At 33.5% G+C, this 57671-nt stretch carries 58 protein-coding genes and 3 tRNA genes (2 of these 61 cut by a window edge); 35 read left to right on the forward strand and 26 right to left on the reverse strand.

Going from position 1 to position 57671, the window contains the following annotated elements; genetic code table 11:
* The 3 genes from APR43_RS08940 to APR43_RS24435 form a co-directional block, all read left to right on the forward strand.
* Positions 1-275, forward strand: partial view of a hypothetical protein gene (locus APR43_RS08940; protein WP_088636399.1) — the 3' end only. The gene continues 742 nt to the left of window position 1, outside the view; only the last 275 of its 1017 coding nucleotides appear in the window; its start codon lies beyond the left edge, outside the window; the stop codon is at positions 273-275.
* 141 nt (positions 276-416) lie between these two features.
* Positions 417-815 (forward strand): hypothetical protein, encoded by a 399-nt coding sequence (locus APR43_RS08945; protein ID WP_088636400.1) that lies wholly within the window; start codon positions 417-419, stop codon positions 813-815.
* Between the two features lie 111 nt (positions 816-926).
* On the forward strand, positions 927-1673 hold the full coding sequence (locus tag APR43_RS24435; RefSeq protein ID WP_053473328.1) for a hypothetical protein: 747 nt from the start codon (positions 927-929) through the stop codon (positions 1671-1673).
* A 199-nt stretch (positions 1674-1872) separates the two neighbouring features.
* Here the strand turns inward: APR43_RS24435 and APR43_RS08960 are convergent, their stop codons facing one another.
* Entirely contained in the window at positions 1873-4176 is a 2304-nt protein-coding gene (locus tag APR43_RS08960; RefSeq protein WP_053473327.1) for a family 20 glycosylhydrolase, read from the reverse strand.
* A gap of 190 nt (positions 4177-4366) precedes the next feature.
* On the opposite strand from APR43_RS08960, the gene APR43_RS08965 reads away from it, so the two are divergent.
* Positions 4367-5143: a DeoR/GlpR family DNA-binding transcription regulator gene (locus APR43_RS08965; RefSeq protein ID WP_053473326.1), complete on the forward strand. Its 777-nt coding sequence runs from the start codon at positions 4367-4369 to the stop codon at positions 5141-5143.
* On the opposite strand, the gene APR43_RS08970 is transcribed toward APR43_RS08965, so the two are convergent.
* From APR43_RS08970 to APR43_RS09005, 8 genes are all read right to left on the reverse strand, one after another.
* On the reverse strand, positions 5140-6210 hold the full coding sequence (locus APR43_RS08970; RefSeq protein ID WP_053473325.1) for a dipeptidase: 1071 nt from the start codon (positions 6208-6210) through the stop codon (positions 5140-5142). The genes APR43_RS08965 and APR43_RS08970 overlap by 4 nt on opposite strands.
* A gap of 17 nt (positions 6211-6227) precedes the next feature.
* Positions 6228-7343, reverse strand: coding sequence for a D-TA family PLP-dependent enzyme (locus APR43_RS08975; RefSeq protein WP_053473324.1), 1116 nt, complete (start codon positions 7341-7343; stop codon positions 6228-6230).
* 3 nt (positions 7344-7346) lie between these two features.
* Positions 7347-7994 (reverse strand): aldolase, encoded by a 648-nt coding sequence (locus APR43_RS08980; protein WP_053473323.1) that lies wholly within the window; start codon positions 7992-7994, stop codon positions 7347-7349.
* 9 nt (positions 7995-8003) lie between these two features.
* Positions 8004-9035, reverse strand: a complete 1032-nt coding sequence (locus APR43_RS08985; protein WP_053473322.1) for a sugar kinase — start codon at positions 9033-9035, stop codon at positions 8004-8006.
* Between the two features lie 284 nt (positions 9036-9319).
* Complete coding sequence (locus APR43_RS08990; protein ID WP_053473321.1) at positions 9320-9787, reverse strand: RidA family protein; 468 nt, start codon at positions 9785-9787, stop codon at positions 9320-9322.
* A gap of 4 nt (positions 9788-9791) precedes the next feature.
* Positions 9792-11111 carry a GntP family permease gene (locus tag APR43_RS08995; protein ID WP_053473320.1) on the reverse strand — a complete coding sequence of 440 codons (1320 nt, stop codon included), beginning with the start codon at positions 11109-11111 and terminating at the stop codon, positions 9792-9794.
* A 229-nt stretch (positions 11112-11340) separates the two neighbouring features.
* Positions 11341-12867, reverse strand: coding sequence for a SusD/RagB family nutrient-binding outer membrane lipoprotein (locus APR43_RS09000; protein ID WP_053473448.1), 1527 nt, complete (start codon positions 12865-12867; stop codon positions 11341-11343).
* Between the two features lie 34 nt (positions 12868-12901).
* Complete coding sequence (locus APR43_RS09005; RefSeq protein WP_053473319.1) at positions 12902-16057, reverse strand: SusC/RagA family TonB-linked outer membrane protein; 3156 nt, start codon at positions 16055-16057, stop codon at positions 12902-12904.
* A 238-nt stretch (positions 16058-16295) separates the two neighbouring features.
* On the opposite strand from APR43_RS09005, the gene APR43_RS09010 reads away from it, so the two are divergent.
* Positions 16296-17063: a nitrilase family protein gene (locus APR43_RS09010; RefSeq protein WP_053473318.1), complete on the forward strand. Its 768-nt coding sequence runs from the start codon at positions 16296-16298 to the stop codon at positions 17061-17063.
* Here APR43_RS09010 and APR43_RS09015 read toward each other — a convergent pair.
* Entirely contained in the window at positions 17060-18748 is a 1689-nt protein-coding gene (locus APR43_RS09015) for an Ig-like domain-containing protein (RefSeq protein ID WP_053473317.1), read from the reverse strand. The genes APR43_RS09010 and APR43_RS09015 overlap by 4 nt on opposite strands.
* Before the next feature lie 171 nt (positions 18749-18919).
* Here APR43_RS09015 and APR43_RS09020 point away from each other — a divergent pair, with 171 nt between their 5' ends.
* The 7 genes from APR43_RS09020 to APR43_RS09050 all read left to right on the forward strand — a co-directional run bounded on the left by APR43_RS09020 (position 18920) and on the right by APR43_RS09050 (position 25615).
* Positions 18920-19924 (forward strand): hypothetical protein, encoded by a 1005-nt coding sequence (locus tag APR43_RS09020; protein ID WP_053473316.1) that lies wholly within the window; start codon positions 18920-18922, stop codon positions 19922-19924.
* Positions 19884-22241, forward strand: a complete 2358-nt coding sequence (locus APR43_RS09025) for a hypothetical protein (protein ID WP_053473315.1) — start codon at positions 19884-19886, stop codon at positions 22239-22241. The genes APR43_RS09020 and APR43_RS09025 overlap by 41 nt, the downstream gene beginning before the upstream one ends.
* A 9-nt stretch (positions 22242-22250) precedes the next feature.
* Positions 22251-22655: a methylmalonyl-CoA epimerase gene (gene mce, locus APR43_RS09030; RefSeq protein ID WP_053473314.1), complete on the forward strand. Its 405-nt coding sequence runs from the start codon at positions 22251-22253 to the stop codon at positions 22653-22655.
* A 146-nt stretch (positions 22656-22801) separates the two neighbouring features.
* Positions 22802-22875, forward strand: a tRNA-Ile gene (locus APR43_RS09035).
* 131 nt (positions 22876-23006) lie between these two features.
* The gene (locus tag APR43_RS09040) at positions 23007-24590 is read left to right on the forward strand and encodes a hypothetical protein (protein WP_123959132.1); all 1584 of its coding nucleotides are present in this window, start codon (positions 23007-23009) and stop codon (positions 24588-24590) included.
* Positions 24583-25071 carry a chlororespiratory reduction 6 domain-containing protein gene (locus APR43_RS09045; RefSeq protein WP_053473312.1) on the forward strand — a complete coding sequence of 163 codons (489 nt, stop codon included), beginning with the start codon at positions 24583-24585 and terminating at the stop codon, positions 25069-25071. Before APR43_RS09040 ends, APR43_RS09045 begins: the two co-directional genes overlap by 8 nt.
* A gap of 103 nt (positions 25072-25174) precedes the next feature.
* Positions 25175-25615 carry a very short patch repair endonuclease gene (locus APR43_RS09050; protein ID WP_053473311.1) on the forward strand — a complete coding sequence of 147 codons (441 nt, stop codon included), beginning with the start codon at positions 25175-25177 and terminating at the stop codon, positions 25613-25615.
* A gap of 2 nt (positions 25616-25617) precedes the next feature.
* On the opposite strand, the gene dcm is transcribed toward APR43_RS09050, so the two are convergent.
* Positions 25618-26607 (reverse strand): DNA (cytosine-5-)-methyltransferase, encoded by a 990-nt coding sequence (gene dcm / locus APR43_RS09055; RefSeq protein WP_053473310.1) that lies wholly within the window; start codon positions 26605-26607, stop codon positions 25618-25620.
* Positions 26608-27164: 557 nt separating this feature from the next.
* On the opposite strand from dcm, the gene APR43_RS09060 reads away from it, so the two are divergent.
* Positions 27165-27416, forward strand: a complete 252-nt coding sequence (locus tag APR43_RS09060; RefSeq protein WP_123924603.1) for a hypothetical protein — start codon at positions 27165-27167, stop codon at positions 27414-27416.
* Between the two features lie 34 nt (positions 27417-27450).
* On the opposite strand, the gene APR43_RS09065 is transcribed toward APR43_RS09060, so the two are convergent.
* Positions 27451-28041 (reverse strand): riboflavin synthase, encoded by a 591-nt coding sequence (locus APR43_RS09065; protein ID WP_053473308.1) that lies wholly within the window; start codon positions 28039-28041, stop codon positions 27451-27453.
* A gap of 57 nt (positions 28042-28098) precedes the next feature.
* Between APR43_RS09065 and pdxA the strand changes: the two genes are divergently transcribed.
* The 12 genes from pdxA to APR43_RS09125 all read left to right on the forward strand — a co-directional run bounded on the left by pdxA (position 28099) and on the right by APR43_RS09125 (position 36920).
* On the forward strand, positions 28099-29148 hold the full coding sequence (pdxA, locus tag APR43_RS09070; RefSeq protein WP_053473307.1) for a 4-hydroxythreonine-4-phosphate dehydrogenase PdxA: 1050 nt from the start codon (positions 28099-28101) through the stop codon (positions 29146-29148).
* A gap of 105 nt (positions 29149-29253) precedes the next feature.
* Positions 29254-29796 (forward strand): YceD family protein, encoded by a 543-nt coding sequence (locus tag APR43_RS09075; protein ID WP_053473306.1) that lies wholly within the window; start codon positions 29254-29256, stop codon positions 29794-29796.
* Between the two features lie 9 nt (positions 29797-29805).
* Entirely contained in the window at positions 29806-30000 is a 195-nt protein-coding gene (gene rpmF, locus APR43_RS09080; protein WP_008465217.1) for a 50S ribosomal protein L32, read from the forward strand.
* A gap of 172 nt (positions 30001-30172) precedes the next feature.
* Positions 30173-31171 (forward strand): beta-ketoacyl-ACP synthase III, encoded by a 999-nt coding sequence (locus APR43_RS09085; protein ID WP_053473305.1) that lies wholly within the window; start codon positions 30173-30175, stop codon positions 31169-31171.
* Between the two features lie 23 nt (positions 31172-31194).
* On the forward strand, positions 31195-31683 hold the full coding sequence (gene accB, locus APR43_RS09090; protein WP_053473304.1) for an acetyl-CoA carboxylase biotin carboxyl carrier protein: 489 nt from the start codon (positions 31195-31197) through the stop codon (positions 31681-31683).
* A gap of 109 nt (positions 31684-31792) precedes the next feature.
* The gene (gene accC / locus APR43_RS09095; RefSeq protein ID WP_053473303.1) at positions 31793-33142 is read left to right on the forward strand and encodes an acetyl-CoA carboxylase biotin carboxylase subunit; all 1350 of its coding nucleotides are present in this window, start codon (positions 31793-31795) and stop codon (positions 33140-33142) included.
* A gap of 683 nt (positions 33143-33825) precedes the next feature.
* Positions 33826-34122, forward strand: coding sequence for a hypothetical protein (locus APR43_RS09100; RefSeq protein WP_053473302.1), 297 nt, complete (start codon positions 33826-33828; stop codon positions 34120-34122).
* A gap of 69 nt (positions 34123-34191) precedes the next feature.
* Complete coding sequence (locus APR43_RS09105) at positions 34192-34488, forward strand: hypothetical protein (protein ID WP_053473301.1); 297 nt, start codon at positions 34192-34194, stop codon at positions 34486-34488.
* 27 nt (positions 34489-34515) lie between these two features.
* Positions 34516-34806, forward strand: coding sequence for a hypothetical protein (locus APR43_RS09110; protein ID WP_053473300.1), 291 nt, complete (start codon positions 34516-34518; stop codon positions 34804-34806).
* Positions 34807-34828: 22 nt separating this feature from the next.
* Complete coding sequence (locus APR43_RS09115) at positions 34829-35125, forward strand: hypothetical protein (protein WP_053473299.1); 297 nt, start codon at positions 34829-34831, stop codon at positions 35123-35125.
* 16 nt (positions 35126-35141) lie between these two features.
* Positions 35142-35438, forward strand: a complete 297-nt coding sequence (locus tag APR43_RS09120) for a hypothetical protein (protein WP_053473298.1) — start codon at positions 35142-35144, stop codon at positions 35436-35438.
* A gap of 129 nt (positions 35439-35567) precedes the next feature.
* Entirely contained in the window at positions 35568-36920 is a 1353-nt protein-coding gene (locus APR43_RS09125) for a sigma-54-dependent transcriptional regulator (RefSeq protein WP_053473297.1), read from the forward strand.
* Here the strand turns inward: APR43_RS09125 and APR43_RS09130 are convergent.
* Both APR43_RS09130 and APR43_RS09135 read right to left on the reverse strand, forming a co-directional pair.
* A complete protein-coding gene (locus APR43_RS09130) occupies positions 36917-39358 on the reverse strand; it encodes a sensor histidine kinase (RefSeq protein WP_053473296.1) in 2442 nt (813 codons plus the stop codon). The two genes, APR43_RS09125 and APR43_RS09130, sit on opposite strands and share 4 nt — an antisense overlap.
* A gap of 180 nt (positions 39359-39538) precedes the next feature.
* Complete coding sequence (locus tag APR43_RS09135) at positions 39539-41440, reverse strand: S9 family peptidase (protein ID WP_053473295.1); 1902 nt, start codon at positions 41438-41440, stop codon at positions 39539-39541.
* A gap of 279 nt (positions 41441-41719) precedes the next feature.
* On the opposite strand from APR43_RS09135, the gene APR43_RS09140 reads away from it, so the two are divergent.
* The 5 genes from APR43_RS09140 (at position 41720) to APR43_RS09160 (ending at position 45805) form a co-directional block, all read left to right on the forward strand.
* Positions 41720-42832 carry an NAD(P)/FAD-dependent oxidoreductase gene (locus APR43_RS09140; protein WP_053473447.1) on the forward strand — a complete coding sequence of 371 codons (1113 nt, stop codon included), beginning with the start codon at positions 41720-41722 and terminating at the stop codon, positions 42830-42832.
* Positions 42832-43617: a monofunctional biosynthetic peptidoglycan transglycosylase gene (gene mtgA / locus APR43_RS09145; protein ID WP_053473294.1), complete on the forward strand. Its 786-nt coding sequence runs from the start codon at positions 42832-42834 to the stop codon at positions 43615-43617. The genes APR43_RS09140 and mtgA overlap by 1 nt, the downstream gene beginning before the upstream one ends.
* Positions 43607-44563, forward strand: coding sequence for a lipid A deacylase LpxR family protein (locus tag APR43_RS09150; protein WP_053473293.1), 957 nt, complete (start codon positions 43607-43609; stop codon positions 44561-44563). The genes mtgA and APR43_RS09150 overlap by 11 nt, the downstream gene beginning before the upstream one ends.
* Before the next feature lie 114 nt (positions 44564-44677).
* Positions 44678-45427 (forward strand): PIN-like domain-containing protein, encoded by a 750-nt coding sequence (locus tag APR43_RS09155; RefSeq protein ID WP_053473292.1) that lies wholly within the window; start codon positions 44678-44680, stop codon positions 45425-45427.
* A gap of 48 nt (positions 45428-45475) precedes the next feature.
* A complete protein-coding gene (locus APR43_RS09160; RefSeq protein ID WP_053473291.1) occupies positions 45476-45805 on the forward strand; it encodes a YegP family protein in 330 nt (109 codons plus the stop codon).
* A 79-nt stretch (positions 45806-45884) separates the two neighbouring features.
* On the opposite strand, the gene APR43_RS09165 is transcribed toward APR43_RS09160, so the two are convergent.
* From APR43_RS09165 to APR43_RS09185, 5 genes are all read right to left on the reverse strand, one after another.
* Positions 45885-46286: a helix-turn-helix domain-containing protein gene (locus APR43_RS09165; RefSeq protein WP_053473290.1), complete on the reverse strand. Its 402-nt coding sequence runs from the start codon at positions 46284-46286 to the stop codon at positions 45885-45887.
* Between the two features lie 138 nt (positions 46287-46424).
* Entirely contained in the window at positions 46425-47159 is a 735-nt protein-coding gene (locus APR43_RS09170) for a hypothetical protein (RefSeq protein WP_053473289.1), read from the reverse strand.
* 20 nt (positions 47160-47179) lie between these two features.
* Complete coding sequence (locus APR43_RS09175; RefSeq protein ID WP_053473288.1) at positions 47180-47749, reverse strand: hypothetical protein; 570 nt, start codon at positions 47747-47749, stop codon at positions 47180-47182.
* A gap of 52 nt (positions 47750-47801) precedes the next feature.
* Positions 47802-48386, reverse strand: coding sequence for an SMI1/KNR4 family protein (locus APR43_RS09180; RefSeq protein ID WP_053473287.1), 585 nt, complete (start codon positions 48384-48386; stop codon positions 47802-47804).
* Between the two features lie 144 nt (positions 48387-48530).
* Positions 48531-49559, reverse strand: coding sequence for a hypothetical protein (locus APR43_RS09185; RefSeq protein ID WP_053473286.1), 1029 nt, complete (start codon positions 49557-49559; stop codon positions 48531-48533).
* Between the two features lie 226 nt (positions 49560-49785).
* Between APR43_RS09185 and APR43_RS24440 the strand changes: the two genes are divergently transcribed.
* Positions 49786-49962, forward strand: coding sequence for a hypothetical protein (locus APR43_RS24440; RefSeq protein ID WP_165590701.1), 177 nt, complete (start codon positions 49786-49788; stop codon positions 49960-49962).
* Positions 49963-50182: 220 nt separating this feature from the next.
* On the opposite strand, the gene APR43_RS24445 is transcribed toward APR43_RS24440, so the two are convergent.
* From APR43_RS24445 to APR43_RS09195, 3 genes are all read right to left on the reverse strand, one after another.
* A tRNA-OTHER gene (locus APR43_RS24445) sits at positions 50183-50259 on the reverse strand.
* The gene (locus APR43_RS09190) at positions 50233-50481 is read right to left on the reverse strand and encodes a GIY-YIG nuclease family protein (protein ID WP_053473285.1); all 249 of its coding nucleotides are present in this window, start codon (positions 50479-50481) and stop codon (positions 50233-50235) included. Before APR43_RS09190 ends, APR43_RS24445 begins: the two co-directional genes overlap by 27 nt.
* A 73-nt stretch (positions 50482-50554) precedes the next feature.
* Positions 50555-50628: transfer RNA gene (locus tag APR43_RS09195), tRNA-Ala, on the reverse strand.
* A gap of 186 nt (positions 50629-50814) precedes the next feature.
* Here APR43_RS09195 and APR43_RS09200 point away from each other — a divergent pair.
* From APR43_RS09200 to APR43_RS09210, 4 genes are all read left to right on the forward strand, one after another.
* Positions 50815-51579 carry an enoyl-CoA hydratase/isomerase family protein gene (locus APR43_RS09200; RefSeq protein ID WP_053473284.1) on the forward strand — a complete coding sequence of 255 codons (765 nt, stop codon included), beginning with the start codon at positions 50815-50817 and terminating at the stop codon, positions 51577-51579.
* Between the two features lie 88 nt (positions 51580-51667).
* Entirely contained in the window at positions 51668-51844 is a 177-nt protein-coding gene (locus APR43_RS24450; RefSeq protein ID WP_165590700.1) for a hypothetical protein, read from the forward strand.
* Positions 51845-51876: 32 nt separating this feature from the next.
* Positions 51877-52329: a 6-pyruvoyl trahydropterin synthase family protein gene (locus APR43_RS09205; protein WP_053473283.1), complete on the forward strand. Its 453-nt coding sequence runs from the start codon at positions 51877-51879 to the stop codon at positions 52327-52329.
* Positions 52330-52427: 98 nt separating this feature from the next.
* Positions 52428-53171 (forward strand): UDP-2,3-diacylglucosamine diphosphatase, encoded by a 744-nt coding sequence (locus APR43_RS09210; RefSeq protein WP_053473282.1) that lies wholly within the window; start codon positions 52428-52430, stop codon positions 53169-53171.
* On the opposite strand, the gene APR43_RS09215 is transcribed toward APR43_RS09210, so the two are convergent.
* The 4 genes from APR43_RS09215 to recJ form a co-directional block, all read right to left on the reverse strand.
* The gene (locus tag APR43_RS09215; protein ID WP_053473281.1) at positions 53172-54383 is read right to left on the reverse strand and encodes a cytochrome c3 family protein; all 1212 of its coding nucleotides are present in this window, start codon (positions 54381-54383) and stop codon (positions 53172-53174) included.
* An 82-nt stretch (positions 54384-54465) separates the two neighbouring features.
* Complete coding sequence (locus APR43_RS09220; RefSeq protein ID WP_053473280.1) at positions 54466-54822, reverse strand: hypothetical protein; 357 nt, start codon at positions 54820-54822, stop codon at positions 54466-54468.
* A gap of 166 nt (positions 54823-54988) precedes the next feature.
* Entirely contained in the window at positions 54989-56269 is a 1281-nt protein-coding gene (locus APR43_RS09225) for an MFS transporter (RefSeq protein ID WP_053473279.1), read from the reverse strand.
* Positions 56259-57671 carry the 3' portion of a single-stranded-DNA-specific exonuclease RecJ gene (gene recJ / locus APR43_RS09230; protein WP_053473278.1) on the reverse strand. It continues 288 nt past the right edge of the window, so the window shows 1413 of its 1701 coding nt (coding positions 289-1701); its start codon lies beyond the right edge, outside the window — the gene reads right to left on this strand; the stop codon is at positions 56259-56261. The genes APR43_RS09225 and recJ overlap by 11 nt, the downstream gene beginning before the upstream one ends.

Raw genomic sequence — 57671 nt, forward strand, 5'->3', positions numbered from 1 at the left:
TATCAGAAAAAGAGAGAGACGAAAAAGATCTTAAAGAACTTTTAGAAGATTATAAATATAAGTATGAATTTATAAAAGATGAGGATTTAGAAAAGAAGATTTTAAATAATGAAGAGATTTATTATTTAAGATATGTAAGCATGAATGCAAATAAATATTTGCAGGTTGTTAATGCTAAAACAGGCGATCCGGTATATTATTTTTATGGAGCGGCAAGCTATAATTTAAAGGATAATGACTTTGAAAAAATCAGCAAAGCCATTAGCGGTAAATAGTTTTTTAAAATAAAAGAAGAACGCATTCATTAATTTGAATGCGTTTTTTTATTTCATTATAAATAGTGATGTGTAATTAAAGCGTTCAAAATAAATTTGATTCTATATAACAACTGTTCTTAAGCAGTAAAAGGAACAAATATGTTTACGATCAATATGCCTTTTTTTACTAATGATAATTATTTGTATTATCAATTACTGTTTACTTGTATTTTGTTTCTCCTGTTGTTTTTTATTGGAGGCTTTTCAGAATCTTTTGTAATTGAATATGGCTCTTATGTGTTTGCAGGTAGCATTATTATAAGTTTTTTGATTTCATTTTTTATAGATCATTACTGGCAGTTTATACTGCATTGGTTTTTGCTTTCGATAGTTCAGTTTCTTTTTTGGGCTGTGCTGATTTTTATTTGCGGACATTATGGAAAACCCCATAACGGAGACGGCTGGATCATACTTTTACTTCCGGGTTATTTTTTACCCTTTTTAATATTTGTTTCTGTTTTAATAAAAGTCCTGAAAATTATTATCCGGAAATTTTAGCAGATAAAACATTTTACTTTGAAGAGATTTTAAATTATTAAATCATTAGAAATAGTGATGCAGGTTTAAATAAGAGACGATAAATTTGATGTTATTATAATAGATTAAAAAATGTACAAAACCATCCGAATAATAGTTTCTTTATTAGTCTTAATTAGTTTGTTTTCCTGCGCTCAGGAAGAAAATACCGAAAGAGAAAATATCCAAAAAGAAAGCATCAGTAAAAAATGGATAGTGCAAAATTCAACAGAATTTGAATCGATTGAGTTTGATACAAACGGAAACTATATCATCATAAAAAACGAAACCAGTAAAACTTCAAAAAAGAACGCCGAAATTATTGTTTCTGGTACTTATGAAGTTTTAGATACAGATATTTTATTGCTTTCTAATTTCGGTTCCATGAAAGTGGATGATAGTGATCCTGATAATATTACGTTTTCAATTAAATACGAAGGATCTGATACGTATACTTATCAGCTAAAAGTTACTAAAGCAGCTGAGTTTACCAGTACGCCCAAAACAGATTTGTTATGCGATAATACCTGGAAATTCACCAAAAAAGAAACTATTATAGATACGGTTAGTTTAGTAAATTTTTCTAAAGCCGGAACTTGTTTTACTAATTTTAGTATTACATCTCAAGAAAAAGGAAGTTACTTAGAATTTGGTAAATGGCAATGGCAGGATGCCAGCGAAACTAAAATAATAATCACCCAAATAAAATCTCCAGAGTGGGTTTTGGATAAAGATGAGGAAGTAGAGTTTGAAATAAGTGGTTTAAATACTGGAAAACTTGAAATGAAAGAAGTTTTTGAAGGTAAAACTTATAATGTTGCTTTTGATGTTTTGAAATGAGAGAGTAAAGAATAAAGAATAAAGAATAAAGAGTAAAGAGTAAAGAGTAAAGAGTAAAGAGTAAAGAGTAAAGAGTAAAAAGTAAACAGTAAAGAGTAAAGAGAGAAAACTAAATACTGAACCTAAAAAGAGAGAGTAATAAATAGATAATAGAAAGTAAAAACGCATTCATTTGGTTAGTGAATGCGTTTTTTATGTTTTATTCGTAATACAATTGTGATTCACTAATTTCCTGTTTTTCTTTTCCTTCCTGCTGAATAAAACAAGTTAAAGTTGTTCCTCCAATTTGGTCAAAATAACTAATATTGATTTTATGAAACCCTTTTTCAAGTTTAACAACTCCGTAAGCTTCATTGAGCCAATGAATGCCATCGTTATTTACAACTAATTCATTATCTATAAAAAGCTTCGATCCGTCGTCTGAAAGGGTCGAAATGGTATAATTTGCCGTTTCTGGAATAAAGATATATCCGTCGAATTTTAAGCCGATATAACGCTCGATTTTCGATTTCCATTTTTCACTGCTTATTTTGCCTTCAAAAATGCCCGAATTAATAGGTTTTGCCAATTCTAAATCCTGAACTTGCTGAAATAATGTTCCCGTAAAATAATCGAATTTTAATCCTTTTTTGGTTGGCTTTACAGCTAAAGCTGATTTCAACTCTGGGTTTCTAACCAATATTTTACTGATTGAACTTTTTCTACCGCTTTCGCTAATCTGAACCGTTTTTATAATTCTGTATTCGCCTTTTGGGATATTTATCGTTACAGGTTTACTGTAAAGTTCAGCCGTTTCATCTGGATTATAACCATCAATAGTATAAAAAATCTGTCCATTTTTAATCGTTGGTTTTAAGTCCAGAATATATTTTGATGCAATTAAAGCCGTTTCTTCAGCTCCAAAAGGAATCGGAACTTTATACATTCTTTTCTGCGCTTCCAGTTTTTCTAAATGATGCGGAATCCTGTTCAAAATAAAATTATTGTAGTTTTTATTCTGAGGTTCTGTCCAGGCAATTTCTGCTAAAGCAAAAACTCTCGGATAAATCATATAATTTAATTTCGCCGGACTTGTCAAATATTCAGACCAAAGATTCGACTGAACACCCATAATATATTTTTGCTCTTCCACCGTTAAACTGTCTACAGGAGTTGGGTTGTACTTGTAGATTTTTTCAACCGTTGTTAATCGTCCAATTGTTAAAGGTTCCTGCGGAGAATAACCCTGATTATAATCTAAATATAAAACCTGTTCAGGATTCATAATTACAAAATGTTTTTGTTTTGCCGCGCTGATTCCGCCAGATTCGCCTCGCCATGACATAACTGCTGCATTTGGTGCCAATCCGCCTTCGAGCATTTCATCCCAGCCCAGAATTTGTCTTCCGTTTGCATTTAAGAATTTTTCAATTCGGGTTGTAAGGTAACTTTGTAATTCATGTTCGTTTTTTAAACCTAGATCCTTAATTCTCTTTTGACAATTCGGGCATTCTTTCCATCTTGCTTTTGGACATTCGTCTCCGCCAATATGAATGTATTTACTCGGAAATAAAGCCATAACTTCGGTTAGAACATCTTCTAAAAAAGTAAAAGTTTCTTCTTTTCCGGCACAAAAAATATCTTCAAAAACGCCCCATGATTCTATCACTTTATAATTTCGATCTGGAAAACAAGATAAATTTGGGTAAGCTGTTACCGCCGCCGTTGCGTGACCCGGCATTTCGATTTCGGGAATAATATTTACATAATGGTCTTCGGCAAATTTCACAATGGCTGCAATTTCTTCCTGAGTATAAAAACCACCGTACGGATTTCCGTCAAAAAAATAAGGAGATCTTTCAAATTTATTACCCACTAAAGTCTGTGCTCTTTTAGAACCAACTTCAGTAAGTTTTGGATACTTTTTTATTTCGATTCTCCAGCCTTGGTCGTCGGTTAAATGCCAATGGAAATTATTTAATTTATAATACGACATTTGTGCAATAAAATCTTTTATAACACCAACAGAGAAAAAATGACGGCAAACATCGAGGTGAAGCCCGCGGTAGTCGTATCTGGGCTGGTCTTCGATGGAAACGCAAGGTAATTTTACTTCTTGATTTTTGGGTTGATTCGGTAAAAGCTGCAATAAACTCTGAACAGCATAAAATAATCCTTCTTCACTTCCGGTTACGGTTATTTTTTTGGAAGAAATATTGATTTTATACCCCTCTTTTTTTGAAACTGCAGCTGGTTTTTCGGCAATAAACAAAACTTCAATATTGCTTTTTTTATTTGACGTATTCGAGTTTATAGCCGACTCAAAAATCTGCGCCGTTTTCAATTCTTTTGCGCTGTATTTATTTTTATCAAATACAATTTTAATTTTTCCGTTGATGCGAATGCTGTCTCCGGTTGATTTATAAAAATTAGGAGCCGGAATAATCGAAATATTATCTGAAGTACTTTGCGCATTTCCGAAAGAAAAACAGAAAATCAAAAAGAGAAATATACTTTTTTGCATGGTTACTTTTTTGTTTTGTTAAGCAAATTTAAGGTTTGTAAAATTAGTCTGCATTTTTTTTGCAAAAGGTATTGGCGTTTAAATGTCTTTAAAATAGCGTAATTAACTTTTTAATTACGTTGTGTTATAATTTGTTTCGCAAGAATATTGCATTTATTGTTTACATTTGTCCTTACAAAAACGAATTTGCATGAATAATGATAATGAAGTGGTTAATTACACTAAAGAAGAACGTAAAAATCTTATTTTAAAAGAGATTAACTTGCATACTCGTGTAAGTTTTGAAACCCTTTCGGCTAAATTATTTGTTTCAGAAGATACTGTAAGACGTGATATAAATGAACTTGAGTCAGAATCTTTATTGATTAAAGTGAAAGGCGGGGCGATGACAAAAGCGTATCACCATTCTTCCTCTAATCAAACTTATGCGGGCGAATCCAAACAAATTATTGCGCAAAAAACGTTAGGCCTTCTTCATGACGGAATGGTTTTATTAATTGGCGGCGGAACGACAATTCGTGAATTCATTCGTTTAATTCCTAACGATTTAAGTTTAACTATTTTTACGGTTACCGTTTTATCTGCGGTTGAACTTCTGGATAAACCCAACGTTAAAATTATCATGATTGGCGGCAGCATTTCGTCGTACAGCCAAATGTGTGTGAGCGGCGATGTTTATAATCAGCTTGCTAATATTAAAGTTGATTTATTAATATTAGGAACCAATGCTTTAGATATTGAAGGCGGTTTCTCAGATTCTGACTGGGAAACGGTTCAGGTTAAAAAAGCAATGATTCAGGCTTCAGAAAAAACAGCGATTCTTACGATTTCTGAAAAACTGGATACGGTTCTAAAAATGAAAATTGCCAACTTATCTGAGGTTGATTACGTTGTGACGGAAGTTGATCCAAGCGACGAAAAATTACAATCGTATAAGAAGGCAGTTCCAAGTTTAGTTTTTATTTAATCCCAATTTTTCATTAAAAAGTTGATCCAGTTTTGGTGAAAGATTTTATTTAAATCTTCATCAGAATAGCCGTGGTTTTTAAATATCAGAACCAATTTTTGTAAATCAGCAATCGTATTTAAATCATACGGAGATTGTTCTGTACCAAAAGCACCGTCTAAATCTGAACCTACACCAATGTGATTTGCGTTTCCGGCCAATTGACAAATATGATCCATGTGTTTGAAAACCGTTTCTAAATCACAATTCATTTCTAAAGGCATCGAAACGCCTCTCTGCCAATTCGGAACCAACATCCAGGCATCTAATGCGCCGCCAATAACAGCTCCTCTCGAAATTAAAGCTTTTATCATTTCATCACTGTATTGACGATTGTGATCAACTAAACTTCTGCAATTATTATGACTTGCCCAAACCGGCCCGTTATAATGATCTAAAGCCTGCCAAAAGGCATCGTCGCACAAATGCGTTGCATCCAGAATAATATTCAAACGTTCCATTTCTTTTAATAAATCAATTCCGTTTTGATTCATTTTTCCCGTTGCATCCGTTCCGTTTGCGTAACGTCCTGGACCGTAATGCGCAGGACCAATAGCTCGTAAACCGTAATTGTATGCTTTTTCTAAATAAGAAATATCAATTATAGAGTCAGCGCCTTCTAAACTTAAAATATATCCAATTGGTTTTTTATCGTTTGGAGTTCCGTCGTTCCATACATCAAGTTGTTTCTGGAGTGATTTTTTATCCGTAATTGGCGTTATTTCTCCCGCTTCTTCCATGGCTTTGTACCAAGTCAATTGCCCTTGCGTTTGTGCCCAGGCTTGTTCAGGAGAATTCCAACCCGGAATAATACTGCCCGGTTTTACAAATCTTGCAATTTGTGTTGCCACAACAATTCCGATATTACCGCGTCGCAAATCAGGAAATGAAACTGTAGCGCGTTCGCGATCAGGTTTGTCCGTCATTCCTTTTTCTAAACTGCGCAAAGTAGGAACATCATTTCTTAAATCACGATTCCATTCCATCGCATTCATGCTCAGGTCTAAATGGGCGTCTATTATAAACATATATTTTGACTTAAATTTTATATATTAATTTCTCTGCTTCGGGCGGCAACCTTCCATTGATCACAAATTTGATGTCCTTTATTTACAACCTGAACAGTATCATAAAGCGCGCAGGTAGGGCATACGTGATAAGGAAGTGCATAAATAGTGTCGCCAATTTTATACTCGTTTTTTCCTTTATTTTCTAAAATCAAATGTTCTTCAGAATGTGCTGTAGGGATTAGATTTTCATCATTTAAAATTACTAATCGTTTATCAATTGGATTTTCTGAAGAAACGGCTTTGTAGCCAATATCAATACAAAGTGTTGCATTTGTTGGTTTTGAAATTATGGTTCCAATGATAACCAAAGCAGGTTTGAATTTTTGTTCAGGCAGATGAATCTGATAATTGGAATCCCAAAAAACAAAAGTTCCCGGACTGCATTCTACATTTTCCTGTGTGGCATAAAAGGGAAAAGTATTAGAACCGCCGGCAACAATTTTTAATTCATAACCCAATTTTTGTTCGATTGCTTCCGTTTTTTCTTTTATTTCAGAAAATGAACTTGAAGCCGTATTCGTTCGTTCTTCGGCACTGCCTTTTAAATGGCCGTCGTAAATATGGATTCCTTCAAAATGAAGGTTTTTGAGCTTAACAATTTTATCGACTAAAGCTGTCCAATCTTCTGAAATCGAAAATCCGGTTCTGTTCATTCCGGTATTTAAATCCAGATAAACATTCAGTTTTAAGTCATTTTCTTTAGCAATTTCATTTAAGGCTTTCGCCGAATCCAGATTGTCAAGAATAGTCGAAAAAGAAGTATCAGGATATTTTTTAATCAGCGAAATCCATCTTTCTTTTTTAATTCCGATGGGCTGATAGGCGAGAAGAACATCCGGAATTTCGTGTATTGCTCCTAGTTCAGCTTCGGCAATTGTGGCGCATTTTATTTTTTTGATGTTGTAAATTTTAAACAACTCCAAAATTTCGCCAATTTTATGGGTTTTAATATGAGGCCTTAATTTTTGTGTGTCACCATTTACTGAACCAATAAGGCGTTCAAGATTAAACCGGATACGATCTTCGTAAGCGGCTAAAAATGGCGTATCAATGTTGATATCAGATTTAATTTTCCACCAATTTTCCTGCATAATTTAGTTTCTTGTTTTTTCTACAACTTCGATTAAATTTTGAAAAGCCTGCAATGCCTGTTCGTAATTTAAATTCAAAAGCATTTCTTTTGAAAATAAATTTGAACCAATTCCCACGCAGACAACACCAGATTTAAACCACGATTTTAAATTGCTTTCTTCGAGCGTTACGCCTCCGGTTGGCATTATTTTTAAACTTGGAAAAGGCGCTCTAATCGCTTTTACATATCCAGGACCACCGATTTTATCAGCCGGAAAAAGTTTTACAACCTCGGCACCTAATTTATTGGCGTGTAATATTTCATTTAAAGTAGCAGCCCCGGGAATCCAGTAAATATTATTTTTAAGGCAGTATGCTCCAATTTCTGGGTCAGTATGCGGACAAACGATGCAGTCTGCTCCTAATTGATGGTATATTGCTGCTTCATCAACAGACAAAATAGAACCAACGGCTATTTTAACATCCAGATTATTTGCTTTTTTAAAGGCTGTCATTTGGGTAAAAACTTCTTTTGCATCATTGGCGCGAGCAGCAAACTCGATAATTTTTATGCCAGCATCAGCCGCTGATTGCAATACTATTTGGGCTGTTTCAATGTTGATTTGGGTTACTAACGGAAGTACACCTTGCGTTTTTAAAATGCTGTACATATTCTTTATTTATCTATTAATTCTATTACTTGAGCCGTTTTTAATAAAATGACTTATTTCGTTGAGATTACTTATGGCGAAATCTCCGTGAATGCTTTGTTTGATTACGCCGCAGGCTGTTGCCCATTCAATGCATTCCTGTCCGGATAATTTATTGGATAATCCGTATAATAATCCGGCATTGAAAGCGTCTCCTGAACCAATTTGGTCGGTTACAATATGTATTTTGTGTTCTGGCGTTTGATAAAAATTACCTTCATGCAGCAATAAACCTTTGTATAAATGTGCTGGCCCGTCTGATTTTCTAAAACTCATGGCGAGTGTTTTTAGAAAAGGCATTTTTACTTTTAATAATTTGAAGGTTTTTTGAAAGCGATTTTCATCGGATTCGTTTTTATCGGTTTTGATTCCGAAATAAATTTCAATCGCATCTAAATCTGCAACCGTTATTGTGCTGTATTGTAATAAATCGGGCATAATTTCAGACGGATGTTTTCCGTACTGCCATAATTTGGATCTGTAATTAAAATCAGAAGAAATCGGAAGTCCTTTTTTATGCGCTGTCAAAATTGCTTCTTTACAAGCTAAACCTGCTTCATGCGAAACTCCCGGACTTATTCCTGACCAGTGAAAATGCGTAACATCTTCTAAAACTTTATCCCAGTTAATTTGATCTTTTTGAATGGTTGCGAAAGAAGAATTGCTTCGGTCGTAAATAACCTGCGATTGTCTGATTTGATTTCCGGATTCAACAAAATACAAGCCCAAACGTTCTCCGCCATAAACACATTTTGAAGTATTTACTTTGTATTTCTGAAGTTCGTTTAAAGCCAGTTGTGCCAAATCATTTTCGGGCAATCGGGTAATATAATCGGTTTGGATTCCGAGTTGGGAAAGTAAAACACAAACATTGGCTTCGGCACCGCCCACATGAATTTTTATTTCATCTGCCTGTGTAAACCGGTTTCCATTGGCAACATTCATCCGAAGTAATAATTCTCCAAATGTTGCTATTCTTGTTTGTGGGATATTTGTATTCATGTTTTTTGTTTTTTGCCACAGATTTCACAGATTAAAAGGATTTCTTTGGATGGTGGTTAAATCTTTTGCCACGAATTACACGAATTTTCACTAATTTTTATATGCTTGAAGTAAAAAAAGTAATTCGTGAAAATTCGTGTAATTCGTGGCGAAAAAAAAATAATCCTTTTAATCTGTGAAATCTGTGGCCTATATATTTTTACATAACCACAGACTTACGACTAAAGTATTTCCTTAACCAATTCAGATTGCTCTTTAATCTTTATCGCCTGTGGCCTAATTTTTTAGAATAATTCGAAAACAGCTTCAACTTCAACAGGAATATTGTCTGGTAAAGAACCCATTCCTACGGCGCTTCTTACTCCAATTCCGTTTTCTTGTCCCCAAACTTCAGCGAATAATTCACTGCAGCCGTTTATTACATACGGATGTCTTAGGAAATCGCCGTTGCAATTTACCATTCCTAAAACTTTTATCACTCTTTTTACTTTGTTCAGACTTCCAAAATTGGTTACAATTGTCGAAAGCATCGTTAAGCCAACTTGTCTTGCAGCCAGTTTTCCTTCTTCGATATCCATGTCATCGCCAATTCGGCCAATGATTAAGGATTTATCGTCGCGAACCGGACCGTGACCAGAAAGATACAAGTATTTTCCGTCGACTAAATAAGGTTTATATATACCAAGAGGTTGAGGTGCTGGCGGTAATGAAAGGCCAAGGGTTTCAAATTTTTCTTGTGGTAATAAATTCATGATATTAATGTATAATTGAGTTTAAAATAAATACGAAAACAATTCCTAAAACAGATACTAAAGATTCCATAACCGTCCATGATTTGAACGTGTCTTTCAGGCTGATATTAAAATATTCTTTGAACATCCAAAAACCCGGATCGTTTACATGCGAGCACATTAAGCTTCCGGCTCCAACAGATAAAACTAACAGATTGGTATCGAGACCAGTAGTTTGTAACAAAGGTAATAAAACACTTGCAGTCATTAATCCGGCTGCGGTTGCAGAACCTACACAAACGCGAATAATCGCGGCCATCATCCAGGCCAATAAATACGGATGAATGTTTATTTGTGTTAAGGCCGCAACAATAGTTTCGTTTACGCCGCTTACAATCATAACTTCTTTCAAACTTCCCGCACCGCCTACAATTAAAACAATCAAAGCGACATCTTTTATAGCAAGGGCATAATCGTCCATTATAGATGGGATGCTTCGGTTCATTCTGATTCCTAAAGTGTACGTGCAAAGAAGTAAAGAAATTAACATAATCATACTTGGTTCTCCTACTGTTTTGCAAACTTCAATCAACGTTTCATTAGTTGAAATTAAAGGTAATATTGAAGTTATAGTTAAACCAAAAACCGGAAATAAGGCCGAAAATAAACTCAGGGAAAAACTCGGAAGTTTACCGTGGTTTACGACTTCTTCAACATTTAAAATTTCATGATCCGATTCGGTTTTGATGTTTTTAAGGAAATTAGAAAATAATAATCCGGCGATAAAAATAGTCGGAATTGCAATTATAATTCCGTAGACTAAAACGAGTCCAATATCAGCATTTAAAATACTGCTCAAAGCCATTGGTGACGGATGCGGGGGCAAAAAACCGTGTGCTACTGAAAGCGACGCCAGCATTGGAATTCCCAGATATACTTTTGACAGTTTGAACTGATGGGCTACTGAAAAGATTAGAGGTACTAACAAAACAAATCCAACACTATAAAATAGAGGTATCCCAACAATAAATCCGGTAATCATTAAACCGAGTCGAACGTATTTTCTGCCCGTCCATCCCATGACTGTTTTTGCAATAACATTGGCGGCGCCTGATGAAACGGTAAGTTTACCAATACAGGTTCCGAAAACTATAATCAGCGTAATAGATCCTAACATTTCGCCCAAACCTTTTTGAACGGTCTGCGACAAAGTGCTTATTGGCAGGCCTAAAAACAGACCTGCTAATAAAGCTGTTATGATAAAGGCAATAAACGGATTGATTTTAAGCCAAGCTATTTGTATGATTAAAAACGCAATGCATGCCGTAAGAATTAAAATGCTCATTTATCTTTTTGTATAATATTATTTTTATCCCTGTCTAAGGATTAAAACTCTTCAATTTGTGCCGTTAGGCACTTAATATCGGTAGAAAACAGGAGTTAGAATATCTCGAGCGTGCCGTAGGTACACAATTGTTGTTGTTTTGTTGCGTACCTACGGCACTCCAAAGAATTTTAAACTAATTTTCTACCGATATTAAGTGCCTAAAGGCACATTTCAACTCTTGATTCTATTATTTATCCCACCAGATTTTTGTTGTAAAAAGGTCTTGACCTTGTCGTTTAACCGCTTCTGCTAAGTTAGTTGAATTCACTGAATATTCGCTGGTTGGATATTTGAAACGTCTTGGTATTGTGCCGTTTGTAACGTTACCCGGAAAGTTTACCGGAACTAAAACCGGATAACCTGTTCTTCTCCAGTTGGCGTAAACTTCCTGTTCGTCTACAAATAAGGCAATATAAACCTGAGTATGAATTTGATTCATTTTAGCCTCAAAAGATCCTGCCGCATTGTACGGATTTGCTGTTAAATATGGCGTTGCATCCGGAATTGTGTAAGCTACTCCATAGATTCCCATGTTTAGGAAAGAAGCCTGAACCCCTTTTTCATATAAATCTTTATCAGATGCAGCGTACCATCCTCTTGCAGCGGCTTCGGCTAAATATAAATTAGTTTCGGCGTTGCTGATCAATACAAGCGGTGCATCGTATCTAAAAACCGTACTTTGGTTAGGCTCAGAATACGTTGCTTGTTCAGCAGGAGTTGGGGCAATTTTAGTTCCGTTAGGGAAACCTTTTTGTACGGCAAGCGCTGTATTTTGAGTTGTTCCCTGCCAAACTCCGGCATAAACACTAATTCTGGGATCGGCAGTTGATTGTAATAAATCGATAAATGTTTTGGCTAATTTTCCGCCTTCCACATTTTTTGTACCGTAAGAACCTGCTGTAAAATCTTGTTTTCTCGAGTCGAAACCAACCGGATTTCGGTTAAAATCATTTGGCCCGTCTGTATATTTCATGATTGCATTATCAGCCGTATTCAAAATTACTCCGCCGGCAATAGCTTTAGTTACCCAGGTTTGTGCCAATGCAGCATCAACTTTTGTTAATCGTAATCCTAAACGAAGCATTAACGAATAAGAGAACTTTTTCCATTTTGCAACATCTCCGTCATAAATAAAATCAGATTTACCAAAACTTGGTTTTGCAGGATCTAATGCGGCTGCCGCTTCGTCTAATTCCTTCAATAAATCTTTATAAATAAATTCCTGAGAGTCATATTTAGGAAGAAAGATTTGTGTGCTGTTTGCTTTTGCAGCTTCAGAATAGGGAATATCTCCATATAAATCTGTAATTCTGTGGTATAAATAAGCTTTCCAGATTCTCGCAATATTTAATTTATTGCTTTCGTTTGGATTGTTTTTTACTTCATTTATTACAACTTCCGTTTCATTTAAAGCCGTTGGATACGCCTGATTAAAATAAGCAGAATAATAAACTTCATTACTCAAATATTTATCACCAGCTCCAGATGCTTCTTTGTAAGTTGCATAATGCTGCAGCATTCCGCCGCATTCTAAAATATTAGTTGCAAAATAATTGTTGTTTAAACCATCAAGCTGTGCTTTGCTAAAAACAAAATTCGGGTCTGGTTTTTCAACTGAATTAGGGTTCGTATTGATTTCTTCAAAATCATCGGTACAAGCTGTCATACTTCCTAAAAGTAAGCCTGCAATATATAAAAGGGTTATCTTTTTCATGTCTTTTAATTTAATTATTAGAAATAAAGCAAGCTTAAAATTTGACATTTAAGTTTAAACCGAAACTTCTTGTTTTTGGTACTCCAAATTGTTCTACACCCTGAGCATTTCCAGCACTAAATACAGATTCCGGATCTACGTTTGGTGTTTTCTTGTAAAGAATAAATAAGTTTCTTGCCACAAATGAAACCGAAGCACCCTGAAGTTTTGATAATCCTTTTATTTTTTCAATAGGTAAATCATAACCCAGAATTACTTGTCTTAATTTGATGAAACTTGCATCATAAACAAATTCCGAAGAAATGTTTCTTAAACCATCATAATATGTTCTTAGGTTTTCCGGAGCAATTACCATATCAACCGGGTTTCCGTTAACGTCAACACCTTTAATTGGTAAACCGCTTTCACGACCTTCAAGCGTCAGTTTTGTTAATCCCATACGAGTTCCGTATAAGTTTGTTCCAGAATATAAGCTTCCGCCAAATTTACCGTCGATTAAAAAGCTCAATGAAATGTTTTTGTATTTGAATTCGTTGGTAAGTCCCGCAGCCCAAGGATGAACTCCCTGACCTAATTCTTCAAGTGGCCCTTGTGCAACAGTTGCAGATCCGCCGCTTACATTATAAACCGTATTTCCGTTAGCATCTTTACGAGGTCTGTATCCTTTTATAATACTGTACGGACGTCCAACATCACTTGTAATCGTTACATATCCGTTTACAGAAGTTGCCATTGTAATTGAGTTTAACTGATCTGTAAGTGCTTCAACTTTGTTTTCGTTGTAAGATCCGTTGAAACTTGCGTCCCAGGAGAATTTATCAGAATTGATGATTTTACCGCTTACTAAAAACTCAACCCCTCTGTTTCTCATTTTTCCTAAATTCAATAAAGCAGTATTAGCTCCGGAAGCTGTTGAAATTGTAGTTTCAACAATATCGTTTGTAGTCGCACGGTTGTACCACGCAAAATCAAGATTTAAACGATTGTTGAAAAATCCTAAATCTGTTCCAATCTCAAATGTTGTAGAAGTCAACGGACTTAAAGTCGCATTTGGAACTCTTGAACTTGTTGGCCCCTGAACCTGCTGACCGTTATGTCCGCCCTGAATCATTGAGTACGATTGGTTCAATGCATAAGGATCTGGCGTTGCGCCTCCCACTTCTGCCCATGAACTTCTTAGTTTAGCAAACGAAACAAATTCCGGCAGTTTTATAATATCCGAAACAATTATACTTGTTCCAACAGAAGGATAAAATACCGTATTGTTTTCTTTTGAAAGGGTAGAAAACCAATCCTGACGGCCTGTTACATTTAAAAATACAATGTTTTTATAATCAAAATCGGCAGCGCCGTAAACCGAGTTGGTTTTAGTTTTTCCGTAAGGGTAACTATAAGCCAAAGTTGATAAATTACTTAAAGCGTAAAAATCATTTAATACAAAATTTGAACCTTCCACTCTGGTTTCGTCTCTCAAGGTCGTACGAGAGTTAACTCCAACTAAAGCATTTAAAGAGAAATCATTATAGAAATTCTTTTTGGTATAATTAAGAATTGCTTCTGAATTGATGTTTGATAATTTCATTTTTGAACCCTGCGCATATCCAACCGGATTGTTTAAAGTTGTTTTTGGAATGTATCCGAAGAAATCATAATCAGTATAATCTTGTCCAACTCTACCTTGAAGGAATAATTCTGGAGTGAAATTTACTTTTACGTTCAACATCCCGATGAAACGATTTTTAGTGTCTTTGTTTTTAATTTTATTAACAACAAAATAAGGGTTTGTTGCTACAGCAACAGGATTCCATGCTTCTTCAATTCCGTTGGCATCATAACCTGGGGCAAGATTTCGAATGTCAACCGTATTACCAATCATGTAAGTCCCCCAGTTTGGATTTGCCTCCGCATCAGAAACCGTTACTCTGTTGTTTGATTTTTCTAAATTATATTGTGCGACAACATCAAATTTCAACCAATTTGTTAAGTTCACATTACTCGCAATGTTGATGCTTTTACGGTTAAAATCAGAATTTGGAACCACACTTTGGTTATCCATATTCGAGAACGAAAGTCGGCCTGTAGCTTTTTCATTTCCTCCAGATAATGCAAGAGAATTAATGAAGGTAGTTCCTGTTTCGTAGAAATTTTTAATGTTATTTTTTTGAGCCACATAAGGTCTTGAAACCCCGTCAAACTGAACTACGTTGCTTCCGTCAATTTTCGCACCCCAAGACCAGCGTCCGGCTGCAACAGCTTCTGCTTGCGTGGTTGGTTTTTTTCCGTTTGCTCCAGAACCATATTCATATTGCCAGTCAGGAATAATCGAAGGTGTTTCGAATGTAAATGAAGAATTATATTCAACCCCAATTCCTTTTTGAGCAGAACCTCTTTTCGTTTGAATCAAAATTACACCGTTTGCAGCGTTAGCGCCATAAAGTGCGGCAGCCGTCCCACCTTTTAAAACCGTAATCGTTTTAATATCATCGGCATTGATAACAGAAGTTCCGTCACCACGATCCACATTTATTCTCGTTGAACCGGCACCGTTTCCAATTCCCGGTAAATTAAGCTGTGTATTATCAATTGGTAAATCATTAACAACATACATTGGCTGGTTATTTCCGTTTAAAGACCCGTTTCCACGAATTACAACTCTCGTTGAACCATTTGCTCCGGTTGAGGTACTGCTCACGTTTACTCCGGCAATTTTTCCAACTAATGCATTCGAAATATTCGTTTCTTTCGCTTTTGTAAATTCAGTTCCTTTTAATTCAGTAACAGCGTAGGCAACAGATTTACTGCTTTTTTTAACTCCAAGTGCTGTAACTAAAACTTGTTCCAGTACATTTTCGGCAGGTTTTAATCGAATCGTTAAATCTGAAGTTTTAAGTAAGGCAAATGATAAAGTTTCATAACCCATGTAACTTACAATAATATGAACTTCGTTTTCCGGAACCTTCAATTTGAATTTTCCGTTTTCATCAGATATTGTTGCTATTTTATTATTGCTCTCGGCATAAATTGTAGCTCCGGCAATTGGCATTCCATCATCCTGACCTAAAATCTGGCCCGAAATTTCAACTTGATTGCTTTGTTGTTCAAAAAGATGCTTTTTTATTGCAATCTCTTTGGCGTTTGTGGAGAAGATGATTCCTCCAATAAACACTAATGAAATAAGCTTTGTTTTCATAATAGTTTGGTTTTCATGTTTTTTTTTTGGTTTTTTATTGGCAAATCAAATATAGATATTTATTTTTCACTTTTGCATTTTTTTTGCAATAACTGCATTTTTTTTGCAATATTTTTTCGCGAAGTATTTTTATAATCCCAAAAACATTTGATTTTTAAAGGGTTTTTTGAGAAAATTTTGCAAAATGAGCTTTTTCATTAAAAAAATAATTTTGGCTGAAAATTCGTATTTTTGAAAAATGAAAATCGCACTTATTCAATCAGAATTGGTTTGGGAAGAAGCTTCTGCAAACAGAAAAAACTTTGAATCGAAAATAAAACAGATCAATCAGCACGTCAATTTGATTGTTTTACCTGAAATGTTTTCGACAGGATTTACTATGAATCCGTCGGCAGTTGCAGAAAAGATGGAAGGGGAAACAATTTCGTGGATGAAATTTATTGCGAAAGAAAAAAATAGTGCCGTTACGGGAAGTTTGGTTATTACTGAAAATGGCAATTATTATAATAGAATGTTTTTTGTTTTTCCGTCGGGAGAAATGCAGTATTATGACAAACGTCATTTATTTTCATTAGCAGGCGAAGACAAATTCTATACTGCAGGAACTCAAAAAGTAATTGTTGATTATCTGGATTGGAAAATCTGCCTGCAGGTTTGTTATGATTTGCGTTTTCCGGTTTTTGTGCGAAATGTAGAAAATTACGATTTACTTTTATATGTGGCCAACTGGCCAAAAATACGCACCAACGCCTGGGACGCTTTGCTTAAAGCGCGCGCGATTGAAAACCTAAGTTATGTTGTGGGTGTAAACAGAATTGGGCTTGACGCCAATAACTACGAACATACCGGACATTCGCAGGTTGTTGACTTTTTAGGAAATTACATTTTAGAACCACAAGAACCAGAAGGTGTTTTTGTGGTTGATTTAGATAAAAATGAAATGCTGGAAACCCGAAAAAAGCTCGATTTTTTAAGCGACAAAGATACTTTTGAGATTAAAATCTAGAAAGCTTTTCGCTGCTTTTCCTCTTTTTTCCTTTTTTTCTCGTCTTCTTTTTTCTCTATTTCGGGACTGTAAGGAATACTTAAATCCACGCTTTGATCAACGTCCCAATTGCTGCGGACATCAACTTCCTGCTGATAATAGAAAACTTCTTCGGCGTATCGTTTGTCCAGAAAACTTCCGGCATCATACATTTTGTTTTTATTATCGTCGTAAATAATCCTAACCGTAAACTGAGTTGGTACTAATAAATTGAATTCAATTTTAGTATTTCCTTCAGAATATTCGCTGGCCAAAACTTCATCGCCTTTTTTGTTCGTGATTTCAACAATGATCGGGAAACGTTTTACATTTTTCAAATTCAAAACTAAATTTCCGTAATCGGCAGCTTCTTTTGTGGATAGTTTATATGATAAAGTATCGTTTGTTTTTTCGTAAAAATCAGTCAAAGCGCCCGGGAAAAATGTAAAATTGTATTTTTCCTGAGGTTCTTTTTTGAAATCGACATACAGTTTCTGATTGAATTCGTCATATTCTGTAGTAAAATCAACAGCTGTCGAATCTTTGTTAACTAATTTAATTTTTGATTTATCGAATTTCACCAAAGGCGTTTCAGTTTCTAAAGTAAATCTTTCTCTAAAATTAATTATACCGTTTTGAACCGCTTTAATGTTCATCGTGTCCTTTTTCTGGTCTTTTACTCTAAAAGTAAACCTCTTTTTATAGGTATCACGACTAACTTCTAACGATAAAGAATCGGCTTTTAAAGGTTTATACCAAACCTGAAGCGAATCTTTTTTAGGAAACTGCGTTACAATGGTTTCAAGAACCTGATCATTGTTTTTAAGTACAATTGTTGGCTTATTGATCTTGAAATTTTGTTTTCCTTCATAAGGTAAAAGCAATCTGTTTCCTGATGCCTGAATTGGTTTTACGGCTTTTAACGGAAGTGTTTCCTTAAATAATTCCAAGTCAAAAACAGTGTCATTTGGCACCGTAATAAAATGTTTGATAAACCCAATTTTATCATCTTTTGGGTTGTATTTATTGTTACTTGATTTATCTTTTAAAGCAACCAAAAGATATTTTCCGGCTTTTAAATTTTCAAATTCAAAAGTTCTTAAACTGTCTAAAGTATTGGTAACGTAACGCGGAAAATCTTTGTAAATAACAGAATCTTTGTATTTATCATTTGCTTCATACAACATTACAGAAACAAAATTATCTACCTTTTTTTCATACGAATCCTTAATGCTTCCTCTAAGTTTTAGCGAATCAATATAAGGTCCAGTCGAAAAAACATATTTAAATTGGTTTATCGCATTTCCCTCATTATTATCCGTAATACTTTGTCCAAAATTAAAACTATACGTTGTGTTGGGCTGTAAAGTATCTTTAATTTTTATGTTTAAAAATTTACTAACACCAGTTGGATAAATCAACGGCTCATTTTTCATTGGAGGTGAAATAACAAGTTGTTTGTTGAGGTTTTTCAACTTTACATATTCATCAAAAACCAATGTAATTTCGTTTCCTTTAAAATCAGTACTGAAATTTTTAGGAGTACTCGAAACCAAAACAGGAGCCAATGTATCTTTTAATCCGCCAGTTATACTGCCTCTTTTGGCGCAGCTCATCATTAATAATACCAATAAAAATGAAATGTATTTGAGTTTGCTTTTAAACATAGCGGTTTTTAAATTTGATTGCACAAAATAACAATTATATTTGCTTTAATTGAAATTTTTTGGCCATTTATTAGGATTTACAGCTTTTAGATTTACTTCTTTTTTTGAATAAGAAATAAACAATAGGCTATAATTTCTTACTTTTGAGTTCAAATATAATTCCCTTAGGTTTTGATAAAAAGAATTTTCTTGGTTTTAATGGTTGTTTTGTTTTCTGCCTGCAGTAAAAATAACAAACCTGTAATTGCTTTTTATTATTGGAAAACCAATTTGAAATTTTCTCCAACAGAAAAAGAAGTTTTAAAAGAGAATGAGGTTCACAAGCTGTATGTTCGTTATTTTGATATCGGACTTCATCCTGAAACACAGTCTCCAATTCCCATAAGTCCAATTCATTTTCAGGAAAATACCCAAAATTTTGAAATTGTTCCCGTGGTTTTTATTCAGAATAAAGTAATGCTGCAAACTAATCTTGATATTGAAGATCTGGCTAAAAAGACGATTCATTTAATTGAGGAAATCAACAAAAAGAATAAAATCAATTATGCTGAAATTCAAATTGACTGCGACTGGACATTAAATAGTAAAGACAATTATTTGAAGTTTATTGAACAGATTAAAAAGCTTTCGCAGAAAAAACTCTCAGCAACAATAAGGCTTCATCAGGTAAAATATTTCAGAAAAACGAAAATCCCAAATGTAGATCATGGTGTTTTGATGTTTTACAATATGGGAACTATTGCTCCCGATTCTCTCAATTCTATTTACAGCCAGAAAATCTCGGCAAATTATTTGAAGAGTTTAAAGAAATATCCGCTCGATCTTGATTATGCGTTGCCAATATATTCGTGGGCAGTTCACATCAGGAATCAAAAAGTAGTTGGACTTCGTTCTAAACTGAATTTCAGCGAACTCAAAACGGATAAAAACTTTGTTCAGATCAATTCCATTTTTTTTAAAGCCAGACAATCAAATTATAAAAATGGTGTTTATTATGAAGAAAATGATCTGCTTAAAATAGAATCGATTTCTGCCGAAGATTTAAAAAAAATGGGAGAAGATTTAAGCGAAAACTCGGCGAAAGCCCCAAAAGAAATTATATTTTACGATTTAGACGAATTCAATTTAAAAAGTTATGAAAAGAATGTTTTTGAGCAAGTTGTTTCTTGTTTCTAGTGTTACGATACTTTCGGTTTACGGAATACTATATGCCTGCGGCGGCGGTGACGACTGGGATTTTTTTGGTTACAATTCTAATTTCACGCCCGAAACCTTTGCGGATAAATCATATTCACCATTGTTTTTGGCCGGAGATATTTTTTATGGAGTTGGTTTTGATACCAAACACAATTCGCGTTTCAACGAAAACATAAAATCAGATTGGGGAACTTACCTAAAAGGTGTTGTTGATACTACAACGGTAAATTATTTTTTAATTGGAGATGATAAACCAAGATATTATTCTGATGAAAAAAACACCATTAAAAACAAAGAAGAAATTACAGACCTTCATGTTTTTTATAAAAACAAAAAGCAAAACCCGTCCTCAATAAAATGGGGCAAAAAAATGCCGTTGAAAGATGCAAAAGTGAAAAGCTTTGTAGAGTTTTTGTATCTGGCTCAAAAAATTGAAACGGTTTCAATTGGCGAAGATTATTGGAGTTACGATCCTGTTGTGGCCAAAACTTTTAATGATTTGCAAATGATTCAGTCGATCGAAAATGTTTACAACACAACTGCAGATCCGTTTTTGAAAAACAGATATTGGTTTCTAACAATGAAAGCTCGTTTTTACAGCAACAGCAAGCAAAAAGCAATTGACTTTTTTAATAAAACCGAAAGTTCTGTTCCTAAAAATGTATTGTATTATCGTGCACTTTCGTACGTTGCCGGAATCAATTATCAGCAGAAAAAATATGCAGTTTCGAATTATTTATATGCACAGGTTTTTGACAAATGCCCGGAATTGAGAATTGTTACGGCTTATAGTTTTCATCCCAAAAATGAAGCTGACTGGACAAAATCGCTGGCAATGGCAAAAAATAATAAAGAGAAAGCGGCGCTTTGGGCGATTCACGGATTTTATAAAGATGAAAAACAAGCTATTGAAAAAATTTATGAGTTAGATCCAAAAAGTGAACACTTAAATTATCTGGCCACAAGATTGGTAAACAAACAAGAACAAGCGCTTAATAATTCATTTCAGCAAAAAGCAGAAGAAAATCAGCCGGTGAAAAACCAGACAGTTGCCGAAAATAAAACCGAAAATCAATCTAAAATAGATAAAAGTGCTTTTGATTTAATTGCCAAAATTTCGGCAGCAGATAATACGGCAAGGCCTTATTTATGGGATTTATCTTTGGGTTATTTACAGACTTTAAAAGGTGAATATACAAATGCTGATAAAAGTTTTGATAAAGCGGTAAAAACACTTCCTAAAACAGAATTGGCGGGAATGCAGCTTCGTTTGTTACGCTTTGTAAACAACTTGAATAAAATCGATAAGCTGACAGATAAAAACGAGAAAACAATTCTGTCAGATTTAAACTGGCTGTATTATGAACTTCCAAAAACATATAAAGAAGGAGAGTTTCGTTATCAAAATGCTTCTTCGTGGAGCAGAAGTTATTTATCTGCACTTTATAAAGGAAAATCAGATCCGGTAATGGCGGAGATTTTTGGCGAATCGCGTTATAGTTATTGGAATGACGGAAATGCTTTTTATGACAATGAAAAAAATCTGCTGGATATAAAAACATTTTTGGCAAAGCCAAACAAAACCGAAATCGAAAAAATTGGTGCTGGAATTTATAGTTTGAAATTGAAAGATATTAGCAATTTCCAAGCGGTTCAGGCAACTTTTAAAAATAAAATTCCCGAAGCGATTGCTTTTATGAAGGAAACAGATTCTGTTCAATATTATAAATTTTTAGGAAACCCGTTTAACGGAAGTATTAAAGATTGTCACGATTGTGATCATACAGCGTATCAAAAAAGAAAATATACTTTTATTGATTTTCTAAATACGGTAAAAGAAATGCAGGATAAACTGGCTCAAAAAGAAGATGTTTACACGAATAGTTTGTTGCTTGGAAATGCATTTTACAATATTTCGCATTTTGGAAACGGAAGAACTTTTTATGAAATTAGTATTGTAGGTTATGGTTCAAGTCCGTATTCGTTTAGAGACTCGATGAAAAAAATGATTACCAATTGTGATGTTTCTAAAGGGTATTATCAAAAAGCACTGTTGGCTGCAACAACAAAAGAGCAAAAAGCAAAATGTGTGTATTTGATTTCGAAATGCGAACGAAACGAATATTATAATAATAAATACAATAATGTTACAAATTGGTGGAGTATTGAAGACGATAAAATTAATTTTATTGCCTGGAACGGTTTTAAAATTTTGAAAAAGGATTATTCAGACACGCAATATTATAAAGACGTTATTGCTGAATGCGGTTATTTTAATACTTACATTAATCAATAATAGAAAATCATGGTTAATAAAATAGAACATATCGGAATCGCGGTAAAAAATATGGATGATGCGAATGTATTGTTCGAAAAAATGCTTGGTGTTCCATCTTATAAAATGGAAGCGGTAGAAAGCGAAGGTGTTTTGACTTCGTTTTTTCAAACCGGAAATAACAAGATTGAACTTTTAGTGGCGACAAATCCAGAAAGTCCAATCGCAAAGTTTTTAGAAAAGAAAGGAGAAGGAATTCATCACATCGCTTTTGATGTTGAAGATATTCATGCCGAAATTTCTCGTTTAAAAAATGAAGGTTTTGTGCTGATAAATGAAGTTCCCAAGAAAGGAGCCGACAATAAATTGGTAGTTTTCCTGCATCCCAAGAACACAAATGGCGTTTTGGTGGAGCTTTGTCAGGAAATTAAATAAAAAATATCACTTTTTGTTTTTAAATAAGGTCTTGAAAATCAATCTTGTTTTGAATACTGGGACTTTGAATTGAAATTAAATGCAAATCATGTCTTAAAATATTTGGAGTGAACGAAAAATAGTAGTAATATTGCATCCTCTAAACCGGTCCTATAGCTCAGCTGGTTAGAGCACCTGACTCATAATCAGGTGGTCCCTGGTTCGAGCCCAGGTGGGACCACTTCTTTAGAAATAGAAAGCCTTTACAGAAATGTAGAGGCTTTTTTGTTTTTAGGGCCAAAAGGGAGTGTTTTTTTTAATATTTTTAGGCATGATAATTTTTGGCCTTATTAAAAAAAAATGAACGTATTTATGGATAATTTTAAACCAAATTCCAATGTCAACGAAAATTATTTAATAAAAATACTGGTTAAATCATGGCCTAAAGAATATTTTAGAGAAATAAGTGATATTGAGGTTATTAAAGATTTTTATAATACTTCGTATCAAAATTTCCATAAGGAAATTGAAGTATTTTTAGATAAATATCATCCTGCATCTTGGATAAGAATAGCATATATTGAAATAGAACTCTGGACATTAGAATTGTTAATTGATAAGGAAAAACAAATAGAAGAAAATAATAAGATTTTTGCTCCTATAGGCAGATATGGGTGGAGATATATTATAGAAAAATCTTTAGAAAAATTAGAAGAAAGTGATTTTAGTAGTTTTGGTGATAAAAGACCAGATGATATAGATATAAGTAAAGTTTTTACTTTATTACTAGGACTTAGCTATTGTAAGGAAATCTCTAATTATATCCATTATTTTAAAAATCGATTTACAACAGCAAAAATTGTTTTTTCAACAACTATTTATGGGAATTGGCCTGAACTGGAAGAAAGTGAAAGATTGTTTATTAATGATTTAATGAGTTTTTATAATGAGGTTGTAGACTATGATTTAGTTCCTGAGTTGAACTATATGGATAATAAAGATTTATTAGATCGGATAGATTTATTCTTGCAAAACCACTTTGAATTTTCTTTAAGTGAAGTGGATGTTATAATTAAAACTTTGAAAGAAAGAGTGGCTCCTGAAATTGGTGCTAGGATTTTAGTGATGCCTACTAATGCATTAATAGTTATGCTTGCCGACTATACTTCTATTGAAATAAACAGAGTTTTTAATTTGATGAATTTTATACTTTTTGAGATTTCAAATTTCAATTATGAGCAACGAGATTTTTTGAAAAAAAGCCAAAATGTTAGAATGTTAAATTTTGCGGGGTGTAGATTTGATTTAAATAACAACTTAAAAACTATTTATGAAGAAAGCGCTTTGGAATTTGAATTTGTAGAGACTTTTGAAAATCATTGTATTATTTCTTTTGCCTCATTGGCAGAATGGAGAGTTAATTTTGTAGAGAGAATAATTTTTGGAAAGCGAATTGATTTAAAGGCACTGAATGCTAATATGAAAAATGATATTTCTAAAATTGAAGACTTTTTTCATAGGAATGTTTTTGAAAATAATATTAAAAATATATTGATAAATAAGGGACTTCCTTGTATCTCACTCGAAGAAGTCGAAAAAAAGAAATTACCGTGCGGAGAAATAGATGCACTTTCAATTGATGAAGATAATAAAGTTATATATATAATTGAAGCAAAAAATTTAGCTCCAATAAAAGATGCACGCGCTTCGGGTAATACTATTAGTGATCATTATAAACAAAAAAAATATCATAGTAAGTTTTTGAAGAAAATTAAATGGGTAGAAGAAAATTTAGATACCCTATCTGCTGTTTTTAAAGTGCAAGTTTCTGGAAATTATAAAATTGAAAAATATTTTGTTACTGGAAGTCCAAGTCCTATTAAATTCTTAGTTTCGGACTATCATGTTTTAACATATTATGAATACTATAGTTTAATAAATAAAAAATATGGATGAAATTAATATTGAAAGGTTCGAAACAATTGTTTTTATTGTGGCTAAAGAATATATTGACGATTTTAATTTCGTTGAGATTCAAAATTTTTGTGAAAAACTTTTGCAAGAGCCTTCAAAGGCTAATAACAAATTGATGTTAATGATTGACGGATATGATGAAGATCCTCGGGAGTTATGTGAAATAGAAGAAGTAAGAGAATATTTTAGTGTTTTAGATAAATTGTTTCCTTATTGGTTTTATTTTTTAAATAGAAATGGAGATAAAACCCAATCGTCTTTATTGCTTTTAGCGTCAATCTTGGTTCCGATTAAAAAAATTGAAATTGTTTCTGGAAAAAAATATATTGAACATGATGTTGATAAATTTTTAGAATTCATGAAAAATCATTTTTATTATTTAGAAGAGTTAATTACAAAAATAGGATTGCCAGATAATGAAAGACTAATAATTATAAATGATGTTTTTAAATGTTTTCAATAATTAATATTCTTGGATAAATATATTGAAATCTGTTGATTAAGGTTTTGTTTCCTGAAATACGTTAACTTTATGTTTCAAAGACAATTTTAATCTTCATAGTAAAATGGATAATTTAACTCCCGAACAACGGAGAAAAAATATGCAGGCCATAAAAAGCACGGCAACTACGCAAGAAGTCAGGCTTGCCAAAGCTTTGTGGGAATTGGGTTATCGCTATCGAAAGAATAATAAAAAAATATTCGGTAAACCGGATTTGACTTTTGCTAAATATAAAATCGCCATTTTTATTGACAGTGAATTTTTTCACGGAAAAGATTGGGAAACGCAGCAATTGCGAATCAAATCAAATCGGGAGTATTGGATTCCGAAAATCGAACGAAATAGGAAACGTGATATTGAAGTCAACGCTTTTTTGATTGCTGAAAAATGGAAAGTGATTCGGTTTTGGAGTAAAGAAGTTCAAAAAGAATTAGATATTTGTGTGGCAAAAATTCAAGAAGAAATAGAATCTTCAAAAATAAAAACTGAAGAAAAAAAGAGTTGATTTTATACTTTTTCTTTCTTCTTTTCTTTTGCTTCTACTTTTTCGATAACCTTAAAAATTTCTTCAGCCAGTCTTTGAATAACCGGCATGCTAACCGAATTTCCTGCTTGTTTATATAAGCTTGAATTTGAAATTGCAGGCAGTTTATAATCATCAGGAAAGCCTTGAAGTCTAAAACATTCTCTTGGAGTCAGTTTTCTAAAACCAAAATCGGTTGTAATGATCGGAACGTTGTGTCCGCCCGTTCCCATATTGGCCGTTAGAGTAGGGCATAAGCCAGATTTGTTTTCTCTAACATATTGTCTTCTAAATTGATAGATGTGATTCTTGTTTACAACCGCTTCTTTCAGTTTATCGTACATGTACTTCTCTTCGCCATAATAAAATTTATCAGAAACTTTTTCTGTAATAATTAAATCTTTAATAGACTTCGTTAATTGTTCTTTTTCGGGGAATTTAAACTTGAAACTTTTGTTGTTTAAGAAGTCTTTATCAAAAGCAATCATGAAAAGCCGCTCTCTGTTATGCGGAGTATTTCCAAAATCTTTGGTATTTAAAATAGAGCTGTCAAAAGTATAATTGCGTTTTTTTATTTCGCTTTTTATAACTTTTAATGTGTTCCCTTTATCGTGCCCTTTTAGATTTTTGACATTTTCAAGAAAAACCACTTTAGGCCTAATTTCATCTATAAAATCCAGAATTTTAAAAAAATGATTTCCTCTTCGGTCATCAAAACCTTTTCGGTGACCGGCAAGTGAAAAAGGCTGACAAGGAAAACCGCCAGTTAAAATGTCTACTTTTTCAATAGTTGTTACGTCAAGATCCATAACGTCACCTTCAATAAGATTATGTTTGAAATTGTTTCTGTAGGTAACGCAGGCTTTTTTGTCAAATTCATTGGCCCATTTCAAATTAAAACCAGCTTTTTCAAAACCTAAACATATACCGCCTACGCCTGCATACAAACTTCCAACTGTATATTTATTTTTCATTTATTAATAGCTGTTTTTGACTCAAAAAAGTCTTAAGGTCTTTTTTTATGAATTATTGAATGCAAATATATTAATTCAGAAATATTTGATTGTTCTTAGAATTTGAAAAAGAAAGAATTTAATATTTTTTCAGCGTTTTAAACTACAGTTCTTTCTGACTTATTGAAATTTAGCCAGTTTTTTTAAAAAAAATATCTGGCTGCGTTTTTTAAGAAATTTTAAAGTCTTGCTTAAACCTTCTTTTGATTTTAAAATTTGAGTTTCTGTACAATAAATATCTGAAATACAGAGTTTAATATATGTTTTGTGAGTAAGTAAACTGAAAAAGATAAATAGATTTTTAGATGTTTTTTATCTGAATTTTGTTGTTTTTAGATCTAAGTCTCTCAGTATTACGTATATTATTTTTACATCACTTTATTGATTTTAAAGTTGTTTTTTTGTAAAAATCGTATACTTTTGCCAAAGAATTTCCGTGTAGATAACATTTTTGTGATGTATCTCTATAAAAATATTTGCCCCTAGTATTATTTATTGAATTTCAGCACGTTTAACCTATGAAGATAAGGAATATATTATTAGCACTTTTTTTAATTGTATCGAGTGTGTCGGTTACTTTTGCTGACAACACGCCGCCACCGCCGCCGCAAGCAGCTAAAACATCAGGAACAGCATCAACAACTGATGATGATGATATAACGCCTCCAGGTTTGCCAATTAATGATCATATACCGTATCTAATTGCAGCAGGATTCGTTTTAGGAATGACAATTATATACCGAAACAAAATAAAAAAAGCTTCAATTTAAATCGAAGCTTTTTTTATGCAGTAATTTTTCTTGATTATTTGTTAATCGCGTAGAGTCTTGAAATGTATTTTCCAACAACATCAAACTCTAAATTTATTTTAGTCCCTACTTTGAAATCTTTAAAATTGGTATTTTCAAAAGTATAAGGGATTATCGAAACGCTAAATTCGTTTGTTTTAGAATTTACAACAGTTAAACTGACTCCGTTTACGGTAATCGATCCTTTTTCAATTGTAATATTGTTTAAGGTTTGATCGTATTCAAAAGTATAATTCCAGCTTCCGTTTGCTTCTTCAATTTTGGTACAAGTTCCCGTTTGGTCTACGTGACCCTGAACAATATGTCCGTCAAGACGGTCGCCAAGCTTCATTCCTCTTTCTAAATTTACAATGTCATTAGCTTTCCAGTCGCCAATATTGGTTTTTAAAATCGTTTCTTCAATAGCAGTAACGGTATAATATGAATCTTTTATAGCAACAACCGTAAGGCATATTCCGTTATGCGAAACGCTCTGGTCAATTTTTAATTCGTTAGTGATCGAAGACTCAACAGTAACATGCAGATTGTTTTTGTCTTTTTGTATTTCGTGGATTCTTCCAAGGGTTTCAATAATTCCTGTAAACATTGTAGTTTTATTTTACTAAATTTGCACATCAAAATTAGTAATAAATAAGCTGAGCTCATGAATAAAAAAGCAGAAAATATAATTGTTGGAATTTCAGTTGGAGATTTAAACGGTATTGGAAGCGAAGTTATACTAAAAACATTCGAAGATTCCCGAATGTTAGAATTGTGTACACCTGTTATTTTTGCAAATGCTAAAATCCTTTCTTTCGTTAAAAAAAGTTTTACTTCGACCGTGCAGTTTCATGGTGTTGATAAATTAGAACAGGTAATTCCGGGGAAAGTAAATGTATTGAATCTTTGGAGAGAAGGAGTAGATATTAATTTAGGTACTAATAATGAAAAAATTGGTGAGTATGCAATAAAATCTTTTGTAGCGGCTACTAAAGCTTTAAAAGAAGGTTTGATTGATGTTTTAGTTACAGCGCCAATTAATAAATATAATATTCAGTCAGAAGATTTTAAATTTCCGGGACATACCGATTATCTGGATCAGGAATTAGAAGGAAATGCATTGATGATGATGGTTCAGGATAATTTAAGAGTTGGTTTGTTGACAGATCATGTGCCGTTAAATGAAGTTTCATCTCATTTAACAGAAGAATTAATTACCAGAAAAATCGAAACCATCAGAAAATCCCTTATTCAGGATTTTAGTATAGTAAAGCCAAAAATCGCAGTTTTAGGGTTAAATCCTCATAGCGGTGACGGCGGTGTTATTGGAAAAGAAGAAGATTTGATCTTAAAACCCGTTTTGAAGAAAATATTTGACAGCGGTACTATGGTTTTTGGGCCATTTTCTGCCGATGGATTTTTTGGAAGCGGCCAATATGAAAAATATGATGCTATTGTAGCAACCTATCATGATCAGGGATTGATTCCTTTTAAGACACTTTCATTTGGAAAAGGAGTTAATTATACTGCCGGATTAAATAAGGTTAGAACTTCGCCAGATCATGGCACAGCATACGATATTGCTGGAAAAGACATGGCCGATTTTAATTCGTTTAAGGAAGCAGTTTACCTTGCGCTTGATATTTTTCGCTCGCGTAATCAGTATGAGGAGATTAGCGAAAAACCTCTTAAAATAAAAGAAAAACAGTTATAAACAAAAAAAGGTGAATAAGATTATTAGATTTATAATAATTTTATATCTTTGCACCCCAATTCAGATATGTAGTTTTGTATTTGAATTAAACAAATTGATGTTGAAATGAGCAAATCAAAAGAATTTTTAATTCCTTTTATAGGGTTAAAGCTGGGAAAACACCATTTTGAGTATCAAATAAATAACACGTTCTTTAAGGACTTTGACTATGAAGAGTTTCAAAGTTCAGATATTAAAGTGAATTTGGTTTTCGATAAGAAAAGCAACATGTTAGAGTTAGAATTCAAACACAAAGGGACTGTAAATGTACCTTGTGATTTAACCGGCGAAGATTTTGATTTACCTATTAAGGGGAAAATGAAGTTAATTGTTCGTTTTGGAGATGAGTTCAATAATGATAATGAAGAATTGTTGATTTTGCCACATGGAGAACATGAATTAGATGTGTCACAATACATTTATGAAATGATTGCACTTTCGGTGCCTCAAAAAAGAATTCATCCTGGCGTTAAAGATGGAACATTACAAACCGAAGCTTTAACAAAATTGAATGAATTAAGTGTAAAAGAACAGAAGGAAGAGAGTAATAAAGAAGAAGATATTGACCCGCGTTGGGAAAAATTAAAGAAACTATTAACGGATAAATAATATAGTAAAATGGCACATCCTAAGAGAAAAACCTCGAAAACAAGAAGAGATAAGAGAAGAACACATTATAAAGCTACTGTAGCTCAAATCGCTACATGTCCTATTACAGGTGAGGCACATTTATACCACAGAGCTTACTGGCATGAAGGTAAAATGTACTACAGAGGGCAAGTTGTTATCGATAAATCTGAAGCGGTTGCTTAATACGTTTTTGTAAATTATACTGGAACTCTCACATAGTGAGAGTTTTTTTTGTTGGTTATAATTTTCGTTTTTTAAGAAAATACAGGCAAATTCGCTTCGTTTTTTTTTGTAATTTTCAAGTCTTTTAAAAATTTTTCAAATAATAATATTTGAAAGGAAATAATAGAATATAATGAATACAATCACAGCCGCAATTACCGCTGTTGGAGGCTACGTTCCAGACTTTGTACTTTCTAACAAAGTATTGGAAACAATGGTAGATACCAATGACGAATGGATTACCACTCGTACAGGAATTAAAGAAAGAAGAATTCTTAAAGATGCTGATAAAGGAACGTCGTACCTTGCCATACAAGCAGCAAAGGATTTAATAGCAAAAGCTAATATTGATCCTTTAGAAATTGATATGGTTATAATGGCAACTGCAACACCAGATATGATGGTGGCTTCTACAGGAGTTTATGTTGCAACACACATTGGAGCTACAAACGCATTCGCATACGATTTGCAGGCAGCTTGTTCAAGTTTCTTATACGGAATGTCTACTGCTGCGGCTTATGTACAATCTGGAAGATATAAAAAAGTATTATTAATTGGTGCTGATAAAATGTCGTCAATTGTAGATTATACAGACAGAGCAACTTGTATTATTTTTGGTGATGGAGCTGGAGCAGTATTGTTTGAACCAAATTATGAAGGTTTAGGTTTACAGGATGAATATTTAAGAAGTGATGGTGTAGGACGCGATTTTCTTAAAATTCCTGCCGGAGGTTCTTTGATTCCGCCAAGCGAAGAAACTGTAAAAAACAGACAGCACAATATTATGCAAGACGGAAAAACAGTTTTCAAATTTGCTGTTACTAATATGGCCGATGCAAGCGAATTGATTCTGCAAAGAAATAATTTAACAAATCAGGATGTTGACTGGTTAGTGCCGCATCAGGCTAATAAGCGTATTATTGATGCTACAGCCGGAAGATTAGAATTAGAAGAATCTAAAGTATTAGTTAATATCGAAAGATATGGAAATACTACTTCTGGAACTTTACCATTAGTATTAGCTGACTTTGAAGATAAGCTTAAAAAAGGAGATAATGTTATTTTTGCTGCATTTGGTGGTGGATTCACATGGGGATCTATTTACTTAAAATGGGCTTACGATAAAAAATAAATTAAAACTAAAAACGAATCATTATGGATTTAAAAGAAATTCAAAACCTAATCAAATTTGTAGCAAATTCGGGAGTTGCAGAAGTTAAGTTAGAAATGGATGATGTAAAAATCACTATTAGAACTACTTTAGAAGGAAATGTTACTGAGACTACTTATGTACAACAATTACCAGCTCAGGCTGCATTGCCGCAAGCTACACCGCAAGTTACAGCTCCAATAGTTGTTAATACTGCTGCTGAAACTCAGGCGCCTGCTGCTGCAGATTCTAAATATGTTACTATAAAATCTCCAATCATTGGAACATTCTATAGAAAACCATCTCCAGATAAGCCAGTTTTCACAGAAGTAGGAAGCACTATCGCAAAAGGAGATGTTCTTTGTGTAATTGAAGCAATGAAATTATTCAACGAAATCGAATCAGAAGTTTCAGGTAAAATTGTAAAAATTCTTGTTGACGATATGTCTCCAGTTGAATTTGATCAACCTTTATTCTTAGTAGATCCATCATAAATAAATTTAGATTTTAGATTTTAGATTTTAGAAGGATTCAAAAGAAAATTTTGTTAACCATCTAAAATTATCTAATTATCAAATTGTCTAATTATCTAATTAAAATAAGATGTTTAAAAAAATATTAATTGCGAATAGAGGAGAAATTGCACTTCGTGTAATTCGTACATGTAAAGAAATGGGAATCAAAACTGTAGCAGTTTACTCTACAGCCGATGCAGAAAGTCTACATGTTAAATTTGCTGACGAAGCGGTTTGTATTGGACCTCCTCCAAGTAACTTATCGTATTTAAAAATGTCAAATATTATTGCTGCTGCAGAAATTACAAATGCAGACGCAATACACCCAGGATACGGTTTCCTTTCTGAGAATGCTAAATTCTCAAAAATTTGTCAAGAGCATGGAATCAAATTTATTGGTGCGGCTCCTGAAATGATCGACAGAATGGGAGATAAAGCTTCTGCAAAAGCTACAATGAAAGCTGCAGGAGTACCTTGTGTGCCAGGTTCAGACGGATTGTTAGAATCTTTTGAACATGCACAAAAAACAGCAGCTGAAATTGGTTACCCAGTTATGATGAAAGCTACTGCTGGTGGTGGTGGAAAAGGAATGCGTGCAATCTGGAAAGAAGATGAGCTTTTAAAAGCTTGGGAAAGCGCACGTCAGGAAGCTGCTGCCGCTTTTGGAAATGACGGAATGTACATGGAGAAACTTATTGAAGAACCACGTCATATCGAAATTCAGGTTGTTGGAGATTCTTACGGAAAAGCGTGTCACCTTTCTGAAAGAGACTGCTCTGTTCAACGTCGTCACCAAAAACTTACTGAAGAAACACCTTCACCTTTCATGACAGATGACTTACGTACAAGAATGGGAGAAGCTGCTGTAAAAGCTGCTGAATTCATTAAATACGAAGGAGCTGGAACGGTAGAATTTCTTGTAGACAAACACAGAAACTTCTATTTCATGGAAATGAATACTCGTATTCAGGTTGAGCACCCAATTACTGAACAAGTAATTGATTACGATTTAATTCGTGAACAAATTATGGTTGCTGCCGGAATTCCTATTTCAGGAAAAAATTACTTACCAGAATTACACGCTATCGAATGTCGTATTAATGCTGAAGATCCTTATAACGATTTTCGTCCTTCACCAGGAAAAATTACTACGCTTCATATGCCAGGAGGACACGGAGTTCGTTTAGATACTCACGTTTACTCAGGATATAGCATTCCACCAAATTACGATTCAATGATTGCTAAGTTAATTACAACAGCGCAGTCTCGTGAAGAAGCGATCAGCAAAATGCGTAGAGCTCTTGACGAATTTGTAATCGAAGGTGTGAAAACTACAATCCCTTTCCACAGACAATTAATGGATGATCCAAAATATATTGCAGGAGATTATACAACTGCATTTATGGATACTTTCAAAATGAAACCTATTGAGGAATAATAAATAAAAAAGCTGTCGATTTTTCGACAGCTTTTTTTATAATCAATTTCAACCCGACAGTTTTTTAAACCTGTCGGGTTTGTTTTTTTTATATCCATACATTAAACCGGATTAAAATCCGCCAAATAATACTTCAAGCCGAAGGCTCATTAAAAGTTCCGAAGGAACAAATTATTTTGTAGAGCTGGACTTCAGTCCAGTTTAAGCAAAAGGATGTTATTTGTTATTGCATAAGAATATTTGATTGGTAGAAAAAAAATATTAATGTATTTGCATTGTGTTTTTCAAAATGAATAGCCCGGAATAATTTAAAGGCCCTCAATCGATGGCCTTTTATTTTTAGAAATTTCATCTATTAAACTGGACTGAAGTCCGCCCAACAATATAATTCAAACCAAAGACTCATTAAAAGTTCCGAAGGAACAAATTATTTTGTAGAGCTGGACTTCAGTCCAGTTTAAACAAAAAGATAAATGGCGAAGTATACACAAAAAGTGTATACTTTTTACACACTTCTGCCTCAAAGTATACACTTTTACACTATTTCAATTTTTGGCACATTTTAAGCAATTCCTTTATTTATAGGCTTTAAGCAGGTTTTAAGGTTGCTATTTGGTTTTCGGCACAATAGTTTCTTTATCTAAAGTGTAAACAAACTATTAACTATTTAAAATATACACATTATGAAAAATTTATTCTTATCAGCCGCGATCGTTTTAGGAGGTTTAACATCATTTGCTTCAACTTCTCCAATAACGAATTCTATTGTAAAAGCTGTTTCAGTTGCAGACGACTATGTTGAAATTAAATTAGAAGAATTACCAGCTCCAATTACTGAAGCTTTGAAAAAAGCTTATCCTGACGCAGTAATTACTAAAGCTTACAAAAATGAAAAGTCAGAATATAAATTGGATGTAACAGTGGGCGACAAAGTAGGAAATCTTTTTGCTAATGCTGACGGAACCTGGATTAAAAAATAATCCCGTGTACCGTGAAAATCCAAATTAAAAATACTAAGATTAAATTACGAATATTAAAAAATAATTATCATGAAAAATTTATTTTTATCAGCCGCAATCGTTTTGGGAGGTTTAACATCATTTGCTTCAACTTCGCCAATTACAAATACTATCGTAGAAGCAGTATCATTTCAAGATGATTATACTGAAGTGAAATTAACAGAAGTACCGGCAGCGGTAACAGATGCACTTAAAAAAGCTTATCCAGACGCAGTACTAAATAAAGCATACAAAAACAGTGCTTCTCAATACAAATTAGAAGTAACAGTTGGAGACAAAGTAGGTTCTCTTTATGCTAACGCCGATGGATCTTGGGTAAAAAAATAAAAAGCTAGCCCTAAAAAAACTATTATTATGAAAAAGCTAATATTATCGGCAGCGATCCTGTTAGGAGGGCTGTCAATGCAAGCAGGAAATACTGTTTTAACCACCACGACAGTAAATACAATAAACTACCAGGATGATTATAAAGAAGTCGACGCTGTACCAGCTGCGATTAAAAAATCACTTGATGAAGCTTATCCAGGTGTAAAATTGGACAAAGCTTATGTGAATTCGAAAAAAGAATATAAAATTGAGGTTACGGTAAGAGGCGAAAAATCAATCGTTTATACTGATGCCGCAGGAACTATTCTTAAAAAATAATAACTCTAAATCTTAAAGCATTATGAAAAAGTTAATCTTATCAGCAGCGATTATTTTAGGAGGTTTGTCTCTTCAGGCAGCAGCTCCATTACAATCAAATTCAGTAGTTAAATCGGTAAACGTTCAGGATGAATATACTGAAGTTGCTCCAGATGCCGTACCGGCAGCTGTAAAGTCTACAATTGAAAAATCGTTTGTAGGTTCTAAACTGGAAAAAGCATGGAAAAATGCTAAAGACGAGTACAAACTTGAAATTTCAAAAGAAGGTAAGAAATATACTTTTTTTACTGATGCTTCAGGAAATATCATTAAAAAATAATTAAACACAGAGCAATATGAAAAAGTTAGCCATCTCAGCAGCTATTCTTTTAGGATGCTTATCAATTCCTGCAATAGCAGAGATAACTCCAAATAAAGTAAAAACGACGGTTTCTGTTCAAACAGAATACACTGAAATTAGCACAGATGTTGTTCCGGCAGCTGTAAAGACTGCTCTGCAAACCGCTTATCCAAATGCAAAACTGGAAAAAGCGTATGTTAATGATAAAAAAGAATACAAATTAGAAATATCGGTTGGTGACCAAAAGGCTACTGTGTATTCAGATGTCAATGGCAACTGGTTGAAGATATAATTAGGTGAAATTAGATTTATGTTTTTGGTGAAAAAGAGATTGCATTGTGCAATCTCTTTTTTTTTCGCATAATTTTAAGAAATTATAACTTTAATAGTATTATTTTAGCAAAAAAGTCCCTCCAGTCACATGTCAAAGATATTAGTAATAGAAGATGATATTTCATTTTGTAAATTATTAGAGAAATTTCTAGTAAAAAACCAATACGAAGTAAGCGTCGCGTTTTCTGCATCAGAAGCCAGATCGGCAATCAAAAATGAATCTTTCGATTTGATTTTGACAGATCTTCGCTTGCCTGATTCTGACGGAATTGTACTTATGTCTGAAATCAAGAATTCACATCCTGAAATTCCGGTAATCTTGATGACGGGATATTCTGATGTAAATACGGCTGTAAAAGCAATTAAAAATGGAGCGGCCGATTATATTTCGAAACCTTTTAATCCAGATGAGGTTTTATTGGTCATTACAAATGCATTGAAAACTTCTGAAATTGAAGAAGAAAACGAAGCTCCGGTTAAACAAAAAAAATCGGTAAAGAAACCAGTTTCTGCAGAAAATGAATTTGTACGCGGCATTTCTGTTGCATCCAAAAAACTTTTAGATCATATTCAATTGGTAAGCCCAACGGATATGTCGGTTTTAATCATCGGCGAAAGCGGAACGGGAAAAGAAATTATTGCTAAAAGTATCCATCAGCAAAGTAATAGAAAAAACAACAATTTTATTGCAGTCGACTGCGGAGCCATTCCAAAAGAACTGGCAGCAAGTGAATTCTTCGGACATTTAAAAGGATCTTTTACGGGAGCAATCAGCGACAAAATGGGATATTTTGAAGCAGCAAACGGCGGAACTCTTTTTTTGGACGAAATAGGAAATCTATCATACGAAAACCAAATTCAGTTATTGCGTGCACTTCAGGAAAGAAAAATTAAACCTGTTGGAAGCAATAAAGAAATAAACGTCGATATCCGCATTATTACAGCCACAAACGAAGATTTACGCGAGGCAGTAAAAAACGGCGATTTTAGAGAAGATTTATACCATAGAATCAACGAATTCTCTATCCAGTCTCCATCTTTAAAAGACCGTGACGAAGATTTAATGGTTTTTGCCGATTATTTCCTTGAAAAAGCAAATCAACAGTTAAATAAAGATATTATTGGATTTTCTCCGGAAGTAGTTTCTATTTTCCAAAATTACAACTGGCCGGGAAATTTACGTGAACTACAAAACTGTGTAAAACGTGCCACACTTTTAACACAAGGAGATTTTATTGAAAGTGATGTTTTGCCAATTGAATTTTTTCAATCTCAGAAACAAGCAGGTTTTAGCGGCAGTTTTTCTTTATCAGATAATGAAAAAGAAGCCATAATTCAAGCGTTAAACAGAACACAGAATAATAAATCGGAAGCGGCTAAACTGCTTAAAATCACCAGAAAAACGCTTTACAATAAATTGAAGCACTACAATATCGATTAAACGATTTCTTGTTCTAAAACGGCAAAAAGCTTGTTTGTTTTTGCTTTAAGAGCTTCAAAAATATCTTTCGAATCTGCAATTTCAAGATTATTTTGTTCCAGTGTTTTTAATAGAATGCTAATATCTCGCGATTCTATTTGTCTAAACATAGGCGCAATTCGATGCGCTATAGAATTTATTTCAGGAACATTTTTTTCAGTAATAGCATTTTCTAGAAGTTCTAAATTTTCATTACTGCTTATTATAAAAGCTTTCAATACATCGTTTAAAGCATTTTGATCATTCCCTAAAAACTCTTTCAAAGTATCTAAAGTATACAATTGAGAAGAAACTGTTTCTTCAACTTCATTTATTGCAGCTTTTGGTAAAGTATCATGATCCAGAATATGCTGAATTGTTTCCAGTAATATTTTTGGTGAATACGGTTTATTTACAACCGTGGTAAAACCGGCTTCATCATAAACCGCAGCGTCTAAATCTGTTCTTCCGGTTAAGGCAATTACAGGCTGATTTTTATAAATATCTTTTTCAGAATTACGAAGACTTTTTAAAAACATAAAACCGTCCATTTCCGGCATTTGAATATCGGTAATCACAAAATCAAAATTAGTATTTTGGATCGCTTCTAAAGCTTTTACAGCATTGCTAAAAGATAAAACCTGATGTCCTTCCTGTCTTAAAACACCGCTCGTTAAATTCAGCAAATTAATATCATCGTCAATTACTACGAAAGTCTGTTTTTTCGTATTTCGTGCAATGTTTCTTTTTATTTCTTCAACCGTAATTTCGCTTTGATCCAGGATTAAAGGAATTTTTATTTCAAACGTACTTCCTTTCCCGAAGGTACTTTCCAAAGAAATTCTTCCGCCCATAAACGAAATTATCTTTTGGCAGATGGAAAGGCCTAAACCAGTTCCGCCATATTTTTTTTCGATATTTTCATTTGCCTGAGCAAACTCTTCAAAAACTAATTTTTGATTTCCTTTTTCAATTCCAATTCCGGTATCTTCGATTGTAATGATAAAAAAGTTTTCATTTTCGCTCACATATGAACTGATTTTAATATGACCTTCTTCTGTAAATTTATAAGCGTTCCCAATAATATTGGTCAAAATTTGTTTCAGTCGAAACGGATCTCCAACAACTCTTGTGTGCAATTTATCATCTACATTAATAATTAAATCAATGCTTTTTTCTTTGTAAACCGTTTGAATATTTCTTGCTGTATCTTCAATAAGTTCAGGAAGATAAAACGGAACTTTTTCTATCGTAATTTTTCCTGCTTCAATTCTCGAAAAATCCAATAAATCCTGAACCAGCTGCGTAATATATTCAGATGAATTTTTGATGTTTTTAATGAAATACGACTGTTTTGTATTAACATCAGAATTGCCCAAAAGCTCTGAATAACCCACAATCGTACTCAGAGGTGTTTTTAAATCGTGACTTACGGTCGAGATTAACTGTTCGCGGCTTTTTAATAAATTCTTGGTTTTGAAATTTGCAATTTCAAGCTGTTTCTTATAAAGCTGAGATTTCGAATAATCACTCACAATTAAAACAGAAAAGAACAAAGTCAAAATTAAACCCGCAATAGCCGAAGCCGTTACAATCTCGTTGACCTTTTTAAGTGATTTTTCTTTTAAAGAATTGTTTTTTATCGAATTGATGATAATTTCCCTTTCAATAATTCGAAGTACTTTTCGAAGCTGTTCCGAAATGGCAATTTCATTTTTCAGCAATTTATTTTCCTCAAAATTCAGTGTTTCTTTTTTCTTTTCGGCTTTTTCTTTTACGTTGCTAAGCAGTTTTTTAGAATTGGCCAAAATAGAATCAGAAGCTTTTTTACTCAACGTGTTCGTGCTGTCATCCGGAATATTCTGGTTTAAATAATCCACATATTTCTGCAGTACATTTCGCTGATAATTTCCTAATTCATTTGGGTTTTTGGTAAAATCCTGAAGTTCCAGTTTTCGAAGATTAAACTCCATTTTGGTAATTTCGTCAATAGCATTATTGACCGAAACTTCATCTTCAGCTTTGTTTTTTATCGTTTTTAATTGTCGGATATTTTCTGTTTTTTCAGACAATAAATACGTTACACTATCCAATAAAACTTTCTGATATTCTGTAGTAACAATTTGTTTTAAAGTATCAATTCTCGCTTTTAAAGAATCGGTTTCGATAAGATAACTTTTAAAATCTGTTTCAGAATTGGTTTGAATTGTTTTTCTCGCTAAACTTTCGGTCTTATAAACATTCGAAAACAATTTACTTACGCGTAAAATTTTAGTTTTTTCCTGGGCAATTTTATCTTCGAGTTTATTGTAAACCACATTTTCAGAATATAGAAACCATCCCACAGTAACCACCAAAGCAAGTAATGCAACATAGCTGAATAAAACCTTAAGTGCTGTATAACTTTTTTTGCTTTCCATAGTGTTTATTTGGCGTTTACGAAGTTTACTAAAATTACAATTCCCCGCAATTTATTTAAAATTTCCATTTAAGAAAAGTAAATGCAAATCAAATATTTACATAATTCAAAGGTTTTAAAAATAAAATGACCGCAGATTATATAAATAATGCTGCGGTTAAGTTTATTTTAATTTTATGATTTAAAGAGTTTCGTTTAACCATTTAAAGAATTCTCCCTGCCAAACCTGAGCATTTTGCGGTTTTAAAACCCAGTGATTTTCATCTGGAAAATACACAAAACGGCTTTTGATTCCTCTTAACTGCGCTGCCTGGAAAGCTTCTTGTCCTTGCCCAATTGGTACACGGAAATCTTTTCCTCCCTGGAAAATCAAAATTGGTTTATTCCAGTTTTGAACCAAAGTTGCAGGATTAAAAGTAGTATACGCTTTTTGAGCTACAGCATTATCTTTTTCCCAATAAGCACCGCCAAAATCCCAGTTGTTAAAGAAAACTTCTTCAGTTGTTCCTAACATTGAAACAGTATTGAAAACACCGTCGTGAGCAATGAAAGTTTTGAAACGGTTTTTGTGAATTCCTGCTAAATAAAATACAGAATATCCTCCGTAGCTTGCTCCAACACATCCTAAACGGCTTTTGTCAACATAGCTTTCTTTAGCAACATCATCAATTGCAGAAAGGTAATCATCCATAACTTGTCCGCCCCAGTCTTTACTAATTTGCTCGTTCCACTCAACACCATGTCCCGGCATTCCGCGACGGTTTGGCGCCACAACCACATAACCTTTTGCCGCCATTAAAGAGAAATTCCAACGGAAAGAATACGATTGTGTCAACGCACTTTGAGGTCCGCCTTGACAGAATAACAAAGTTGGATATTTTTTAGAAGCATCAAAGTTTGGAGGTAAAATAACCCAAACTAACATTTTTTTACCATCAGTTGTCGTAACGTAACGTTTTTCTGTTTTGCTTAATGCTAAAGTTTTGTACGTTTCAGTATTGATGTTTGATAATTGTTTCCAAGTATTTTTCTTCAAATTAAAAGAAAAAATCTCACCAGCATGATTCATGTCTGTTCTCGTAACTATGATATCATCTCCAGAAAAACCAACTAAATCATTTACGTCAAAATCACCGTTTGTTAACTGACGAACGTTGATCGCGATTTTAGTTAAACCCGGAAAATTAACAGAGAAAAGTTGTTTGGTTCCGTCAATTGGCGCAACAAAAAATACCGTTTTACCGTCTTTACTCCAGATAAAATTATCTACAGTTCCGTCCCAATTTGCCGTTAAGTTCGTTTTGATTCCTTTAAACTCAACAATAATGTCGTTTTTGTCCGACTCGTAACCGTCACGTTTCATTTGTAACCAAGATAAATTTCCTGTTGGAGAAAATTGCGGTGCTGTATCATAACCTAAATTATCTTCGGTTTTATTTGTCGTTTTTTGAGTCTCTAAATTGTACTCATAAATATTCGTATTTGTAGAAACTGCATAAGCCGTTCCTGCTTTTTTCTTGCACACATAAAAAATGCTTTTGCTGTCTGGTGACCAGATATAATCTTCATCACCGCCAAAAGGCTTTTGCGGAGAATCAAAAGTTTCACCTTTCAGGATGTCGGTTCCTTTTGCACCGTCTTTGTTTTCTTTATAAAAAACGTGATTAAATTTTCCTTCGTTCCAGGTATCCCAATGACGATAATCTAAACCATCATAAATTTGAGCATCAGATTTGTCTAACTTCGGATAAAAATCTTTACCTAAAACATTGTCGATTTTTACCTCTTCATTATAAACTAAATATTTTCCGTCTGGCGAAACATTTTTATCAGCTAAAACGTCTTTAGTATCTTTAATTTCAACTGCATTTCCTCCGTTTACCGGAATGGTGTAAAATTTAGAATGCGATTTGTTTTCTTCTACAGAAGGCGTTGAAACCTTAAAAACTACATTTTTTGCATCTTTAGAAATTCCAAGCGGAGTAACTCTGCCTAATTTCCATAACAATTCCGGAGACATAACATTCTGCCCGATAGCGTTTAAACTCATCATTATTAAGGTTGTTAATAATACTTTTTTCATAATAAAAATTCTATTTTTTTGTGCGCTAAAAATACAACATTTAAATACCAATCAGTTAAATTTCAAATTCCAATTTATTGTTAAAATTCCAATTATGAAATTCCAAATTCCAAAAACGCTGCCTTAAATTTTTATTCGCCACGAATTCACGAATTATTTTTTGATAATCTTTGAAAATAAAAATGCGAGGCTATTAAAAATCAATAACAAAGTTTGGAATTTGGAATTCAAAAAATTTGTAATTTAACCCAAGATTGGAATTTGGAATTTAATAAAGATATGGAACTAAGTTATTGGGAACTAAAAAACTGGTTCACAGATATTGATTATACAATTGTGGGCAGCGGCATTGTTGGCCTGCATACCGCTTTGCGCTTACGCGAAAGATTTCCTGCTGCGAAAATTTTGGTTCTCGAAAGAGGAATGCTGCCACAGGGCGCGAGTACAAAAAATGCCGGTTTTGCCTGTTTCGGAAGTCTTTCTGAAATTTTAGATGATTTAAAAACACATTCAGAAGAAGATGTTGTTGCGCTTATCGAAAAACGCTGGAAAGGTTTGCAATTACTTCGAAAAAGATTAGGAGATCAGGCAATTGATTTTAAACCTCACGGCGGATATGAATTATTTTTGAAAGAAGATGAATTTGGATTTAGTGAATGTATTTCGAAACTGCCCTTTATAAATGAAATTTTAAAACCACTTTTTAAGGCTGATGTTTTTTCTAAAGAAACAGACCGTTTTGGATTTGGAAATATTCATGATTATTTAATTTTTAATCCGTTTGAAGCGCAAATTGATACCGGAAATATGATGCAGGAATTATTGAAGCAAGCGGTTTCTGCGGATATTTTAATTCTGAATCAGCAAACCGTAACTTCTTATGCTGATGCTGGAAACCATGTTGAAGTGGTGCTGAACGATTTTAGTTTTAAAACTAATAAATTACTTTTTGCCACAAATGGTTTTGCTAATACTTTGACAAACGGAGCGGTGAAACCCGCGCGTGCTCAAGTTTTAATTACAGAACCTATTAAAAATCTGGATATAAAAGGGACTTTTCATTTAGACCGCGGTTATTATTATTTCAGAAATATTGGCGACCGAATTTTATTTGGCGGAGGCCGAAACTTAGATTTTGAAACAGAAACTACAACGGAATTTGGCCAGACAGAAATTGTTCAAAATAAATTGGAAGAGTTGCTGAAAAATGTAATTTTACCAAATCAGGATTTTCAGATTGCGCACCGTTGGAGCGGCATTATGGGAATTGGAAATAGTAAAAGTCCTGTTGTTTCTCAATTGTCTGAAAACGTGTTTTGTGGAGTGCGTTTAGGCGGAATGGGAGTAGCGATAGGCAGTTTAGTAGGAACAGAATTAGCAGATTTAATATAATGGCAGCAGCGAAGAAACCAGCACCAAAAAAAACAACAACCGCAAGTAAACCAAAACCGAAAACATCTGGAAAAAAATCAAACCGTTCTTTTGGAGAAAAGGTAAAATGGTTTTTGATTAAAACTATGTTGTGGTTTTTCGGAATTTCGATAGGATCGGTTATCTTTTTTAAATACGTTCCAGTACCATTTACACCTTTAATGCTTATTCGTGCCATCGAAAATAAAATGGACGGAAAAGAAGTTTATTTTGATCACGATTGGGAACCAATTGATAAAATCTCCATGAATTTACAAAAAGCCGTAATCGCCAGCGAAGACGGAACTTTTTTAACGCACAACGGTTTTGATTTTAAAGCATTGCAAAAAGCCTATAAAAGCAACGAACGCGGACGCCGAATTCGCGGTGGAAGTACGATTTCGCAGCAAACGGCAAAAAATGTCTTTTTATGGCAGGGAAAAAGTTATTTCCGTAAAGGTCTTGAAGCTTATTTTACTGTTTTAATTGAAATTATTTGGGGTAAAGAACGTATTATGGAAGTTTATCTAAACAGTATCGAAATGGGCGACGGTGTTTACGGCGCGTATGCAGCGACAGAACATTGGTATCGTAGAGATGCTTCGAGTTTAACGCCAATGCAGGCTGCGGGAATTGCGGCAATCTTACCAAATCCGAGGAAATTTAAAGCTACAGGTTCGTCAAGTTATATTAACAGAAGAAAAGAAAGAATTGTTCGCGAGATGCGTTACGTAGGGAAAATCAATTATAGCGGGGATGGGAAATAAAAAAGCATTTTTTGCTTTTCTGATTTTGACTTCAACGTTAACTTTTGGACAAGGAAAAACTAAAGAAATAGGTTTTATAACCGACAATGATTTATATACTTCGTCTAAAAACGACATGTATTATACCAATGGTTTGGAGATTTTTTATCGGTTTTTATCTAAGAATGAAAACGAAAAAATCAATAAAAAAATTACCGAATTCAGGATTGGGCAATATATTTATAATCCGAGATTCATTAATAAAGAAGCCGTTGAGGTAAATGACCGCCCTTTTACAGGTTATCTTTTTGCAGAGGCGGGAAGAAGCTTTTTCTATCAAAGTGAATCGGTTTTAAAAACTGATTTTCAGTTGGGATATATGGGACCGAATGCTTTTGGGGAAGAAACGCAGGAAGGTTTTCATAAACTTATTGGATATAAAACAGTTTACGGCTGGGAGAATCAGCTGCATAATGCTTTGGCGGTTCAGGCGCATGTTATGTATTCGAAGAAATTATTTCCATCGAAACATAACGATTTTATAGATCTTCATTTCCAGTCTGAAGCAAATCTGGGAACTATTTTTACAGGAGTTTCAACGGGATTTTTAACCCGTATAGGTTTTAAAAGATTGACTCCAATTTATGATTCAAATCTTCATGATGCTTCGGTAAGTGCAAATGCACAGCCAAATATTAGAGAGTTTTATTTCTATGCCATGCCAAGCGTCAATTATCAGTTTTATGATGCTACAATCGAGGGAAGTATGTTTAACGATACAAGTCCGATAACTTTCGATTTGGTTCCGCTTCGTTTCAATGCCGAGTTTGGTTTGAAATACAGACACAATAACTTCAATATGTCGTATTCTTTTATTTATCGCGGAAGGGAATTAGAAGGCGATGTTAATGATACGAATACGGGGTACTTTTTTGGGTCGATTCGAATGGGGTTTTTGTTGAGATGAGATTCTACTAAAAAGGAAAAAGTTTTTTATGGTATAAGTTAAGTTTAGATTTAATCGTGTCTTTTTTGAAGGAAAATATTTATATATTTACCGATAAAATATAAAAGTTTGCGAATGAAAATACTTATTGATACAAATATATTTCTAGATTTTTATCGTTCTAATAGTGCATCGATACATATTTTTAGCACTCTAATTGAAAATATAGATAAATTTATTTTAACGGATCAAATAATACAAGAATTTGAAAGAAGTAGAGAAGGCGTTATAAAAAGCGTACAGGAAAGATTTCAAATAGAATCTAAATTAGATAATTTTTCAAGTTCATATCTTCAGAACTTGCCCGAATTTAAAAAGTTAGTTGAGATTCAAAAACAATATAATTCACAGCAAAAGATTGTAAGTTCAAGTATTTCAGAAATTTTAAAAAACTCAGCAAAAGATCCTATTGCAAATTATTTTAAGGAATTTGTAAATGAATCTTTAAAAGAGGATAAGGTCTATTTCACTACTGATGAAATCATAAGTAAGGCAGTCAAAAGAAAAAACATTGGAAATCCTCCAACTTCAAGCAAGTTTTCATTGGGAGACGAAATTAACTGGGAAATAATTTTAGCAAATATCCATGAAGATATTATATTGGTTGGACGAGATAACACTTATATAAATAATCTCACTTTTTTGCAAAAAGATTTTCATAAACAAACAGGATATAATGTTGTAGATTTGACAGAAAGAATATCTGTAGCTTTAGAAAAGGCGGGTATTGAAATTACTGAAGCATTAATTAAGGAGGAAGATAAAGTAATTGAAGATTTAAAACATTATGATGAGTTTTGGAAATTTAAAGCTCAAGTAGAATAATTATCTTTGAAGTCGAAATCTTTACTAAATATAAACTAGTTACATACAATGGGTAAATTTGTTATTACAAAACGAACAAATGGTGAATTCCAATTTAATCTTAAAGCTGGAAATGGTCAAACGATCCTAACAAGCGAAGGTTATACTACTAAGGCTGCTTGTTTGAATGGTGTAGAATCTGTTAAAACAAATTCGCAAGATGATAATAGATTTGATAGAAGAGAATCTTCAAATGGGCGACCTTATTTTAATTTGAGAGCGTCAAATGGTCAAATTATTGGATCAAGCGAAATGTATGAAAGTGTTTCAGCTAGAGAGAATGGTATTGAATCCGTAAAAAAAAATGCTCTAGATTCAATAATTGATGATCAGGAATAATTGAACGAAATTTAATAATATAAAAAAAGCCATTCCTGAAAAGGAATGGCTTTTTTTATATTATTAAAAATAAAGAGAACTATTTCCCCTTAAATAATTTTTCTAAATATTCTACCTTATCTTTCTCAGCCTGAACCAAACGTTCATAAAGTTCCACAACTTTATCAAGCGGATTGAAATTGCATTGATGATTTTGACCAAAAGCTCCTTGACTATTACTGAAATCAGTATCATGGAAAGTATTGAAATAAGTGATCATATTTTCATCAGAAAAACTCTTTATCGCTTCTGCAGATACACCAAGTGCTTTTGCAATTTCGACAAGTTTTTCTTCGTCAATCGTTTCGCTGTTTTCAATTGTAGATATTGATTGCTGGCTCATGCCTAAAGCTTGTGCCAAAGCTTCTTGCTTCATATCGCGAAGTTCACGAATACGACTTATTTTTCGCCCGATATGATTTGGTTTTGTTGCTGTGCTCATAATTCAAAGGTATTTAAAAAACATTTACAAAATCGATTTTCAGTAAAAAACAGACTTGTTTTGGTAAAATACGATTTAGAGTTTGAAAGAAGTAAAAATACAACTTTTCATACAATTTTATTGTTTTAATATTTTGGATTATTTCGCCAGATAATCATAATCTGCTTTTGAAAGTTTGGTAGGAACGCGGAAAAAGAATTCTACATAATTTCCATATTCTTCCAAATTAAGATTTTCTTTATTGAAATAATTGGTAAGTTCTTCCAGACTGTGTTTGCTCCAATCAGTTTCCTTTTGAGCGTGTTTACCTCTGTCTTCGGTAGCATAAACCTGCGGAAAAGAAAATTCTTTTTTTACCGTTAAGGATTTTGCCGAAATACCAGCTTGCTCAAGATTAATCCAGGTATGAATATTTACATCGCCATTTACCTGAAATTCAAACGGTTTTCCGCCTAAACCTTTTCCGGTTGTAAATAAAACTTCGTCGACTGTTACATTTCCCATTACCTGCGAAAAAGTATTGGGTCTACTTGTATAATTTATGTCGAGGTTTTTAGTGTGAAGATTTCCGGTAATCAAAACTTCTTTTATTGATGCTGTTTTGCAGCTGACATTGCCTAAGATAACCGGAATAGAAAAAAGCGGAATATTTTCTTTTTCCTCTATAAATTTATAATAAACGCCCCAGCCCACATCATCATTCGGATTTAGCGCTTCTGTTGCAATATCACCTTCGTGAACACAGATAAATTGTTCGTCAAATTTATTTTTGTCTTTTGCTTTTTCGTATAGTTTCTCTAATTGATTTCCGGCAGGAAGAACAGCTTTGAGTTCTTTGTAAGTATATAATTTTAAATTGTCCTTATTAATCATCAATATAAAAGCTTTAAAAATTAATCCAAATTATCCAAATCCATTTCTTTCGCCATCTGATCCCATTTTTTGTTGAGAAAGTCTTTTGTCTGTTCTATAAACTTCGGATCTACATCTTTTAAAGTCTGCGCTTTCGGACTCAATATCGCTTTTCCATTTTCAAAATAAATATAAACATGAACAGCGTCATCTCCCCAAAAGAAAGGAAAAACAATCGCTTGGTTTTCTGTACCTTCAATCACGTATTTCTCCAAGCTTATGATAAAGGCAAACATTGGTATCATTTCTGTAAAATTCTGACTGAAAAACATCATTCCCCAATGCCATTCTTCGGTAGTTTCATCGTAATCTGAAAAAGCCATTGCTTCGGGATAATCAATCCAGCCGTCAATAACTTCTTCATTAATATCGTCGTTATAAGTACGCAGTAATTCTGGAGTCAATTCCATTTTTGAATACATTTTGCGGCTGTTCCACCAATCGATCCAGTTTTCATTTAATTCGGGTTCTTCAAGCGGGCTGTTTAAAAACTTTTCAAACTGTGGTTTTGAGATTTTTACTTTACAATATAAAGAGCTTAATTCAGACATGATTTAGATTTTGGTTTTTTACTATTTTGATTAGAAAATTAAGAATAATGGTTTAATCCCATCGACTTAAATTTCCTTCGGCACGTTCAAAAAGTTCTTCCAGAACATCTTCTAAAGTTCTTTCCGGAATTCCAGAAACGAGCAATTCAAGTAATTGATTTGCGGTATCGTCAATACTATCCTGATGGCAATATATATTGGTGAAGTTTCCGTTTTTGTCGAAAATTATATATTCGCCACTTTCATTAATATCTTCTTCTGACATTATCCAGCCAATACACTGAAAAGCTTCGTTTATTTTTTGAGTTTGTTCTTCGGTAAGAAATTCATATTCCTGAAATTCAGGTCTGTCATTTCCCCAAAAAGCAATAATCATATCGATAATTCCTGTAGAATTATTTGCAAGATCTGATCTTTCCTGAATTTGTTCCAAAAGATTTTCTGGAGAAAAAATGCTGAATATTTCATCAGATTCAATTCCGCCAACTGTTTTATAAAACGCAATTAATTCTTCTGGTAAAGGCTGCGAAAAATAAGTGCTTAAGTTTTGTATTTCTTCGTCTGAAGCTGGAGACGATTCTTTTATTTCATCATATTCAAGTTCACAGGCAGCTATGCGGTTTTTAATTTCTTTCATTGTATATATTATAATTTTTGTAGTTGGAATTTGGAATTTGGAATTTGGAATTTGGAATTTGGAATTTGGAATTTGGAATTTGGAATTTGGAATTTGGAATTTGGAATTTGGAATTTGGAATTTGGAATTTGGAATTTTTAGTTTTTAATGACGATTATCGCACTGCAGATAAATTTCTTCGTTTGATTTATCAATAATTGAAATTCCCAGACATCCAAATGATTCATACAAAAAGCCGAAAACAACTTGCGGTTTATCTTTAAAAAGTTTTCCTGTCCATTGGTTGGCATCGGGACCATCTTCATAATTAAGCGGAGCAGGAGAGGTGCCTTCGCTTTGGCTGTAAAGTTTTTCGATAATAATATCTTGAGTTTTAGAATCGGCAACTAAAAGACGTCTGGCATAAATTATTTTATGACTATCGAGATAATCTTGTAGAAAATAATTATAACTATCTGTTTTAAATAAATAGGTATTGCCTGATACTGTGTTTTTTAATAAAGTACGGTCTTCATTTTTCAATGTTTTAGACGGACAGTCTTTTTTTGCAATTTTTTTCCAGGCAATTGGCTTTAAACGTTCTTTTGAAAACGGATTTTCTTTGCCAACATACACTATAGCGTCTCTATAATATTCGCTGAAACCGTTCAAATATTTTTTATTGATTTCGAAGCCAATCATATAATCATAGTTGTGATAAGGCCAATCTTCACCAGAAGAATATCCGTTTAATAACGCAGCTGTTTTTAGATTTTTTACAGCAAAAGAAGCCAGTTTGTTTTTAGCATAATCTAATACGAAAACAGAATCATTTTCGGAGATATTGGTTTTAGATAAAAATCTTTTTCTGTAAATTTTATCAAACGTAAAATATTCAGCATTGTCTTTTCCAATTTTTTCAAGATTAGGCAAAGCAAGCGTATCTTTTTCGTCGCCAATTGGGTATATGTCCGAAAGCGAAACAAAAGCAATATCACTGCTGTCTTTTGGCATAATTGTAAATAAATTGATACTTTCTTTTCTGGGAGCTGATTCTTCTTGGATTGTGTCATTTTCTATCGCTGCAGTTTTGTCAACTGCAGGTATTTCTTTGTCTTCAATGGTTTTTTTATTGTTACAAGAAAAAAATAAGAATGCTGTCGCGGCGAGTAATGTTGGTATTTTAATATTCATAAACGTGGTATTTAAATGTGCTTTTTAGGTTTGTAATTGATCGTGATTAACGATTATAAATGTAAAAAAAGTTTTCACAAAACAAAAAGCTTTCTAATTTCACTTCAGGGGAAAAGATGTTTTTCTCTGGCTTCAAAGTGTAAAATAAAGTTCAAAAAATAATGCTTAACATTTTGATAATATGGAGTGTAGTTTAAATTTTTACTTTTAATTAAAATTTATGATTATGGAAATTAATTGGATTGTAATAGGAGTTGTAGCCGTTTTGATTATCATTTTGGTTGTATTAACAATTAGAAAAAATCAAAAGGAAAAAAAGAAACTTACTGATTTGCTGAATAATGATTTCAAAAAAGAAGAGGAAGTAGATATTAATACTGAGGATTCGGCAAATGAAAAATAAATTATAGAGAGATATAGATGCAGTTTGTCATTTCGACGAAAGGAGAAATCGCACTAGAAACTCTACAAAGATTGGCGATTACTTTGCGGAAATACGAGTGCGATTTCTCCTTTCGTCGAAATGACAAGATTGTGCTGAAAATGCTGGGGGTTTACATTAGAACTCTGAGGATTAAAATAAAAAACCTTGTAAAATTAAATTTACAAGGTTTTATTTTTCGTGGAGAATACCGGATTCGAACCGGTCACCCTCCCGATGCATCGGGATACTCTAGCCTTTTGTTTCTATTAAGCTTTCAATGTATTTGCGGCTCTTCATTTTTTTTATTTGCAACTCTCTTTTCATGGCATCGCTCCGAGTTTCAAAAGTTTCATGATATTTCAATTCCCAATCTTTTACCACTTTAGTAAATTTACTTCGGCTATTTAAATGATCTTGCAAACGTCTCTGAATATCCTGACAAGAACCAATATAATATTTGTTAAGAGTAGCTGAATAAAGAATATAAGTATAAAACATAATGGCTATAAATGAAAATACCCGAACGTTTTTGTTCGGGTATTTTTGTTGTGATAAAATTGTAAAAAAATTGTGGAGAATATCGGATTCGAACCGATCACCTCTTGCCTGCCAGGCAAGCGCTCTAGCCAAATGAGCTAATCCCCCTTGTTTTGTGGAAAATCTCCGATTCGAACTATCACCATCCCGATTTTCCATCGGGACACTTTAGCCAAATGAGCTAATCCCCCAAAGTGTTAACAAATAAAGTCAAATATTTCTCAAAAAACAAATTTTAGAACCTATCAGATAAATATTTTTCAAAAGCGTAACTTTACGTTTAAAAATATTTTTATGAGTTCAGAAAATACAAAAGGATCTTTAGAGACTTCTTTTCAAGATACAATTGCCACAGTGCAGTTTGGGCATCCTGCAAGTAATTCTTTTCCACGTGAATTATTAAATCAACTGACAACAGAAATCAACGAATTGAGCCGAAATGAGAATGTTTCGGTTATCATTTTAAAAAGTCAGGGAACAAAAGCTTTTTGTTCCGGAGCTTCATTTGATGAACTTTTACAAGTTGAAAATGAAGAACAAGGGGCAGAATTTTTTTCTGGTTTTGCACATTTGCTAAATGCAATGCGTAATTGCAATAAATTAATTATTGGCCGCGTTCAGGGAAAAGCAGTTGGTGGAGGCGTGGGAATTATTGCGGCTTGTGATTATACTTTTGCAACATTGTTAAGTGATGTGAAATTATCTGAACTCGCTATCGGAATTGGACCTTTTGTAATTGAACCAGCTGTTTCTCGTAAAATAGGAAAAACTGCAATGGCCGAAATGACATTGGCTGCCGAGCAATGGAAAACAGCTGAATGGGCTTTTCAAAAAGGACTTTATTCTGTTTTATGTGATGCTTCTAATCTGGATAACGATGTTCAGAATTTTGCTAAAAAATTAAGTTCGTACAATCCCGAAGCACTTCAGGAAATGAAAAAGATTATTTGGGAAGGAACAGAGCAATGGGAATCATTGCTAATTGAACGAGCTTCAATTACAGGAAAATTAGTTTTGTCTGATTTTAGCAGAAATGCCTTGAGACAATTTAAAAAATAATTTTTTCTACAGATTAAACGCTTTTTAATAATCCGATTAATCCTTTAATCTGTGGCTAAATAAAAAATAACAATAAATATAAGTTCAAATGAAACTCATTTCATTATTTCAAAAAGTCGATGTTGCAGAGAAAATTAAAAACGCTCCAGACAGCGGTTATCAAATTGGAGTTTTGATTGGATCTTTTATTCCGTTCCTGTTTTTGATAGGAATTGCTTACTGGATGTATATCAGAGCCAAAAAAAGAGACAAAAACGGTTATTAATTTGTAAATTTGCAACCTTAAATTAAAAATCGATGAGTAATATCAGAATTACAAAACAATTTAGTTTCGAAACCGGACATGCATTGTACGGTTACGACGGAAAATGCAAGAACGTTCACGGGCACAGTTATAAATTGTCGGTAACCGTTATTGGCTCGCCAATTACTGACAGATCTAATGTGAAATTCGGAATGGTGATTGACTTTTCTGATCTAAAGAAAATTGTAAAAGAAGAAATTGTCGATCAGTTCGATCATGCTACAGTTTTTAATCAAACAACACCGCATGTAGAATTAGCAAATGAATTAAAAAACCGCGGACATCATGTAATTTTGGTTGATTATCAGCCAACAAGTGAAAACATGGTGGTAGATTTTGCAGAAAGAATTATCGCAAGACTTCCGTCTGGAATTTCTCTTTTCTCACTTAAACTTCAGGAAACAGAATCTTCATTTGCAGAATGGTACGCAAGTGATAATTTGTAAATATTCAATTTTTTAAATTCCAAATTCTAAACTCTTCGACTTCGCTCAGAGAGACAAAAGTCTAAAAATCTAAGAAGTCTAACTATCTAATAATCTAAATGAAAAAAATATATTTTGCTTCAGATCAACATTTTGGTGCGCCAACTCCTGAGTTGAGCCTGCCGCGTGAGCAAAAATTTGTGGCTTGGCTGGATAAAGTTAAAGTAGATGCCGAAGCTATTTTTTTATTAGGTGATTTATTTGATTTCTGGTTCGAATACAAAACAGTTGTTCCAAAAGGCTTTATTCGTGTTTTAGGAAAACTGGCTGAAATTCGCGACAGCGGCATTCCAATTTATTTTTTCGTTGGAAATCACGATTTATGGATGAATGATTATTTTCAAACCGAATTAAATATTCCTGTTTATCATGATAATAAAGAATTTACTTTTAACGGAAAAACCTTTTTAATTGGTCACGGCGACGGAAAAGGTCCTGGCGACAAAGGTTATAAACGAATGAAAAAGGTATTTACAAATCCGTTTTCAAAATGGTTATTTCGCTGGCTTCATCCAGATGTTGGTGTAAGTTTAGCACAATATTTATCAGTAAAAAATAAACTAATTTCCGGTGACGAAGACGTAAAGTTTTTAGGTGAAGAAAACGAATGGCTGGTTTTATACGCCAAACGTAAATTAGAAACCAAACATTACAATTACTTTATTTTCGGTCATCGTCATTTACCTATGATAATTCCGGTAGGAGAGGATTCTAACTATGTAAATCTGGGCGACTGGATTGGATATTTTACTTACGGTGTTTTTGACGGCGAAACTTTCGAACTTCAAAAATTCGAATTGTAACTACTTTTTTTCCATTGGATAAATACTAATTTTATGTGTTCTCAGAATATATTCTGAAAGTTGTTTACTGTTTGAAAGCTGAAATTTAATTGCTCCTGATGTTTTTTTCGGCATATGACATTCTACACAATTATCGGCCATTAATTTCTCAGGCATTATTTTTAGTGTTTTTTCATTGTGTTTTAAACCTTGATGACAAGTCATACAAATTTTAGAATACGATGCCATATTCTTAGAAGCATTTTCATGCGGATTATGACATGTAATACAATCCATTTTTTCGCTGTTTATAAAACACTTGCTTTGCGCCATCAAACGAAACTGATTTCCATGAACATCAAAATTGGCTGTATCGTTAATACTTCTGGTTTCACGATAAAACTCAGATAAATTATCTCCCGGTTTAAATTCAAAACGTGATTTCATTTTCATTCCGTCATTTCCGGCGTGGCAAAGCGCACAGGCATCCAATTTTTGCTGTTTGTTTAAAGTTTTAAAACTGGTAATGCTGTTTGCAACTTTTACATTTGGATTTTTTAAATGAAAATCAACGTGTTTTTTTGCCGGACCATGGCAGCGCTCACAATCAATTCCGTAAACAATGGTTTTTTTATCGATAATATCTTCAATATCCATCGATAGAAAATTTTTCTCCTCAGAATTTTGATTCACACTTCTGCTGCTGGCATTTGATGCATGGCACGAATAACAATCTTTAACTACCATTCGGTCAAAATAAGGTTTGTCAGCAGGAAATCCCGGACTTGTTGCCCAATTGTGTATAGAATTGTAATAGGAAACAGGTAATTCGTATGTATTATTATTACGCCAGTAAACAGAAGTTTGTGCATGTTTAGCACCGAAAACAATTTCAAATCGATGCGCTTCGACTTCTTTTCCGTTTTTATATAAAACCTGATACAGACTGTCGTTACGTTTTTCCATGACTAATTTGGTGTTTTTGTCATAAATAAAAGTATGATTGCCTTCGTCAAAATCGCCTAAAACATTTTCTGAAATTGCGGGAGCAGTAGCTTTAAAGTGAGAACTCTGCAATGCCATGTTGTATTGAACCTGATGACATTGAATACAGCTTTCAGAACCGGCATAGTCAGTTCCGCGTGGATCAATATATTCATCAGATTTGTTGCTGCAGTTCGTAAAGAAAACTGATAAAACAACAAGGGTAAAAAGAATGCCAATTTTTTTCATTGTTGTAAATATACTTTATTTTGAATACAATCAAAATATATTTGAATAATGAAAAAATGATGTTAAAATATTTAGAATGTTTCTAGTTTAAACCGGCTCCGTAAACATATTCATCTAATTCAATTTTGAATAAAGAGCCTTCAACTAAATCTTTAATTGATTTTAATTCTGTCATCGAAACAGCAAGATCTATTGAATTGCAAGGTGTTTTTAATAAAAATTTATGGCAGGAATATTTCATTTCGCAAGCCTCGCAGCAAGTATTTTCCATCATACTGTCTTCAATTAAATCACAAAACTGATTCAATTCTGATAGACTAAAATAAAAGCCTGTTTCTTTAAAAACCAATTGTACTTTGTCCAGAATGGTTTGATTATTTTGTTTCCAGTAAAAGGCTATTCCAAAATTGTTATGATATATCTTCTCTATTTCTCTCATCGTAAATCCTTTTATTTCAACAAATATAAATATTATTTATATTAATTCTAAATAAAAAAATCATAAAAATGAAAAAATATTGAACCATATAAGTGATATAAGTTCATTTAAGTTTGTTTTCAATTTTTTATTAAATGAACTTATATCACTTATATGGTTTAAAAAATTACTCCTGATTATGATGATCATCCATATCTTTTTTAAGATCTAGATTTCTAAAGGTAGGTGATATAAAACCAAAACCTAAAACCGTCAAAAGTGTGATGCTCCCTCCAAAAATAACCGATGTAACCGTTCCCATCAATTTAGCAGTTGCACCACTTTCAAAAGCACCTAATTCATTAGAAGATCCAACAAAAATTGAATTTACGGCACCAACACGTCCGCGCATGTGATCAGGAGTTTTAAGCTGTAAAATGGTTTGACGAATTACTACAGAAATTCCGTCGGCAAGTCCGCTCAAAAATAAAGCAAAAACCGAAAGCCAGAGCGACGTAGAAAGACCAAATAAGATGATTGATAATCCGAAAACAAATATGGCGACTAAAAGTTTCTTTCCTGCATTTTTGTATAAAGGCACATAAGCAGAAACGAGCATTGTAATAAAAGATCCAACTGCAGGCGCGGCTCTTAATATTCCAAATCCTTCAGGACCGACTTTTAAAATATCCTGCGCAAAAACGGGCAGTAATGCAACTGCGCCTCCAAAAAGTACAGCAATCATATCAAGTGATAAAGCACCTAAAACAATTTGGTTTTTAAATACAAAAGTTAAACCTTCGGTAAGACTGTCTTTTATTGATTCTCCAATCTTTGGATTTATGATTGGTTTTGTGCTGATTTGTGATAAAGCTGCTAATGAAAGAAGAGAGAAGCCGAAAACCAGACACATTGACCAGTGAACACCAATCCAGTTAATAGAGAATCCAGCAAGCGCCGGGCCCATCACGGCTCCAATCTGCCAAACCGAACTACTCCAGGTTGCAGCATTTGGATATGCTTTTTTAGGAATGATAAGAGATAATAGAGAGAAAATAGTTGGCCCAAGAAAAGCTCTAACTAATCCGCCCAAAAAGACTAAAGCATAAATGGAATATAAAATAACAGTTGGAGACCAATCGCCAACAACTTTTGGCCAGGTCAGTAAAAACAATCCAAAACTAATTACCGAAAATCCCAAAATACATTTTACGAGTAATCCTTTCTTCTCTTTTTGGTCTACAATATGTCCGGCAAATAATGCCATCGAAACGGCAGGAATAACTTCCATTAAACCAATAATTCCCAGTGAAAGCGGGTTTTTAGTTAAACTGTAAACTTCCCATTCAATCACGATAAACTGCATCGCCCAGGCAAAAACCATGCAGAAACGAAGTAATAAAAACACATTGAATTCTCTGTAGCGAAGTGCCTGATACGGATCTGGCTTGTTTGATTTAGTTGTCATTTGTTCTAATGTCTTTCAGCATAAGCTGTGTTGAAATAGTTCCGTTCCATTCGTTTTCGGCAATTGTATAAGCCAATTGAAACAGATTTTGATTTTGTGCTATATTGAGTTTTTTTCCGAGTCCGAAGCCAATAGCAGCAATTCCGTCGGAATTAGATTGTTTAACGAAAAGTCTTAAATGCTCTTCTTCTGCGCCCAACGTTTTAGCGTAACCCGTATCTTTTATATCCGAAGTCATAAAAACCGGCGTCATATTCTGCGGACCAAATGGCTCAAATTGTTTTAAAATCCGAATCAGTTTTGGTGTAATATCGGAGAAATTTATTTCAGCATCAATTTCGATTTCCGGAGTTCGCATTTCCGGTAAAATAGTTTCCTGTACACATTTCTCAAAAGCTTCTTTAAAAAGCTGATAATTTTCGGCTTTTAAAGTCATTCCGGCGGCATACATATGACCTCCAAATTGTTCCAAATGTTGGGAACACGCATCGAGTGCATTATAAACATCAAACCCTTTTACAGATCGGGCAGAGGCGGCATATTTATCTCCGCTTTTAGTAAAAACCAAAGTCGGGCGATAATAAGTTTCAATTAATCTTGAAGCCACAATCCCGATAACGCCTTTGTGCCAGTCTTCCTGAAAAACAACAGTAGAAAAACGTTCTTCTTCTTTATTTTCCAGAATTTGCTGAAACGCTTCTTTCGTGATTTTTTTATCTAAATCTTTTCGGTCTGCGTTGTATTGTTCAATTTCTGAGGCGAATTGCTGCGCTTGCTCAAAATCAAATTCGGTTAATAATTCAACCGCATGATTTCCATGTTTGATTCTTCCGGCAGCATTAATTCGGGGAGAAATAATAAAAACAACATCGGTAATATCTAAAACTTTCTTTTTTACCTGATGAACCAGAGCTTTAATTCCAGGTCTTGGTTCGCTATTAATTACTTTCAAACCGAAATAAGCGAGAACACGATTTTCTCCCGTTATGGGAACAATATCTGCAGCAATTGCCGTGGCAACTAAATCCAGATAGGGAACCAAATCTTCGATAGTTTCATTTCGGTTTTGTCCTAAAGCCTGAATCAGTTTAAAACCAACACCGCAGCCGCATAATTCGTCGTAAGGATAGGAACAGTCTTCTCTTTTTGGATCTAAAATGGCAACAGCATCCGGAAGAAATTCCCCAGGTCTGTGGTGATCACAAATAATAAAGTCGATGTTTTTTGCTTTCGCGTAAGCGATATGATCAATTGATTTTATTCCGCAGTCGAGTGCGATAATTAAAGAAATTCCGTTATCGTCTGCATAGTCAATTCCTTTATACGAAATGCCATAACCTTCGTCGTAACGATCCGGAATGTAAGTGGCAATATGGGAATAATGTGATTTTAAATAAGAGGA

Origin of the sequence: Flavobacterium sp. NLM (assembly GCF_002210235.1) — a bacterium.
Taxonomy (GTDB): Bacteria; Bacteroidota; Bacteroidia; order Flavobacteriales; family Flavobacteriaceae; genus Flavobacterium; species Flavobacterium panici.

Bases quoted from the DNA above. Each gene is read 5' to 3' on its own strand.
- APR43_RS09050 (WP_053473311.1), top strand. From the start codon at position 25,175: ATGGATAATTTAACTCCCGAACAACGGAGAAAAAATATGCAGGCCATA.
- dcm (WP_053473310.1), bottom strand. From the start codon at position 26,607: ATGAAAAATAAATATACAGTTGGAAGTTTGTATGCAGGCGTAGGCGGT.
- APR43_RS08985 (WP_053473322.1), bottom strand. From the start codon at position 9,035: ATGAATACAAATATCCCACAAACAAGAATAGCAACATTTGGAGAATTA.
- APR43_RS09185 (WP_053473286.1), bottom strand. From the start codon at position 49,559: ATGAATATTAAAATACCAACATTACTCGCCGCGACAGCATTCTTATTT.
- APR43_RS24435 (WP_053473328.1), top strand. From the start codon at position 927: ATGTACAAAACCATCCGAATAATAGTTTCTTTATTAGTCTTAATTAGT.
- APR43_RS08960 (WP_053473327.1), bottom strand. From the start codon at position 4,176: ATGCAAAAAAGTATATTTCTCTTTTTGATTTTCTGTTTTTCTTTCGGA.
- APR43_RS08980 (WP_053473323.1), bottom strand. From the start codon at position 7,994: ATGTACAGCATTTTAAAAACGCAAGGTGTACTTCCGTTAGTAACCCAA.
- APR43_RS09165 (WP_053473290.1), bottom strand. From the start codon at position 46,286: ATGAGCACAGCAACAAAACCAAATCATATCGGGCGAAAAATAAGTCGT.
- APR43_RS09040 (WP_123959132.1), top strand. From the start codon at position 23,007: ATGGATAATTTTAAACCAAATTCCAATGTCAACGAAAATTATTTAATA.
- APR43_RS09120 (WP_053473298.1), top strand. From the start codon at position 35,142: ATGAAAAAGTTAGCCATCTCAGCAGCTATTCTTTTAGGATGCTTATCA.
- APR43_RS08970 (WP_053473325.1), bottom strand. From the start codon at position 6,210: ATGTTTATAATAGACGCCCATTTAGACCTGAGCATGAATGCGATGGAA.
- APR43_RS09150 (WP_053473293.1), top strand. From the start codon at position 43,607: ATGGGAAATAAAAAAGCATTTTTTGCTTTTCTGATTTTGACTTCAACG.
- APR43_RS09025 (WP_053473315.1), top strand. From the start codon at position 19,884: ATGAAAAGAATGTTTTTGAGCAAGTTGTTTCTTGTTTCTAGTGTTACG.
- APR43_RS09005 (WP_053473319.1), bottom strand. From the start codon at position 16,057: ATGAAAACAAAGCTTATTTCATTAGTGTTTATTGGAGGAATCATCTTC.
- APR43_RS08990 (WP_053473321.1), bottom strand. From the start codon at position 9,787: ATGAATTTATTACCACAAGAAAAATTTGAAACCCTTGGCCTTTCATTA.
- APR43_RS09180 (WP_053473287.1), bottom strand. From the start codon at position 48,386: ATGAAAGAAATTAAAAACCGCATAGCTGCCTGTGAACTTGAATATGAT.
- APR43_RS09220 (WP_053473280.1), bottom strand. From the start codon at position 54,822: ATGAGAGAAATAGAGAAGATATATCATAACAATTTTGGAATAGCCTTT.
- APR43_RS09175 (WP_053473288.1), bottom strand. From the start codon at position 47,749: ATGTCTGAATTAAGCTCTTTATATTGTAAAGTAAAAATCTCAAAACCA.
- APR43_RS09170 (WP_053473289.1), bottom strand. From the start codon at position 47,159: ATGATTAATAAGGACAATTTAAAATTATATACTTACAAAGAACTCAAA.
- APR43_RS24450 (WP_165590700.1), top strand. From the start codon at position 51,668: ATGAAACTCATTTCATTATTTCAAAAAGTCGATGTTGCAGAGAAAATT.
- APR43_RS09045 (WP_053473312.1), top strand. From the start codon at position 24,583: ATGGATGAAATTAATATTGAAAGGTTCGAAACAATTGTTTTTATTGTG.
- APR43_RS08965 (WP_053473326.1), top strand. From the start codon at position 4,367: ATGAATAATGATAATGAAGTGGTTAATTACACTAAAGAAGAACGTAAA.
- APR43_RS24440 (WP_165590701.1), top strand. From the start codon at position 49,786: ATGGAAATTAATTGGATTGTAATAGGAGTTGTAGCCGTTTTGATTATC.
- APR43_RS09015 (WP_053473317.1), bottom strand. From the start codon at position 18,748: ATGTTTAAAAGCAAACTCAAATACATTTCATTTTTATTGGTATTATTA.
- APR43_RS09105 (WP_053473301.1), top strand. From the start codon at position 34,192: ATGAAAAATTTATTTTTATCAGCCGCAATCGTTTTGGGAGGTTTAACA.
- rpmF (WP_008465217.1), top strand. From the start codon at position 29,806: ATGGCACATCCTAAGAGAAAAACCTCGAAAACAAGAAGAGATAAGAGA.
- APR43_RS09130 (WP_053473296.1), bottom strand. From the start codon at position 39,358: ATGGAAAGCAAAAAAAGTTATACAGCACTTAAGGTTTTATTCAGCTAT.
- APR43_RS09210 (WP_053473282.1), top strand. From the start codon at position 52,428: ATGAAAAAAATATATTTTGCTTCAGATCAACATTTTGGTGCGCCAACT.
- APR43_RS08975 (WP_053473324.1), bottom strand. From the start codon at position 7,343: ATGCAGGAAAATTGGTGGAAAATTAAATCTGATATCAACATTGATACG.
- APR43_RS09075 (WP_053473306.1), top strand. From the start codon at position 29,254: ATGAGCAAATCAAAAGAATTTTTAATTCCTTTTATAGGGTTAAAGCTG.
- APR43_RS09190 (WP_053473285.1), bottom strand. From the start codon at position 50,481: ATGTTTTATACTTATATTCTTTATTCAGCTACTCTTAACAAATATTAT.
- accC (WP_053473303.1), top strand. From the start codon at position 31,793: ATGTTTAAAAAAATATTAATTGCGAATAGAGGAGAAATTGCACTTCGT.
- APR43_RS09205 (WP_053473283.1), top strand. From the start codon at position 51,877: ATGAGTAATATCAGAATTACAAAACAATTTAGTTTCGAAACCGGACAT.
- APR43_RS09140 (WP_053473447.1), top strand. From the start codon at position 41,720: ATGGAACTAAGTTATTGGGAACTAAAAAACTGGTTCACAGATATTGAT.
- APR43_RS09110 (WP_053473300.1), top strand. From the start codon at position 34,516: ATGAAAAAGCTAATATTATCGGCAGCGATCCTGTTAGGAGGGCTGTCA.
- APR43_RS09135 (WP_053473295.1), bottom strand. From the start codon at position 41,440: ATGAAAAAAGTATTATTAACAACCTTAATAATGATGAGTTTAAACGCT.
- pdxA (WP_053473307.1), top strand. From the start codon at position 28,099: ATGAATAAAAAAGCAGAAAATATAATTGTTGGAATTTCAGTTGGAGAT.
- APR43_RS08995 (WP_053473320.1), bottom strand. From the start codon at position 11,111: ATGAGCATTTTAATTCTTACGGCATGCATTGCGTTTTTAATCATACAA.
- APR43_RS09115 (WP_053473299.1), top strand. From the start codon at position 34,829: ATGAAAAAGTTAATCTTATCAGCAGCGATTATTTTAGGAGGTTTGTCT.
- APR43_RS08945 (WP_088636400.1), top strand. From the start codon at position 417: ATGTTTACGATCAATATGCCTTTTTTTACTAATGATAATTATTTGTAT.
- APR43_RS09125 (WP_053473297.1), top strand. From the start codon at position 35,568: ATGTCAAAGATATTAGTAATAGAAGATGATATTTCATTTTGTAAATTA.
- APR43_RS09155 (WP_053473292.1), top strand. From the start codon at position 44,678: ATGAAAATACTTATTGATACAAATATATTTCTAGATTTTTATCGTTCT.
- mtgA (WP_053473294.1), top strand. From the start codon at position 42,832: ATGGCAGCAGCGAAGAAACCAGCACCAAAAAAAACAACAACCGCAAGT.
- APR43_RS09060 (WP_123924603.1), top strand. From the start codon at position 27,165: ATGAAGATAAGGAATATATTATTAGCACTTTTTTTAATTGTATCGAGT.
- APR43_RS09200 (WP_053473284.1), top strand. From the start codon at position 50,815: ATGAGTTCAGAAAATACAAAAGGATCTTTAGAGACTTCTTTTCAAGAT.
- APR43_RS09065 (WP_053473308.1), bottom strand. From the start codon at position 28,041: ATGTTTACAGGAATTATTGAAACCCTTGGAAGAATCCACGAAATACAA.
- APR43_RS09010 (WP_053473318.1), top strand. From the start codon at position 16,296: ATGAAAATCGCACTTATTCAATCAGAATTGGTTTGGGAAGAAGCTTCT.
- APR43_RS09160 (WP_053473291.1), top strand. From the start codon at position 45,476: ATGGGTAAATTTGTTATTACAAAACGAACAAATGGTGAATTCCAATTT.
- APR43_RS09100 (WP_053473302.1), top strand. From the start codon at position 33,826: ATGAAAAATTTATTCTTATCAGCCGCGATCGTTTTAGGAGGTTTAACA.
- mce (WP_053473314.1), top strand. From the start codon at position 22,251: ATGGTTAATAAAATAGAACATATCGGAATCGCGGTAAAAAATATGGAT.
- APR43_RS09225 (WP_053473279.1), bottom strand. From the start codon at position 56,269: ATGACAACTAAATCAAACAAGCCAGATCCGTATCAGGCACTTCGCTAC.
- APR43_RS09000 (WP_053473448.1), bottom strand. From the start codon at position 12,867: ATGAAAAAGATAACCCTTTTATATATTGCAGGCTTACTTTTAGGAAGT.
- accB (WP_053473304.1), top strand. From the start codon at position 31,195: ATGGATTTAAAAGAAATTCAAAACCTAATCAAATTTGTAGCAAATTCG.
- APR43_RS09215 (WP_053473281.1), bottom strand. From the start codon at position 54,383: ATGAAAAAAATTGGCATTCTTTTTACCCTTGTTGTTTTATCAGTTTTC.
- APR43_RS09085 (WP_053473305.1), top strand. From the start codon at position 30,173: ATGAATACAATCACAGCCGCAATTACCGCTGTTGGAGGCTACGTTCCA.